Raw genomic sequence first — 57671 nt, forward strand, 5'->3', positions numbered from 1 at the left:
GTCGGTGGATGGTGTGTGACGGGTGGCTGGTCGTTGTTTGAGAACTGCACAGTGGACGCGAGCATCTGTGGCCAAGTTTTTAAGGGCGCACGGTGGATGCCTTGGCACCAGGAACCGATGAAGGACGTGGGAGGCCGCGATAGGCCCCGGGGAGTCGTCAACCAGGCTTTGATCCGGGGGTGTCCGAATGGGGAAACCCGGCAGTCGTCATGGGCTGTCACCCTTGCCTGAACTCATAGGGCGAGTGGAGGGAACGCGGGGAAGTGAAACATCTCAGTACCCGCAGGAAGAGAAAACAACCGTGATTCCGGGAGTAGTGGCGAGCGAAACTGGATGAGGCCAAACCGTATGCGTGTGATACCCGGCAGGGGTTGCGTGTGCGGGGTTGTGGGATGTCTTTTTTCATGGTCTGCCGGCTGTGAGGCGAGTGAGAAACCGTTGATGTAGGCGAAGGACATGCGAAAGGTCCGGCGTAGAGGGTAAGACCCCCGTAGTCGAAATGTCAGCGGCTCGTTGAGGATTTTCCCAAGTAGCACGGGGCCCGAGAAATCCCGTGTGAATCTGGCGGGACCACCCGTTAAGCCTAAATATTCCCTGGTGACCGATAGCGGATAGTACCGTGAGGGAATGGTGAAAAGTACCCCGGGAGGGGAGTGAAATAGTACCTGAAACCGTGTGCCTACAAGCCGTGGGAGCGTCGCATGCGAGCCTTTCGGGGTTTGTGTGTCGTGACTGCGTGCCTTTTGAAGAATGAGCCTGCGAGTTTGCGGTGTGTTGCGAGGTTAACCTGTTGTGGGGTAGCCGTAGCGAAAGCGAGTCCGAAGAGGGCGTTGGAGTAGCATGCTCAAGACCCGAAGCGGAGTGATCTAGCCATGGGCAGGTTGAAGCGGAGGTAAGACTTCGTGGAGGACCGAACCCACCAGGGTTGAAAACCTGGGGGATGACCTGTGGTTAGGGGTGAAAGGCCAATCAAACTCCGTGATAGCTGGTTCTCCCCGAAATGCATTTAGGTGCAGCGTCGTGTGTTTCTTGCCGGAGGTAGAGCACTGGATAGGCGATGGGCCTTACCGGGTTACTGACCTTAGCCAAACTCCGAATGCCGGTAAGTGAGAGCGCGGCAGTGAGACTGTGGGGGATAAGCTCCATGGTCGAGAGGGAAACAGCCCAGAGCATCGACTAAGGCCCCTAAGCGTACGCTAAGTGGGAAAGGATGTGGAGTCGCAGAGACAACCAGGAGGTTGGCTTAGAAGCAGCCATCCTTGAAAGAGTGCGTAATAGCTCACTGGTCAAGTGATTCCGCGCCGATAATGTAGCGGGGCTCAAGTGTACCGCCGAAGTCGTGTCATTCACATGGTTGCCTTAACGGGTGTGTGGATGGGTAGGGGAGCGTCGTTTGCCGGGTGAAGCAGCGCCGTAAGGCAGTTGTGGACGGTTGACGAGTGAGAATGCAGGCATGAGTAGCGATTCAAACGTGGGAAACGTTTGCGCCGATTGACCAAGGGTTCCTGGGTCAAGCTGATCTGCCCAGGGTAAGTCGGGACCTAAGGCGAGGCCGACAGGCGTAGTCGATGGATAACCGGTTGATATTCCGGTACCCGCTGTGGAGCGTCAAACGTCGAATCTGGTGATGCTAAGCCCGTGAAGCCGTTCCGGACCCTTCGGGGGATGGATTGTGGTGGAGCCGGTGGTCCGAGCTGGTAGTAGGCGAGTGATGGGGTGACGCAGGAAGGTAGTCCATCCCGGGCGGTGGTTGTCCCGGGGTAAGGGTGTAGGGCGTTGCGTAGGTAAATCCGCGTGACATGTGTCTGAGACCTGATGCCGAGCCGATTGTGGTGAAGTGGATGATCCTATGCTGTCGAGAAAAGCCTCTAGCGAGTTTCATGGCGGCCCGTACCCTAAACCGACTCAGGTGGTCTGGTAGAGAATACCGAGGCGTTCGGGTGAACTATGGTTAAGGAACTCGGCAAAATGCCCCCGTAACTTCGGGAGAAGGGGGGCCATTTCTGGTGATGGGCTGTGCGCCTTGAGCTGGGGGTGGCCGCAGAGACCAGCGAGAAGCGACTGTTTACTAAAAACACAGGTCCGTGCGAAGCCGTAAGGCGATGTATACGGACTGACGCCTGCCCGGTGCTGGAACGTTAAGGGGACCGGTTAGTTCCATTTCGGTGGGGCGAAGCTGAGAACTTAAGCGCCAGTAAACGGCGGTGGTAACTATAACCATCCTAAGGTAGCGAAATTCCTTGTCGGGTAAGTTCCGACCTGCACGAATGGCGTAACGACTTCTCGACTGTCTCAACCATAGGCCCGGTGAAATTGCACTACGAGTAAAGATGCTCGTTTCGCGCAGCAGGACGGAAAGACCCCGGGACCTTTACTATAGTTTGATATTGGTGTTCGGTTCGGCTTGTGTAGGATAGCTGGGAGACTGTGAAGCCTGTACGCCAGTGTGGGTGGAGTCGTCGTTGAAATACCAGTCTGGTCGTGCTGGATGTCTAACCTGGGTCCGTGATCCGGATCAGGGACAGTGTCTGATGGGTAGTTTAACTGGGGCGGTTGCCTCCTAAAGGGTAACGGAGGCGCCCAAAGGTTCCCTCAGCCTGGTTGGTAATCAGGTGTTGAGTGTAAGTGCACAAGGGAGCTTGACTGTGAGACCGACGGGTCGAGCAGGGACGAAAGTCGGGACTAGTGATCCGGCGGTGGCTTGTGGAAGCGCCGTCGCTCAACGGATAAAAGGTACCCCGGGGATAACAGGCTGATCTTCCCCAAGAGTCCATATCGACGGGATGGTTTGGCACCTCGATGTCGGCTCGTCGCATCCTGGGGCTGGAGTCGGTCCCAAGGGTTGGGCTGTTCGCCCATTAAAGCGGTACGCGAGCTGGGTTTAGAACGTCGTGAGACAGTTCGGTCCCTATCCGCTGTGCGCGTAGGAGTCTTGAGAAGGGCTGTCCCTAGTACGAGAGGACCGGGACGGACGAACCTCTGGTGTGCCAGTTGTTCTGCCAAGGGCATGGCTGGTTGGCTACGTTCGGGAGGGATAACCGCTGAAAGCATCTAAGCGGGAAGCCTGCTTCGAGATGAGGGCTCCCACCTACTTGATGGGGTAAGGCTCCCAGTAGACGACTGGGTTGATAGGCCGGGTATGGAAGCACTGTGAGGTGTGGAGTTGACCGGTACTAATAGGCCGAGGGCTTGTCCGTAGGTGCTCGCGTCCACTGTGTTGGTTCTGAGGCAACGACTGTTGCCGGTTTCGGTGAATTGAACTGAAGAGTGTGTTCGCTTGAAACCGTTAGGGTTTCGGTGGTTTTAGCGTAGGGGAAACGCCCGGTTACATTCCGAACCCGGAAGCTAAGCTCTACAGCGCCGATGGTACTGCAGGGGGGACCCTGTGGGAGAGTAGGACGCCGCCGAACAATCTTTGACAAGGGCCCTTGGTCCCAGCGTTCTGCTGGGACCAAGGGCCCTTGTTGTTTTGCGAGGGCGCGATGGTGTGGCCATTGCGCGAGAATGAAGTGCGGTACCGAAGACAGGAGTCACCCATGTCCACCAACTCTCCCGACGACCGGCCGGAGCGCGACGAGCGGCGACGGGACGGTGGTGTTCGCGGTGGGCGGGGTGGCCAAGGAGGCCGCAGCGGTGGCCGTCCGTTCTCCCGTGAAGATCGTTCGGGAGGTGGCGGTCGCGAGGGGTACCAGGGCCGCCGAACCCGTGATCGTGATGACCGGGGACCACGCGGAAGCCGCGAGGACGATCGTCGTGATGATCGTGGTGGGTTCCGTCGGGACGATCGGCGTGATGATCGTCGTGATGATCGTGGTGGGCGTTCGTTCGAGCGTCGGGACGATCGTCGTGATGATCGTGGTGGGTTCCGTCGGGACGATCGGCGTGATGACCGTCGTGGTGATCGTGGTGGGTTCCGTCGTGATGATCGTCGTGATGATCGTGGTGGGCGTTCGTTCGAGCGTCGGGACGATCGTCGTGATGATCGTGGTGGGTTCCGTCGGGACGGCGGCCAGGGTCAGTCGGGCGGCCGTTCCCAGGGGCGCGACGGCCGGTTCGGGCGAAGCCCCGCCCGTGGCGATCGCTCCGGGCGCCCGGGCGGGTTTCGGGGCCGGGAGGATCGACGGGACGGCGGGCGTCTCCGGGAGGACCGCGAGCGAGAGCCGATCAAGCGGCTGCCCATCCCGGAGGACGTCACGGGAGACGAGATCGACAAGAGCGTCCGGCAGGAACTGCAGAGTCTCCCGAAGACCCTCGCCGAAGACGTGGCGAAGAACCTGGTCATGGTGGCTCGACTTCTCGACGAGGACCCGGAGGGCGCCTACGGATACTCCAAGGTCGCCTTGCGGCTCGCCTCCCGGGTCGGCGCGGTGCGTGAGGCGGCCGGCTTCGCCGCGTACGCCACCCAGAACTACGCCGAGGCGTTGGCGGAATTCCGCGCGGCGCGTCGGATGACGGGCGGCGTCGAACTCTGGCCTCTGATGGCGGACTGTGAGCGCGGGCTGGGGCGCCCGGAGAAGGCGCTGGAGATGGCCGGGGCCTCGGAGGTGCGCAAGCTCGACAAGGCGGGCCAAGTCGAGATGCGTCTCGTCGCCGCGGGAGCGCGGCGGGACATGGGCCAGTTGGACGCCGCGATCGTGACACTGCAGAGCCCGGAACTGGCCTCCGGCTCTGTCCAGCCGTGGACCGCGCGACTGCGGTACGCCTACGCCGACGCGCTGCTCACGGCCGGCCGTGAGGCCGAGGCCAGGGAGTGGTTCGCCAAGGCGCTGGAATCCGACCGGGAAGGCCGCACGGACGCTTCCGACCGACTGGCCGAGTTGGACGGGGTGGAGTTCGTGGACGTCATGGATGACGAGTCCGCCACCGACGCCTCCGTCGCGCGGACGGGCGATTCCGACGAAGGGGCGCGGGACGATGAGTCACGGGACCCCGAAGACCGAGATGGGCGCTCCGACTGAGGGTTTGAGGTAGCGGTACGGAGGCCGGGCGGACGTGTTCCGGTCCGTCGCCGACCCGGTCCGTCGCCATCCAGGTGGTCGCCGACCCGGGTCGGCGACCACCTGGATACGGCTGCCGCCCCATCATGAAGGAGGGCCGGGCCCTCCAGGTGTCCCTGAAGCCGCGTCGGGGTGTTCAGGTGTCGAGCGCCCGCAGGACCAGACCGGTGGCCGGCTTGGGCCCGAACGACGTGGTCTTCCTTGGCATCATGACACCCTGACGGGCCAGGTCGCGGACGACGTCCTCACGCACCGGGTGGAGGAGAACGGCCGTGCCTCCGTCGCGTTCCGCCTTCGCGACGGTGGCCGCGGCGTCGTGGATGTAGGAGACCTGGGCGCTGGAATCCTCGGGTACGTGCCACACGTGGGGTAGGAGCGTGGAGTGCAGCACCGTCGCGTCGAGCCGGCGCCACGCCTCGGGTCGGTCGGCGGGGACGGTGCGGTCCAGTAGGTCCGATTCGGGCCGGTCGGCCAAGTGGAAGGAACCGTCACCGGCGAGGAGGAAGGCGTTCCCGCCCTCGGCCGCTTCCGCCAGGACGTCGAGCGCGGCGGGAAGCGCCACGTCGAGTCGGCGCACTCGGAAACGATCCTTCAGATCGGCGACGGCCTGCCCCACTGGCAGGTCGTGCAGCAGGCGATGGATGGCGCGAACGCGGAGCGGGTATCGGACCGTGTCGACCAGCAACACCAGTCCGTGGTCCCAGGGACCGGGCGAGGAGTGCTCGGCGCGCAGGGTGCGGTATGTCGCCCAACGGTGGTGACCGTCCGCGATCAGCGCCTGGTGCCCGGCCAGATCGGCACGGAGGCGGGCGATGTCGTCCGGGTCGGTCACCGACCACAGTCGGTGACCGAGGCCGTCCTCGGTGGTGGTCGACAGCAGGGGTGTGCGCTCGGCGGTGCTCTCCACGATGCCGCCGGTCGCCGCCCCGTCGCCTCGGTAGGTGAGCAGGAGCGGATCCAGGTTGGCCGACGTGGCGCGCATAAGGGCCGCGCGGTCGGCGACCACGTGGGGCATGACGTCCTCGTGGGGCAGGACGACCCGTTCCGCGGGGTCGGCGACCCTGAGGAGGCCGATCAGGCCGCGCTGGAGCACACCGGAGTCGTCCCGTTGCTCGTAGACGTACAGCGCGGGTGTCGCGTCGACGGCGAGGACGCCTTCGGCTCGCCAGCGGCGGAAGGCGCGGGCGGCCTGTTCGTTGCGGGCGGCCGGCGTGGGGGCCTGCGGCAGGATCAGCCGGACGATGTTGTGCGGGTCGTTCGACTGCAGGTGGCGCAGGCCGTCGGGGCTGACCACGACGTCGTACGGCGGGGAAGTGACGGCGGCCAGACTGCCGACCCGAGCGGGGTCGTAGCGGAGGCCTCGAAACGGGTTGAGTTCGAGGCCTCGGTGCGCGGCGGCCTCCGAGTGACCTGCTGAGTCCATCCAGGCATCCTATGCGTGTCGATGATATGGGGAACGTCGGTGATCGACGTCGAGTGAGGAGCACCACGGAATGAGCCGGAGCGCCAGGACCAGTACCGAGGGCACGGGCGGAGCGCTGAGCGAGGTGTACGACACGGCACTCCTCGATCTCGACGGAGTGGTGTACGCCGGGGGGCGGGCGATTGTTCACGCGGTGGATTCGCTGCTGACGGCCCGGAACGGCGGCATGCGTCTCGCCTATGTCACCAACAACGCCTCACGGACACCGGACACGGTGGCCTCGCACCTGTCGGACCTGGGGTTGCCGACCGAGGCGGACGACGTGATCACGTCGGCCCAGGCGGTGGCGAGGATCGTGGCCGAGCGGGTGCCCGAGGGTGCCCGGGTGCTGGTGGTCGGCGGTGAGGGGCTGCGGGTGGCCTTGCGGGAGCGCGGGCTGGTGCCGGTGGAGTCGGCGGAGGACGACCCGGCGGCGGTCGTGCAGGGCTACGGCGGTCCGGGTCTCGTGTGGGGGCGGTTCGCCGAGGCCTGTTACGCCATCGCCCGCGGTGTGCCGTGGTTCGCCTCCAACACCGACCTGACGATTCCCGGCGAGCGAGGGATCGCTCCGGGCAACGGAGCCGCTGTGGAGGTGGTGCGCATCGCCACCGGCGCCGAGCCGACCGTGGCGGGCAAGCCACTTCCGCCGATGCACCGGGAGACCGTGTTGCGGACGGGGGCCCGACGGCCGCTCGTCGTGGGGGACCGACTCGACACCGACATCGAGGGCGCCGTGAACGGTGGTGTCGACTCCCTGCTCGTCCTGACCGGCGTGACCGACCCCGCGGGTCTCCTGGCGGCGTCGCCACGGCACCGGCCCACGTATGTCGACGCGGACCTGCGGGGGTTGCTGCGGGCGCAGACCGGCGTCGCCGCCGAGGGCGGGCGGTTCCGGTGCGGCGGTTGGGAGGCGTCGGCGACGGTGGGAGAGCTGGAGCTGGCGGGGGGCGGGGAGCCGCTGGACGGCCTGCGCGCCCTGTGCGCCGCGGCCTGGACGGCCGCCGGTGCGGAGGTGTGCGCGCTGGACCCGCGGAGGGCCTTGGCACGGTTGGGCTGGTGAACGAGGTCGGGAGGCCGTCGTGCCCCGTGCGGGCACGCGGGGTGCGGCGGCCCACCGGCCGCCGTCGGGCGCCGCGGTGCGTGTCAGCGCAGGAGCTTGCGGAGTCGGAACAGGTCGAGGATGCTCGCCTCCAGCCGTACCCGACCGGCGGCCCACGCCTTCGCGAAATGCAGGTCGCCGTTCACCAGCGCGACCAGGTCGTCGCCGGAGAGGGCGAGGCGGATCTCGGCGCGTGACCGGGGCGGGCCGTTCAGTGTCTCCCGTACCTCGACGGCACCGGCGCGCACGCGGCCCACGAAGGTCGTGTCCAGGTCCGTGAGGTGGCAGGTCACCGAACGGTCCAGGGCCGCGGCTTCGCGTACGTCCCCGTCCGCGGACGCCAGGGCGTCCGAGAACCTGGCGAGCGCGGCGTGGCATTCCTCGATCGTGGCCATCGCGACCGACGGTATCGCAGCGGTTCGCGGTAGCGTCGAGGCATGACCGAAGCCCTTCCGGTCGAGCGACACGAGACCGGCCCGAAACCCCCGTACGACACCCCGGCCCGCGCCTTTCCGGACGTTACCTCCGACCCGACCGGCCATGCCGGGGTGGACCGCCTCCTGGGACGGCTGACCGCCGTGGACGGCCTCCCCACCGGCGATCACCTCCCCGTGTACGAGGATGTCCACGGGGGACTGCGCGAGGTGCTCGCCGAGCTGGACGCCCGCCGGGAGCCGTCGGGGCGCCCGACCCCGTACGCACAAGGGAGCTGAACCGAACGTGGCAGGAGCCGCACGCCGACGTCTGGACGCCGAACTGGTCCGCCGGAAGCTCGCCCGCTCGCGCGAGCACGCCGGCCGTCTGATCGCCGCCGGGCGGGTCACCGTCGGCAGGAGCGTCGCGGCGAAGCCCGCCACGCAGGTGGAGACATCGGCCGCGATCGTCGTCGCCGAGGAGGGTGACGAACCCGACTACGTGTCCCGGGGGGGACACAAGCTCGCCGGAGCCCTCGCGGCGTTCGTGCCGCGAGGGCTTGTCGTCGAGGGGCGGCGCGCCTTGGACGCCGGCGCGTCCACCGGCGGCTTCACCGACGTCCTGCTGCGTGCGGGGGCCGCGCACGTGGTCGCCGTCGACGTGGGATACGGGCAACTCGCCTGGTCCTTGCGGCAGGATGAACGCGTCACCGTCAAGGACCGTACGAATGTACGAGAGTTGACGGTCGAAGTGATCGACGGAAGGCCGGTGGATCTTGTCGTGGGGGACCTGTCCTTCATTCCGCTCGGTCTGGTGCTGCCCGCGTTGGTGCGGTGTGCCAGACCGGACGCGGATCTGGTGATGATGGTGAAACCGCAGTTCGAGGTGGGTCGTGAGCGCCTCGGCAGCGGGGGAGTGGTGCGCAGCGCCGAGCTGCGGGCGGAGGCCGTTCGCGCGGTGGCCGCCAGGGCGTGGGACTTGGGCTACGGGACGAGGGGCGTCGTCGCCAGCCCGCTGCCGGGCCCGTCCGGCAACGTCGAGTACTTCCTGTGGTTGCGAGCCGGGGCCGAGGCGTTGGACCCGAGCGACGCGGATCGCGCAGTGGCGGAGGGGCCGCGGTGAGAGAGAACCGAACACGTACCGTCTTCCTGTTGGCCCACACCGGTCGGCCCGCGGCGGTCCGCAGCGCCGAACTCGTGGTCAAGGGACTGCTCCACGCCGGCCTGGGGGTCCGGGTGTTGGAGGCCGAGGCCCGCGACCTGCCGCTGTCCGACGAGGTGGAGCTGGTCAGGGAGGCCACCCCGGAGTGTCTCGACGGCTGCGAGTTGCTCATCGTCCTCGGCGGAGACGGGACGCTGTTGCGCGGTGCGGAGTTCGCCCGTGCCTCCGGCGTTCCGATGCTCGGCGTCAACCTCGGTCGGGTGGGGTTCCTCGCCGAGGCCGAGCGCGACGACCTCGACAAGGTCGTCGACCGGGTGGTCGGCCGGGCCTACGAGGTGGAAGAGCGCATGACGATCGACGTGGTGGTGCACCGCGACGGAGACATCGTGCACACCGACTGGGCCCTGAACGAGGCCGCCGTCCAGAAGGTTTCGGCCGAAAGGATGCTGGAGGTGGTGCTGGCCGTGGACGGGCGCCCGGTCACCGGGTTCGGCTGCGACGGCATCGTGCTGTCGACCCCCACCGGCTCCACGGCCTACGCGTTCTCCTCCGGCGGGCCCGTGGTGTGGCCGGAGGTCGAGGCACTGCTCATGGTGCCCATCAGCGCCCACGCGCTGTTCGCGAAACCTCTGGTCACGTCCCCGGACTCGGTGCTGGCGGTGGAGATCCCGCCACATGTCCCACCCGGGGTCCTCTGGTGTGACGGGCGGCGGACCGCCGACCTGCCACCGGGGGCGAGGGTGGAGGTGCGCCGGGGGGCCGTGCCGGTGCGGTTGGCCCGGCTGCACCACTCCTCGTTCACCGAACGCCTCGTCGCGAAGTTCGCGCTGCCGGTGTCCGGCTGGCGCGGAGCGCTTCGCTAGGGGGTGTCCCGCGAGCGGTGGATCGCCCCGCGGTCTGCCTGCGGGGACGCCTCGCGGGCGCAGGGGTCTCGGCCCGGCCCCCTCGCGCGCGGGAGCCCGGCGTCGCGAGGGGCGCCGAGGAGGCGGGAGGCACGCGATGCGGCGTCGGGCGGCGGCAGGCCCAGCCCTCGAAGGGGTGGTTCCCGGAAGCGGGCCGTGCCGGGGTGATCGCCCTTCGTACGGGACCGATCCGCGGCCGGGGTGCCCCTGCCTCTTCTGTCGCCCGGGTGGGGCGGTCGCACTCCTCCGTTCGGACCTCGTATGGTCGTGACCGTGCTTGAGGAGATGCGGATACGGTCGCTCGGCGTGATCGACGACGCCGTGGTCGAGTTGTCCCCCGGCTTCACCGCGGTGACGGGGGAGACCGGCGCGGGCAAGACCATGGTGGTCACCAGCCTGGGGCTGCTGTTGGGAGGGCGTGCCGACCCGGCGTTGGTGCGGCTCGGTGCCAGGAGCGCCGTCGTGGAGGGGCGACTCGCGGTGCCGCGGGACGCCTCCGCCATTGCGCGGGCGGAGGAGGCCGGCGCCCAGCTGGACGACGGCGCGTTGTTGGTCAGCCGTACCGTCTCCGCCGAGGGCCGGTCGCGCGCCCACCTGGGCGGGCGGGCCGTCCCCGTAGGGGTGCTTGCCGAGATCGCCGACGAACTGGTCGCCGTGCACGGCCAGTCCGCCCAGCAGGGACTCCTCAAGCCGGCGCGGCAGCGGCAGGCGCTCGACCGGTACGCGGGGGACGCGTTGGTCGGGCCGCTCTCCGCGTACGACCGGGCCTACCGGCGGTTGCGCGTGGTCTCCGCCGAACTCGGGGAGATCACCACCCGCGCCCGTGAACGGGCACAGGAGGCGGACCTGCTCCGTCACGGACTGTCGGAGATCGAGGCCGTGGCACCGACGCCGGGTGAGGACGAGCGCCTCGCCGAGGAGGCCGAGCGCCTTCGGCACGCCGAGGTACTGGCCTCGGCCGCCTCGGCCGCGCACGGCGCGCTGGCGGGCGACCCCGAGGATCTTGAGGCGGTGGACGCCGCCACCCTGGTCGCCGGTGCCCAGCGTGCCCTGGACGGCGCGTGTGCGCACGATCCGGCGCTGGCGGGCCTGGCCGACCGCGTCCGGGAGATCGGCATCCTGCTCCACGACGCGGCGGGGGAGCTGGCCGGGTACGCGGGTGACCTGGAGGCCGACCCGCCGCGGCTGGCGGCGGTCGAGGCGCGGCGGGCCGACCTCACGGCACTGACCCGCAAGTACGGAGAGGACGTCACCGCCGTTCTGGCGTGGGCCGAGCGGTCCGCCGGGCGCCTGGCCACCCTCGACGGCGACGACGAGCGGATCGAGGAGCTGACGGCCGAGCGGGACGCTCTGCGGGCGGAACTGGCTCGATCGGCACGGCTTCTGACGGACGTGCGGACCCGGGCGGCCGAGCGCTTCGCCGCCGCGGTCACAGCGGAACTGGGTTCGCTGGCGATGCCGCACGCCAGGGTGACCTTCGCGGTCCGACAGACCGAGGATCCCGGGGGCGTGGTCGTCGACGGGCGGGCGCTCGCCTACGGACCCTTCGGTGTCGACGAGGTCGAGCTGTTGCTGACTCCGCATCCGGGGGCGCCGGCCAGACCCGTCTCCCGGGGCGCGTCGGGCGGCGAGCTGTCCCGTGTGATGCTGGCGGTCGAAGTGGCCTTCGCCGGCACGGACCCGGTGCCGACCTATCTGTTCGACGAGGTGGACGCGGGCGTGGGGGGGAGGGCGGCGGTGGAGATCGGCCGACGCCTGGCCCGGCTGGCCAGGACCGCGCAGGTGGTCGTCGTCACGCATCTGCCGCAGGTCGCCGCCTTCGCGGATCGACAGTTGTTGGTCGAGAAGACCGACGACGGGTCGGTGACCCGGTCGGGGGTGAAGGTGCTGGAGGGGGAGGAGCGGGTCCGGGAGTTGTCCAGGATGCTCGCCGGGCAGGAGAATTCCCGGACGGCGCGAGCCCATGCGGAGGAACTGCTGGAGACGGCTCGGGCGGACGCGCCGCGATAGCGGGGCCGGTGGGGCGCCGGGGGAAGGGCCGTCGCGTCGACGTGGGTCGCCGCCCGCCTGTCACTCGGCCCGGTGAACGCCGTCGCCCCGTTGCGGTGTGTCGCTCCGTCATGGGTGGGGAGGCCGGTCCCGGGAGTCGGTGGAGGCCGGCATTCTGGGGCCGTGTGGGGCCGACCGGCGCGGTTCGCCCCGCCGGCGATTCTGTACGTTCTCCGTGTCCCGAACGACGGCGTGGCCCGCCCACGTCCCCTTCGTCGAACCAGGAGCCCCCGGCCACGTGACCCCCCAGAGCAGCCCCCCGCCGCACGGCCCCTCGTTTCCGCTGCGCACCGTGCAGGTACTGGGCGGGGGGCACGCCGGCAGCAGCGCCCACGTGCGCTCCTTGGCCGCCGGGCTCGTCGCGAGGGGCGTGAAGGTCACCGTGTGCGCCCCCGTGGAGGCCGAGCGCACCCACGACTTCTCCGGGACCGGTGCCCACCACGTGCACGTCCCCCGGAGTGGCGACCCGGTCTCCGTGGCGGCTCTGCGGGCGCTCTGCGCCGATGCCGATCTGGTGCACGCGCACGGGCTCCACGCGTCGATCCGTTCCGTCCTGGCGCTGGGCGGGTGGCGGGAGCGGATCCCCTTGGTCGTCACCCGGCACGGCCGGTCACGGGCCGAGGGCCCCCGCGCGCGTCTGCTGCGGGGGCTGGAACACGGGGTGCTGAGGGCGGCCACCGTGGTCCTCGGCACCACCTCGGAATCGGTCGAGGAGGCACGTGCCGGCGGGGCCCGCGACGCCCGTCTCTCCGCCGTGGCGCAGCCCTGGCCGGAGAATCGGTCGTCGTCGGGCTCGCGGCCCCGCCCGAAGGTCCGCGCCGACGTCGGCGCGGTGGGGCGTCCCCTGCTGGTCACGGTCGGAGGGACGGACCGGCACGACGGCTGCCGTGACGTCCTCCTCGACGCCGCGCTCGCGTGGCGCGACCTGACCCCTCCTCCGCTGGTGGTTCTGGCGGGCCCGCTCCCGGAGCAGTCGCGCGGTCGTGTCGTGGACGACTCGTTGCCGGTGGCCTTCGTCGGCGACGAGGACCTGTCCGAGTTGCTCGCCGCCGCCGATCTCGCTCTGCTGCCCGGCCCGGGCGAGGACCGCGCGGGCTTCGCCCAACGGGCCCTGCGCGCACGGGTCCCGCTCGTGGCCGCGGATGTCGGCGCCGTCCGCGACCTGGTCGGCGACGCGGCCGAGGTCGTGCCGAGGGATGACGCGGTCGCCCTGGCCCGAGCCGTCGTGGAGCTGCTCGACGACCCCGCGCGCCGGGAGGCGCTCCGCGAGGCGGCGGCGCGACGGGTCGCCACGTGGCCCACCGAGGAGGAGACGGTGACCCGGGTGCTCAGCGTCTACGACGAGTTGACCAGACCAGGGCCCCTGCTCTGACGTCGCGCGCCGCGTCCACGCGCGCCGTGCGGACGCTTCGGACCCGCGGACCGACTCCGGACGGCACCGGGGAGTCCGAGGCCGGGTCCGCTTCCCGCGCGGTGGCCGGTCCCGACACGTCACGCCAGGGCCGGTGCCGTCCGGGGGCGGCGCCCGGGGTGGTCCCCGCCGTCGAGGCGCCCCTCACACCTTGTGCGAGAGCGTCGGCGCGGTCCCCGGGCACCTCGCCCCCGGCAGGGCGTCAACCCCCGTACGCACCCGACGCCGTCAGGCGGAGGGCGGTGTCGATCAGGGGTACGTGACTGAAGGCCTGGGGGAAGTTCCCGACCTGGCGCTTGCGCACGGGGTCCCACTCCTCGGCGAGCAGTCCGAGATCGTTGCGAAGCGCCAGCAGCCGCTCGAAGAGCCTCCTCGCCTCGTCCACTCGGCCGATCATGGCCAGGTCGTCGGCCATCCAGAAGGAACAGGCCAGGAAGGCGCCCTCGTCGCCCGGGAGGCCGTCGACGCCGGCGTGCTCGCCCTCCGTCGGGTAGCGCAGGATGAACCCGTCCGGGGTCGACAGCTCCCGTTGGATCGCCTCGATCGTGCCGATGACCCTCTTGTCGTCGGGGGGCAGGAAGCCCATCTGAGGGATGAGCAGCAGCGAGGCGTCCAGCTCACGGGACCCGTAGGACTGGGTGAAGGTGTTGCGCTCCTTGTCGTAGCCCTTCTCGCACACGTCGCGGTGGATGTCGTCGCGCAGCCGCCTCCACCGCTCCAGCGGCCCGTCGGCGTCGCCGGACTCGATGAGCTTGATGGTGCGGTCGACGGCGACCCAGGCCATGACCTTGGAGTGCACGAAGTGGCGCCGAGGCCCGCGCACCTCCCAGATGCCCTCGTCCGGCTCCTGCCAGTGGTCCTCCAGGTAGTGGATCAGCTTCAGCTGGAGGAGCGCCGCGTAGTCGTTGCGGGAGAGGCCGGTCATGTGGGCCAGGTGCAGCGCCTCGGTGACCTCCCCGTACACGTCGAGCTGGAGCTGGTGGGCGGCGCCGTTGCCCACCCGCACCGGCGCGGACCCCTCGTAGCCGGGAAGCCAGTCAAGCTCCGCCTCGCCCAGTTCGCGCTCGCCCGCGATGCCGTACATGATCTGGAGGTTCTCCGGGTCGCCGGCGACGGCCCGCAGCAGCCATTCCCGCCAGGCGCGGGCCTCTTCCCTGTAGCCGGTGCGCAGCAGGGAGGAGAGGGTGATCGCCGCGTCCCGCAGCCAGGTGTACCGGTAGTCCCAGTTTCGGACGCCGCCGATCTCCTCCGGCAGGGAGGTGGTCGGAGCGGCGACGATGCCGCCGGTCGGGGCGTACGTCAGGGCCTTGAGAGTGATCAGGGAACGGATCACCGCCTCCCGGTACGGGCCGTGGTAGGTGCAGTGGTCGACCCACTCCCGCCAGAACTCCTCCGTCGCCTCCAGGGACTGCTCCGGTTCGGGCAGCGCCGGCGGTTCCTTGTGCGAAGGCTGCCAGGACACGGTGAAGGCGATCCGGTCGCCGGGCGCGACCGTGAAGTCCGCGTAGGTGGTCAGGTCCTTGCCGTAGGTCTCCGTCGGCGTGTCGAACCACACGGAGTCGGGGCCGGCGACGGCCACGGTGCGGCCCTCGTGCTTGTGCACCCACGGCACCACCCGGCCGTAGCTGAACCGCATCCGCAGCTCCGAGCGCATCGGCACCCGTCCGGAGACACCCTCCACGACGCGGACCAGCTGGGGGGCGCCGTCGCGCGGCGGCATGAAGTCCGTCACCCGGACCGTGCCGCGCGAGGTCTCCCACTCCGACTCCAGGATGAGGGAGTCTCCTCGGTAGCCGCGACGGGTGGCCGCCGGTGGCTCGTCCCCGTTCCCGAACGAGGGGCCCAACCGCCAGAACCCGTGTTCCTCGGTGCCCAGCAGACCGGCGAAGATGGCGTGCGAGTCGAAGCGGGGCAGGCACAGCCAGTCGACTGTGCCGTCCCGGCAGACCAGCGCGGCCGTCTGCATGTCTCCGATGAGTGCGTAGTCTTCGATGCGCCCGGCCACGTGCAACTCCAGTCGAACGGCCACGTCACCCCGCTGGGGGGCGGTCGCTGGTGCGGTCAAGGGGTGTGGTGTGTGCTGTGCCGCGTCGTCGGTCGACCCGGCACAGCGGTCGCTCTGCCGTCCCGCCGAATCCGGCGACACGGAACGACAATTGTCGCTCAGCGAGCCGATGGACTCTCGTCGTTCCGGTGCGTTCGGGCAAGGGGTGGTGCCGTGCGGCCGGTGGGCTCGGCAGTGAGCGTCCGAGCAGGATACGACGCACGTAGATGATCTGTGTGCCGCTCTGGGCAACATCACGCGGCCGAACGAGTGAGCGCTTCCCGAGGAATGATCCGCCCGCCCCCCTCCGTGCCCGCGCGTGCGCGAAGCGTGGCCGGGTCCCACCCCGCTCGGGCGCTGATACGCTGGTAGCCCGTGGACCGGTGGCCCCCCTCCCCACAAGGGGAAGAGCGTACGGGGCGCCCCCGAACCGCAGCGGCGGCACCGCTCCGGACCCCTCCGGCAGGCTGCCCGACCGCACCTCACAACGCGACCACGGGAGCCCCCTCTTGGCCATGCCGCCCACTGCATCGACGACCAAGCACATCTTCGTCACCGGGGGTGTCGCCTCCTCTCTCGGCAAGGGGCTGACCGCCTCCAGCCTCGGCATGCTGCTCAAGGCGCGGGGTCTGCGCGTCGTGATGCAGAAGCTCGACCCCTACCTCAATGTCGACCCTGGCACGATGAACCCGTTCCAGCACGGTGAGGTATTCGTCACGAACGACGGCGCCGAGACCGACCTGGACATCGGCCACTACGAACGGTTCCTCGACCGCGACCTGGACGGCTCGGCCAACGTCACCACGGGCCAGGTGTACTCCACCGTGATCGCCAAGGAGCGGCGGGGAGAATACCTCGGCGACACGGTGCAGGTGATCCCGCACATCACCAACGAGATCAGGCACCGGATCCGCCGGATGGCGACGGACGAGGTGGACGTCGTCATCACCGAGGTCGGCGGCACGGTCGGCGACATCGAGTCGCTGCCGTTCCTGGAGACCGTCCGTCAGGTGCGACACGAGGTCGGACGCGACAACGTCTTCGTGGTGCACATCTCCCTGCTGCCCTACATCGGCCCCTCCGGCGAACTGAAGACCAAGCCCACCCAGCACTCGGTCGCCGCCCTGCGCAACATCGGCATCCAGCCGGACGCCATCGTGCTCCGCTGCGACCGTGAGGTGCCCGCCGCGATCAAGCGCAAGATCTCGCTGATGTGCGACGTCGACGAGGCCGCCGTCGTGGCCTGCCCGGACGCCCGGTCGATCTACGACATCCCCAAGACGGTCCACGGCGAGGGGCTGGACGCCTACGTCGTGCGCAAGCTCGACCTGCCCTTCCGGGACGTCGACTGGACCACCTGGGACGACCTCCTGGACCGGGTCCACCGGCCCGAGCACGAGATCGTCATGGCCCTCGTCGGCAAGTACGTCGACCTGCCCGACGCCTACCTCTCGGTCACCGAGGCGTTGCGCGCGGGCGGCTTCGCCAACCGGGCCCGAGTCAAGATCAAGTGGGTCGCCTCCGACGACTGCAAGACCCCGACGGGGGCCGAGGCACAGCTCGGCGACGTCGACGCGATCTGTGTCCCCGGCGGCTTCGGCGACAGAGGAGTGCAGGGCAAGGTCGGCGCCATCCGGTTCGCGCGGGAGAACCGGGTCCCGTTGCTCGGGCTCTGCCTCGGCCTTCAGTGCGTCGTCATCGAGGCCGCGCGGAACCTGGTCGGCATCCCGGACGCCAACTCCACCGAGTTCGACCCGGCGACCGGCCATCCGGTGATCTCCACGATGGCCGAGCAGTTGGACATCGTCGCCGGCGACGGCGACCTCGGCGGCACCATGCGACTCGGGATGTACCCGGCGAAGCTCGCCGAGGGGTCGATCGTGCGCGAGGTGTACGACGACAAGGAGTACGTCGAGGAGCGCCACCGCCACCGCTACGAGGTGAACAACTCCTACCGCGCGGAGCTGGAGAAGAAGGCCGGACTCGTCTTCTCCGGCACCTCCCCCGACGGCAAGCTGGTCGAGTACCTGGAGTACCCGCGAGAGGTGCACCCCTACCTCGTCGCCACGCAGGCCCACCCCGAGCTCCGCTCCCGCCCGACCCGACCGCACCCGCTGTTCGCCGGGCTGGTGCGCGCGGCGGTGGAGCGGAAGCGGAACCACTGACGCCGACGGGTGACTGTACGGTGGCCGGGGCGCGCGCCCGCGGACGGCGCGCGCCTCGGCCACGGGGGCGCGGCGACGCGAGGGGCGCCGCACCACGCACACACGTCCGCGTACTCGCGGGTGGGGAAGGACGGGCATGACCATCAGGGACACGGCGGAGGAGTGGGAGATCCGGGCGACGGACACCCCCTTCGTCGGAAACAAGACCGCGGTGCGCACCGACGACGTCGTCATGCCGGACGGCAGTGTCGTGACTCGCGACTACCAGGTGCACCCGGGCTCCGTGGCGGTCCTCGCCCTCGACGAGGCCGACCGGATCCTGGTCATCCGCCAGTACCGGCACCCGGTTCGCCGGAGGCTCTGGGAGATCCCGGCCGGCCTGCTCGACGTCCCGGGTGAGAACCCCCTGAACGCGGCGCGGCGGGAGCTCTACGAGGAAGCGCACGTCAGGGCCGCGGATTGGCGGGTGCTCACCGACGTCTACACCACGCCCGGTGGTTGCGACGAGTCGGTGCGGATCTTCCTGGCCCGGGGGCTTTCCGAGGCCGAGGGCGAGCGATTCGAGGTAGAGGACGAGGAGGCGGACATGGAACGCGAGCGGATTCCGTCGCGGGATCTGGTCCGGGGGGTCCTGGCCGGTGAACTCCACAACAACTGCCTGGTCGTGGGGGTGCTGTCGCTGGTCGCCGCCCGACAGGACGGGGGTCTCGACGCGCTGCGTCCCGCGGACGCCCCCTGGCCGGCCCGGCCGTTCGAGGCCTGACCGGCGCGCCCCCTCCGCCATGTGACGATCAGTTGATCCGATCGGGCGATGTACCCGACGCGCTCCCCACGGCCGTCGCCACCGCGTGAACTAGGCTCGGGAAACGCCCGAGCCGGGGTTCCGGCGGGCACCGGTGCGCGGTGGGATCGGGAGTGTGGCCCGTGACGGATCAGGCGGTGGACACGGAGGGCAGGCGGCTGTCGGAGCCGCGGAGCGCGACCCCCGGCTTTCTCGGGCGCACCAGGGAACTCAGGGAACTGCGCGCGGACGTCGAGCGGGCCGGACTCGACACCATCGCCGGCCGCAAGGCTCCCCGCGCCCGGGTCCTGCTCGTCGCCGGTGGTCCGGGATCGGGCCGCACCGCGCTCGCCGAGGAGTTCGCGGCCGGGATCGCGGACCGCTACCCCGACGGCCTGCTGCGGGCACGCCTCCGCGAACCCGACGGCACCCGCGTGCCCGCGGCCGACATCGCCCGCGAGTTCCTTGGCGCGCTCGGCGCCCCGCCCCCGCCGGGCGCCGACGAGGACGACCTCTGCGAGCGGCTCCGCGTCGCGCTGGCGGATCGGCGCGCCCTCCTCCTGCTCGACGACGCCGTGGACGCCGAGCAGGTGGACGCGCTGCTGCCGGACACCCCGGACTGCCTGGCCGTCGTCGTCTCCGGGGGACCGCTCACCGGAATCGTCGACGTCCGCCCCTGCACGTTGGGCGGGCTGGACACCAAGTCCGCCGTCGAACTGCTCTCCCGCCGCATCGGCTCGGTGCGTGTCACCGTCGATCCCCGAGCCGCCGAGCACCTGGCCGAGGAGTGCCGGGGCCGTCCCGCCACGCTGGCCCTGGCCGCCGGCTGGCTGATCGCCCGACCCCAGGCGGGCGTCGCGGACCTCGCCCGACAGCTGCACACGGAATCCGTGGTCGACGACTGCGGCACCCCGCTCTCCCGGGTCCTGCGCCTGCTCCACGACGCGTTGCCGGGCGACGCGGCCCGCATGCTGCGTCTGCTGTCGCTGGCCCCGGCGGGTCTGGTCGATCCGCACACCGCCGCCGCACTCGCCGGAACGTCCGTGGACCGTGCCCGGACCACGCTGGACGGCTTCGTCACCCTCGGCCTGATGCGCTCCCGGGACACCGACCCTCGCGAGTACGAGGTCCCCGGGTGCCTGCGACCGCTGCTGACGGACCTGACCGAGGGGCGCGACCGGCCCGCCGAGCTGAGGCTCGCCAGGGCCCGGATGCTGGAGCGGCAGGTCCGTCTCCTGCAATCCTGTCGCGCAGCCGTGGAACCCGACCGGCCGGCCGCGGACGCGCCGCCCGGCGTGCCGGAAGGGGTGCGCTTCCCCAGTGCCGAGGCCGCGGCGGACTGGCTGCGGGTCCGGCGTCCCGCCCTGCTGGCAGCGGCGCGGCTGGCGGTGGCCGACGGGGGGCTGGACACTCTCGCGCGCAGACTCCTCGCACAACTGGTCCGCGCCTTGGTCGCGCATCTCGGCACCCGGGGAGCGGCGGCCGACCTCTACGGTGTCCACCGACTCGTGCTCGACGTGGCCGAGCGGCGCGATCTGCCCCGCGAAGCGGCGGCGGCCCTGCTGAACCTCGCCGACCTGGATGCCCGGACCGGTCGTACCGAGCAGGCCCTGACCCGCTACCGGGCCGCCCTGGACGCCGGGCGCCGGGCCGGCGACCCCTACGCGACCGGCAGGGCGACCGAGTCCGTCGGCGGGGCGCACCTGGAGCTCGGCGACTGGGACCGCGCCGTCGACTGGTTCGGGCGGGCACTGGCCCAGCGGCTGGCGCGCGACGAGCGCGCCGAGGCCGCGCGCTTGTACGGCCGGATCGCCGCCGCCCACACCTACGCAGGGCGCTACGGCGAGGCCGCGCGCGCCTGGCGGGCCTCGGTCGCGGGCTACCGTCGGGCCGGGGACGCCGCAGGGCACGCCCGTGCCCTGAGCGAGCTCGCCCGGGTGCAGGAGTACGCGGGCCGCCTCGAGGAGTCGCTGCGCACCTGCCGGGAGGCGGTGGAGCGGGCGCGGTGCGCGCGGGACGGGCGACTCCAGGCCGCCCTGCATCTGCGGCTCGCCGACACCCTCGACCGGCTCGGTGATCCCGTCGGCGCCGCGCCGCACCGCGGTCTCGCGGCGCGGATGCTCGAGGAAGATCGACGTAACGCCTGTGAAACCCCTAGTGCATCTGGCCAAGATTAATGCTTTGAAAGGCTAGACACTGCGAACGCCTTCATTAGACTGGCTCTACCGCACCTTCTTCTGCGGTATGCGTCGGTATGCCGAAAACACCAGGGTATGCCGTGTATCCCCCCCGACGTCTGAGCCAAGGACCGTGATCGACGTGAAGGTCGGCATCCCCCGTGAGGTAAAGAACAACGAGTTCCGGGTCGCCATCACCCCGGCCGGAGTCCACGAGCTGGTGCGCCACGGCCACCAGGTCGTCATCGAGAGCGGAGCGGGTGTCGGTTCCTCGATCGCGGACTCCGACTACGTCGCCGCCGGCGCGGAGCCGCTGGGCACGGCCGACGAGGTGTGGGCCGCCGCGGATCTGCTGCTGAAGGTCAAGGAGCCGGTGGCGGAGGAGTACCACCGCCTCCGCAAGGGCCAGATCCTGTTCACCTACCTGCACCTCGCCGCGTCCAGGGCGTGCACGGACGCGCTGCTGGACTCCGGGACGACCGCCTTCGCCTACGAGACCGTCGAACTGCCCAGCCGGGCACTGCCGTTGCTGGCCCCCATGTCCGAGGTCGCCGGTCGGCTCGCACCTCAGGTGGGCGCTTGTCACCTGCTGCGCGCGGCGGGCGGTCGTGGCGTCCTCCCGGGCGGCGTGCCCGGCGTGACCCCGGCCAAGGCCGTGGTCATCGGTGGAGGCGTCTCGGGCTGGAACGCCACGCAGATCGCGGTCGGCATGGGCTTCGAGGTGACGCTGCTCGACCGGGACATCGACAAGCTGCGCGAGGCCGACCGGATCTTCGGAACCAAGGTCAAGGCGATCATGTCCAACGCCTTCGAGTTGGAGAAGGCCGTCACGGAGGCCGACCTGGTGGTCGGCGCGGTGCTCATCCCCGGCGCCAAGGCCCCGAAGCTGGTCACCAACGAGTTGGTCTCCCGGATGAAGTCCGGAAGTGTCCTTGTCGACATCGCGATCGACCAGGGCGGTTGCTTCGAGGACTCGCGGCCGACCACCCACGCCGACCCCACCTTCCGGGTGCACGACTCGGTCTTCTACTGCGTCGCCAACATGCCCGGAGCGGTTCCGAACACCTCGACGAACGCGCTCACCAACGCGACGCTGCCCTACGTGGTGGAGTTGGCGGACCGGGGCTGGGTCGAGGCGGCCCATCGCGACCCGGCACTGGCCAAGGGCCTGCAGACGCACGAGGGCAAGGTCGTCTACCGAGAGGTCGCCGAGGCGCACGGCCTCGACTACGTGGACCCCGCCGTCCTCCTGGGTTGACCACCGCGGCCGTCGGTCCCGTCCCCGCACGTCGGTGGGGGTGCGGCGGGCCGCCCCGACGAACGGTCACCATGTGACGACACGCTTCCCCCGGGAGCGTGCCCGGCCGGACCTCGCACGAGAGGTCCGGCCGTCGCGTGTGCGAGGCTCCACCGTCCCGGGCGTCGGGACCCCGTCGCGCCACGCACCCGACGGCGCGCGGTGCGACGCTCGTACGCCCTTGACAGGCGGGTGCTTCCGTACCGACACATCGGGTCGCGTCCGGTGGATCGTGTTGCTGCGGACGGCCGACACGCCATAGAGTCGCAGACCGTCGGCATGGTGCCAGACCGACCTGTCTCGAAGTTTCCTGGTCCCCAAGGAGGTAGGACGACTTGTGAACGAGTCGACATTTGCTCCCGGGGGTTATCGACCAGGACCAGAAGGGCCCGCCCGGGACCTGACTCCCGGTCGTCGCGGGGCTGTCGGCTCTGTCGCGGTACGGACCTTCGCAGCCCACCAGAGTCCGCAGGACTCCCCGTCAGCACACCAGAGCATGGATGGCCAACACGTGAACGCCATGGCCGGCGACGGAAGTGGCGCGCCCCGCAACCACTTCGCCGATGACGACGAACTGCCCGAGGGGCACTTCTACGACCCCGACGCGGAGTACGAGCCCGACCCCGAGTACGCCGCCACTCTGGCTCCCGACGCGGCCCGGCAGCGCCGCGAGCGGATCGGCCCGACAGGACGTCCGCTCCCGTACTTCCCGATCCCCGGACCGTTGGCCGATCACGGCCCCGCGAAGATCATCGCCATGTGCAACCAGAAGGGCGGCGTCGGCAAGACCACGTCGGCCATCAACCTGGGCGCCGCGCTGGCGGAGTACGGACGCCGGGTGCTGCTCGTGGACTTCGACCCTCAGGGCGCCCTCTCGGTGGGGCTCGGCGTCAACCCGATGGAGCTGGACCTCACCGTCTACAACCTGCTCATGGAGCGGGGAATGGCGGCCGACGAGGTGCTGCTGAAGACCGCCGTCCCCAACATGGACCTGCTGCCCAGCAACATCGACCTGTCCGCCGCCGAGGTCCAACTGGTCAGCGAGGTCGCCCGGGAGTCCTCGCTTCAGCGTGCGCTGAAACCGTTGCTCCCCGACTACGACTACGTCGTGATCGACTGTCAGCCCTCGCTCGGTCTGCTCACGGTGAACGCGCTCACGGCGGCGCACAAGGTGATCGTCCCCCTGGAGTGCGAGTTCTTCGCCCTGCGCGGAGTGGCCCTGCTCACCGAGACGATCGAGAAGGTCCAGGAGCGGCTCAACCCGGAGCTGCGACTCGACGGAATCCTCGCCACGATGTACGACTCCCGGACCGTACACAGTCGCGAGGTGCTGGCCAGGGTCGTCGAGGCGTTCGACGACCACGTCTACCACACCGTCATCGGGCGTACGGTGCGCTTCCCGGAGACCACCGTCGCGGGCGAGCCGATCACCACGTACGCCTCCAACTCCGTCGGCGCCGCCGCCTATCGTCAGCTCGCCAGGGAGGTGCTCGCCCGGTGTCACGCCGAGTGAGTCTGCCGGGAGCCGACGAACTCTTCCGCACGACCGGTGGGTCGGCCCTCCAGCCGTCCACCCCACGACGCGGGCCCGGCGAGGCTCGGGTGCCCGCTCCGGCGGGGGAGAGCGGTGGCGTCGCCGAGGGCGACACCCTCCCCTCCGTGCCCGCGCAGAGCGGCGACCTCGAGCGCGCCGAGCACGCCGCGACGGCGGACGTCGAACCGGCCGAGAGCCGGGAGACGCGAGGCCGCGACACCGAGCGCGCCGGAAGGCGGCGATCCCCCGACGCGGGCGCGCCGGAGGACACCGCCCCCGGCACCGGTGGCGCCCGCAGGCGGGGGCGCGCCGCCGGAAGGCGGCCCAGCGGTCGCGAGCGCCACGACGAGAAGATCACCGTATACGTCTCCGCCGAGGAGCTCATGGACTTGGAGCATGCCCGGCTGGTCCTTCGGGGTGAGCACGGCCTCGCCGTCGATCGCGGCCGGATCGTCCGCGAGGCGGTCGCGGTGGTCCTCGCGGATCTGGAGACCCGAGGCGACGCCAGCATCCTCGTACGCCGTCTCCGAGGCCGTCAGCGATAGCCTTCGGGGGTCATGACCTCGCACGACGCTGTCCATCCCGGCTCGCCTCGGCGCCCCTCGCGCGGTGGAGAGGGGGCCGAGCCCTTGTCGCCCGCCCCGACGACGCCCACGTCCGAGCCCTTGGGCGTCCGTCCGACGCCAGAGGCGAGCGGCGCCCCGCACCGGACGCCCGTCCCGCCGTCGGGAGCGGACCGGCCCGAGCCCGGTACCTCGGACCTCGCCGACACCGGAGAGTCGCCGCCGCGGTCCGGCGAGGGGCGCTTCACGGTCCGGCTGGCCAACTTCGAGGGGCCCTTCGACCTGTTGCTGCACCTCATCGCCCGGCACCGGCTCGACGTCACCGAGGTGGCGCTGTCCCGCGTCACCGACGAGTTCATCGCGTACATCCGCGCTCACGGACCGGACTGGGACCTGGACGAGACGACCGAGTTCCTGGTGGTGGCCGCGACCCTGCTCGATCTGAAGGCCGCCCGGTTGCTGCCGGCCGCGGAGGTCGAGGACGAGGAGGACCTCGCCCTGCTGGAGGCCCGCGACCTGCTGTTCGCGCGGCTGCTGCAGTATCGCGCCTACAAGCGGATCGCGGAGATCCTCGGCGGGCGCCTCGACGCGGAGACCCTGCGCCACCCCCGCACCGTGGGACTCGAACCCCACCACGCGGCACTCCTGCCGGAGGTCGTCATCGGCCTCGGTCCGGAGGGCCTCGCCCGGCTCGCCGCGCGGGCCTCGCGACCGAGGCCGGAGCCGCGGGTGCTCGTGGAGCACGTCCACGCTCCCCTCGTCGGGGTACGCGAGCAGGCCGCCGTACTGGTCGCCCGGCTCAGGGACGCGGGAGAGGCGCTCTTCGGCGACCTGGTCGCGGACGCGGGGGACGCGCCGACCGTCGTCGCCCGCTTTCTCGCGCTGCTGGAGCTGTACAGGGAAAGGGCCGTGGCCTTGGAGCAGGAGTCCCCGCTCGGCGACCTGCGGGTGCGCTGGACCGGCGGCACCACCGACCCGATTCCCCTGGTCGTCGACCAGGCCGACGACCGGCCCGAGCCGCCGGAGAGGGAGACCGGAGCATGAGTGGCGAGTCGGTGGCCGACACCGCGACGATCCCCTCGGGCATCGCGGACCTCGCGCTGAGGCCCGCCTTGGAGGCGGTGCTCATGGTGGTGGACGAACCGGTGACCGAGCGGACGCTCGCCGCGGTCCTGGGGCGTTCCGTCGAACGGATCGGGGACGCCCTGCGGGCGCTTGCCGACGACTACACGTCCCAGGGGCGGGGCTTCGAGCTGAGGCACGTCGCCGGCGGATGGCGCTTCTCCACGCGTGCGGAGTACTCCGCCGCCGTCGAGCGGTTCGTCCTCGACGGTCGGCGGGCCCGCCTCACCCAGGCCGCTTTGGAGACGCTGGCCGTGGTGGCCTATCGTCAGCCGGTCAGCCGCGGCGCGGTCGCCGCGGTGCGAGGGGTGAACTGCGACGGTGTGATGCGGACCCTCCTGCAACGGGGTCTCGTCCGGGAGGCGGGCACGGAAGCCGGCACAGGTGCGATCCTGTACGGGACGACGAATCACTTCCTGGAGCGGATGGGCCTGCGCGACCTGGACGAGCTTCCGGAGCTCGCGCCCTTCCTCCCCGAGGCCGAGGCGGTCGAGGCGGAGGCCGGGGAGGCCGGGTCGCCCTTCGACCCGGACGCCCTCGACCAGGACGACGGAGCCGGGGTCACCACCCCGACAACAACGACGACGACGGAAATCTGATGCGAAGCAGCGGTAGCGGCAGCGGCAGGAGCGGTCGGCGCGGTGACCACCGCGGTACCGGCGACAGCAGGGACCAGAAGCGGGGCGACCAGGGTCGGCCGAGCAAGCCCAGGCCGGAGGAGCGCCGCTACGATGTCGGCCCCGGGGCCTCCAAAGACGGCCCCAAGTCCGGTCGTGGCGCGGCGGCCCGGGGCGCCTCCGCCCGCGGCGGCGCCAAGGGCGGCCCCAAGCAGCCCGGACAGCGTGGCGCCCGTACGTCCCCGGCCCGGTCCCGCGAGTACGACGCGCGCGCCGAGGAACGCAACCGCGAGCGCTACGCGGGTCGGAAGGAGGTCCGGACCCCTCGGACCTTCCCCGGCGCCGAGCAGGAAGGCGAGCGTCTCCAGAAGGTGTTGGCCAGGGCGGGCTACGGGTCCCGGAGGGCCTGTGAGGACCTGATCGAGCAGGCTCGTGTCGAGGTGAACGGCGCCATCGTCACCGAGCAGGGCAAGCGGGTCGATCCGGAGCGCGACGAGGTCAAGGTCGACGGCCTGACCGTGGCCACGCAGTCGTACCAGTTCTTCTCGCTGAACAAGCCCGCCGGCGTCGTCTCCACCATGGAGGACCCCGAGGGGCGGCAGTGTCTGGGCGACTACGTCACCAACCGGGAGACGCGCCTCTTCCACGTCGGCCGACTCGACACCGAGACCGAGGGCGTCATCCTGCTCACCAATCACGGGGAGCTGGCCCACCGACTCACCCACCCGAAGTACGGGGTCGAGAAGACCTACCTCGCCCACATCGTGGGCCCGATCCCCCGGGACCTCGGCAAGCGGCTGAAGGACGGCGTCCGGCTGGACGACGGATACGCGCGCGCCGACCACTTCCGGGTCGTGGAGCAGACCGGCAAGAACTACCTCGTCGAGGTCACGCTGCACGAGGGGCGCAAGCACATCGTGCGCCGGATGCTCGCCGAAGCCGGTTTCCCCGTGGACAGGCTGGTGCGGACGGCCTTCGGCCCGATCACGCTCGGCGACCAGAAGTCCGGGTGGCTGCGCCGCCTCTCCAACACCGAGGTCGGCACGTTGATGCGGGAGGTCGACCTGTAGAACCCGGCCCGCCCGGCCCTCCCGCCCGTCGCCGGGGCCGGCACGGAGGGTCGAGGAGCGGTCAGGCCAGATGCACGGAGTCGCCCTCCACCGTGACGGGGGCCGAGGGCAGGGGGCGCGTGGCCGGGCCGCGCTCCACCGAGCCATCGTCCACGCGGAACCGGCTGTCGTGGCACGCGCAGTTGATCGTGCCGCCGGAGACATCCGTGACCAGGCAGTTCTGGTGGGTGCAGAGTGCGGAGAAGGCTCGGAAGTCCCCTTCCTCCGGCTGGGTCACGACCACCCTGTCATCGGGGAACACGACGCCACCGCCGACCGGGATGTCCTCGGTGCGCGCGAGCGGCCGGGAGAGGTCGGGGGCCGAGGCGGACGTCTCCGTCTCCGCCGCGCCGCAGCCCGCGGTGACCGCCGCCGCGCCGGTCGCGAGCAGAATGGTGCGGCGCGTCGCGTGGTGGGGCATGTGCCACTCCTGAGGGAAGAGGGAACCGGGGAGCCGATGTCCGGCATCCTGGCACTTCGCCGACGCCCGAGGAAGCGAAACGGGCGAAGAATCACGAAAGGGACCAAGTCGCCCCGGGTCGGGACCCGCGCGGTGGGGTCGTCGTCCGGCGGCGGGTGGCTCTGGCTACCCTGGACCCGGCGAGACCGGGGCGCAGAGCAGCGAGGAGCGACACCGTGACGGTGCGAGCGGCGCGGGGGACCCATCCCTCGGGTGACCGCGTGGCCCGGACGACGTCTCGGAGGCGAAGCGCGGGCCCTCGGCGTGCCGTGTCCCCTCGTCCCCGGAGACGGCCGGCGGGCTTGAGGCTCTCCCGAGCGCCGTCGGCCCGCCTCTGCCCACCGTCGACGACGGGACATCCGCCACGTCTTCCTCGGCGTCGCCGAGGCCCTGAGCAAGGACATCGCCCAATGAGAACCGCACTGGTCGTCGGCACCGGCCTCATCGGCACCTCCGCCGCCCTGGCCCTGGCGGGGCGGGGCGTCACGGTCCACCTCAGCGACCCGGACCCGGGACAGGCCCGCACCGCCGCCGCCCTGGGCGCCGGCACGGAGGACCCCCCCGAGGGACCGGTCGACCTCGCGATCGTGGCCGCCCCTCCCGCGCACGTCGCCGACGTGCTCGCCGACGCCCTGCGGCGGGGACTCGCCCGCGGCTACGTGGACGTCGCCAGCGTCAAGGGCGGCCCGCGTCGCGACCTGCTCGCCCGCGGGATCGACCTCGGCGCCTACCTCGGCACCCATCCCATGTCCGGCCGGGAGAAGTCCGGCCCGCTCGCCGCCACGGCCGATCTCTTCGAAGGTCGCCCGTGGGTGCTGACGCCGACCCGGGACACCGACACCGAGGTCCTGAACCTGGCGCTGGAACTCGTCTCCCACTGTCGTGCCGTGCCCGTCGTCATGGACGCGGAAGCCCACGACCGGGCCGTCGCCCTCGTCTCCCACATGCCGCACCTCGTCTCCAGCACGGTCGCCGCGCGACTGGAGCACGCCGACGAGGCCGCCGTCAGGTTGTGCGGGCAGGGGATGCGCGACGTGACCCGGATCGCCGCCTCCGACCCTCGGATGTGGATCGACATCCTGTCCGCGAACCCGGGTCCGGTGGCCGACCTGCTGACCGATGTCGCCGCCGATCTGGAGGAGACCGTACGCGCCCTGCGCGCGCTGGAGTCCGCGGACGACGAAGCCCGGAGCAGGGGCGTGGCCGGAGTGGAGGGCCTGCTGCGGCGCGGCAACGCCGGGCAGGTCAGGGTGCCCGGCAAACACGGCAGCGCCCCTCGGGTCTACGAGACCGTCGCCGTGCTCATCGACGACCAGCCGGGGCAGCTCGCGCGGATCTTCGCGGACGCCGATCGGGCCGCCGTCAACGTCGAGGACGTGCGGATCGAGCACGCGACGGGCCGACAGGCCGGTCTGGTGCAGCTGATGGTCGAGCCGAAGGCCGCGCCCGTGCTCAGGGAGGCCCTTCGGGAGCGGGGTTGGGCGCTTCGCGGCTGACCGCCGGTCCGCCCGCGGCCGACGAGCCAGTAACCTGGTGCGGGGCGCCTCGGTGCCCGCACCTCACTCACCCCAGCGCACATGGAAGGTGGCCCCGTGGAGATTGGCGCCGCCCGGACCGGCCCGGCAGTGATCGTCGCCATCGACGGACCCTCCGGCACCGGAAAGTCGAGCACGTCGAAGGCCGTGGCCGCCCGGCTGGGACTGAGCTATCTCGACACCGGTGCCCAGTACCGGGCGATAACGTGGTGGATGGTCTCCAACGGCGTCGACACCGACGACCCCGCCGCCGTCGCCGGGGCGGCCGACAAGCCCGAGATCGTCTCCGGTACCGAACCGTCCAGCCCCACGATCAGCGTGGACGGGGTCGACGTGTCGGGGCCGATCCGCACCGAGGAGGTCACCTCCCGGGTCAGCGCCGTCAGCGCGGTGCCCGAGATCCGTGCCCGGGTCACCGGGCTCCAGCGGTCCATCGCCGCCTCGGCCCGGGGCGGCATCGTGGTCGAGGGCCGTGACATCGGTACCACCGTGCTGCCCGACGCCGATCTCAAGGTCTTCCTCACGGCCTCGCCGGAGGCGCGTGCGGCGCGCCGCAGCGGAGAGCTGCCGGGAGCCGACGTCCGCGCCACGCGTGAGGCGCTGATCAGGCGGGACACGGCCGACTCCAGCCGACCCACCTCGCCGCTCGCCAGGGCGGACGACGCGATCGAGGTGGACACCACCGAGCTGGCCCTGGACCAGGTCGTCGCCCGCGTCGTCGACCTGGTCGAGGAGAGGCGAGCCCGGAAGTGAGCCCCGAGCTGAGCCTTCCCTCCGCGCGCGGCGCCGAAGTCGGGCGACGGATCGGCGTCGGCCTCATGTACGGCCTCTGGAACCCGCGTGTGCTCGGTGCGTGGAAGGTCCCGGCGAGCGGTCCCGTGATCTTCGCGGTCAACCATTCCCACAACATCGACGGCCCGATGGTGATGGGGGTGGCGCCTCGGCCGACTCACTTCCTGATCAAGAAGGAGGCGTTCGTCGGCCCGCTCGGTGGCTTCCTGACCGGTATCGGGCAGCTTCAGGTCGACCGGGAGACCGTCGATCGCGGCGCGGTCACCCGGGCGCTCGGGGTGCTCGCCGCCGGGGGCGCGCTCGGCATCTTCCCCGAGGGAACCCGAGGGGAAGGCGACTTCGCCGCGCTCCGCGGCGGGTTGGCGTACTTCGCCGTCCGGAGCGGCGCGCCGATCGTCCCCGTGGCCGTCCTGGGCAGCACCGAACGCCGCGGCCGGCTGATCGGGTCCCTGCCGCCGCTGCGTTCCCGTGTCGACGTCGTCTTCGGCGCTCCCTTCTGGGCGGGTGACGGAAGCGGTCGCCGCACCCGCCGGGTCCTGGACGAGGCGACCGAGCGCGTGCGCGGGCGGCTCGCCGCCCACCTGGAGGACGCCGGGCGGCTCACCGGCCGCCGGGCCACACACGAGTAGTGGATCACCCAGCGAAGCGGTGAACCACCGATCACCACGATGAACGAGGTACGGACTTCATGAACGACGACATCCACTCCGGCGGTTCGGGCGACGAGCACGAGCACGGGGCGCTTGGCGACGCCGAGTACGCGGAGTTCATGGAGCTCGCCGCGGAGGAGGGCTTCGACCCTGAGGAGATCGAAGGGGCGATCGACGCGGCGGGACACGGTCCACTGCCGGTGCTCGCGGTCGTCGGTCGGCCGAACGTCGGCAAGTCGACCCTGGTGAACCGGATCATCGGGCGCCGGGAGGCCGTCGTCGAGGACCGTCCGGGCGTCACTCGGGACCGGGTGACCTACGAGGCGGAGTGGGCCGGTCGGCGCTTCAAACTGGTCGACACCGGCGGGTGGGAGCAGGATGTCCTGGGCATCGACGCGTCCGTGGCCGCGCAGGCCGAGTACGCGATCGAGGCGGCCGACGCGGTCGTCTTCGTGGTCGACGCCAAGGTCGGCGCCACCGACACCGACGAGGCGGTGGTGCGGCTGCTCCGCAAGGCCGGCAAGCCGGTCGTGCTGTGTGCCAACAAGGTCGACGGCCCCAGCGGCGAGGCCGACGCGACGTACCTGTGGTCGCTCGGCCTGGGCGAGCCGTATCCGGTCTCGGCGCTGCACGGTCGCGGCACGGGCGACATGCTCGACCAGGTCCTGGCCGTGCTGCCCGAGGCCCCCCGCGCGACCTTCGGGGCCGGCGTCGGCGGAGGGCCTCGGCGGATCGCGCTGATCGGGCGCCCCAACGTCGGCAAGTCCTCCCTGCTGAACAAGGTCGCCGGGGAGGAACGGGTCGTCGTCGACGAACTCGCCGGCACCACCCGGGACCCTGTCGACGAACTGATCGAGCTGGCCGGGATCACCTGGAAGTTCGTGGACACCGCGGGCATCCGCAAGCGCGTCCACCTCCAGCAGGGCGCCGACTACTACGCCTCGCTGCGCACCGCCGCCGCCGTGGAGAAGGCCGAGGTCGCCGTCGTACTCATCGACGCGGCCGAGTCGATCTCGGTACAGGATCAACGGATCATCACGCTGGCCGTGGAGGCGGGACGCGCCCTGGTGATCGCCTACAACAAGTGGGACACCCTGGACGAGGAGCGCCGCTATTACCTGGAGCGGGAGATCGAGACCGAACTCGGTCAGGTCGCCTGGGCTCCCCGGGTGAACGTCTCCGCGCTCACCGGCCGCCACATGGAGAAACTGGTACCGGCGATCGAGACCGCCTTGGCGGGATGGGAGACGCGCGTGCCGACCGGACGGCTCAACGCGTTCCTCGGCGAACTGGTCTCCGCCCACCCGCACCCGGTGCGGGGAGGCAAGCAGCCCCGCATTCTCTTCGGCACCCAGGCGGGCACTCGCCCCCCGCGGTTCGTGCTCTTCGCGTCGGGATTCATCGAGGCGGGCTACCGGCGTTTCGTCGAGCGCAGGCTCCGGGAGGAGTTCGGCTTCGCGGGCACGCCGATCCACATCTCCGTGCGGGTCAGGGAGAAGCGCGGCACGAAGCGGAAGTAGTGGTCGGGCCCCGTGGCGCCGCCGGGGCCCGACGGAGTACCGGAGGGAGGAGGCCGCGACGGCTCCGACGCCCGCGGTCCTGAGCGTCCGCCCGCCTCCTCAGGCTCCCCTGCGAGGTCCGGGCGGCAACCCCGCGGGGACGTGCAGCATGTCCCGGCGCGCGCCGTACGGGTCCATCGTCGTGGGGGAGATGCTCCGGAACGCGGTGAACCCCAACTGCTCCTCGCCGCTCCGATCGCCGGGCAGCGAGCGGAACGACTTGACGTACTCGGCGTAGAGCGCGTCGTAGATCGGCGTGGCCGACGGACCGTTCTGGCGGTGGAAGGCGTCGTATGCGTGCACGTATGTCAAACGACACCGCCCGGGAAGGGATGCGGCCGGGCCTTGCCACGCCCGGCCGCGAGGTCGCCGCGGGTCGCGGCGACGGGCCGGCTCACGTCCCGGCGAGCGGAAGCGTCGCCTCGACCAGCCGCCCACCGGCCGCCGCCTTGTCCAGGGCCTCCCTCAGCAGGTCCTCCCGGGGCTGACGGCCGATCGTCCCGACCGACGCGGCGTACAGCAGAACCTGCTGGTGCTTGTTGGCCGCGGTGCGCCACCCTTCGGTGACCTGGAGCGGCTCGTGCGCCTGCCACCAGGCCACCGGCCGTCCGTCGCTCTGGCCGGGTTGCAGCACCGCGTGCAGCTTCCCCATGGCGAGCAGCACGGACCAGCCGTGCAGCACCCGCGGCGGGGCGGAGAGGTCGCCGGCCGGCGCGAAACCGTGTTCCATCAGCAGCGACAGGAACTCGTCCCCCGCCCCCGCGGGGGCGCCGGGGCGGGCGATGGGGGCCGTCGGCTCCACGACCAGGGCCGGGTGCAACTCCCCGGAGATCTGGACGAGCCCGCTCGTGACGCCCAGGACGGCCTGCTCGGTCCGGTCGGCCTCGGGGGCGGGCGCGGCGGTCTCGGAGCCGATGGAGCGCACGGCGCCCCGCAGTTGCTCCTCCGTCACCCTGACCACCTGCGAGGGCAGGCAGCCGGCGTGGGCGAAGGCGAGGACGGCCGTCTCGTCCCCGATGAACAGGACGGTGCTGGTGCGCTCCTGGCCGGAGTCGCCGGGGGTGCGGCACGAGGTGCAGTCGTAGCTCCCCGGGGCGGACTCTCCGGCGAGCAGGCGGCGGGCTTCTTCGTCGCCGATCTCGGCGCGTACCTCGTCGCTGACGTCGAGCATGCGCGGCACGGGTGGCTCCCTGGTCTGCGGTGCGTGGCGAGGCCGGGTGGAGCCCGGCCTGCGCTCCGGGGCGGTCCCCCGGTCTTCGAAGGGACAACGGACGACCCGGGGCGGGAGTCACGCCCCGCGGGCGACGAAGTCGTAGGACCGAACCATCCCGGACCGCGGCGACGCGGGTGCCGACGCCTTGGTCAAGTAAGCCCGGAAGAATGGTGGTTGGGCTGCCGGTGATCCTTCCCCGGAGCCCGGGGCGGGCCGGAATTCCCGTTCCCGACGAAGGCGCGCCGCAGGGTTCCGCATGTCGACGGACGCACCGTTCTCCCCTCGGCCGGGGGGCGCGTCCTTCTTCCCGGGCGAATGTTTCGAGGCGGTTCGAGGACGGCGGGAAACGAGGGCCGGCGAGCCGGACGAACCCTTGGAATTTCCTGGGGCGGGGCGAGCGGAAGTGCTCGTCCGAGTGGGTGTGCGCGACCGAAATCGCGCGCCGCTTTCTGTGACAGAAGTGTGACGAGCACCGGTTTCGCGACGCTCCCCGGGCAGGCCTTCCGCGCCGCCGGGACAGGGCATAGCGTGACCCCATGGCAACTGAGGCGACGGAACCCGAGGACAGTCCGGACGCGTACGTGGGCCTCCCCTCGGACGAGGCGGAGGGGCGTGCCCGGGAGCGCGGTTGGTCGACGGTGCGGTCGCTGCCACCGGGAGCGATCATCACCTTGGAGTACCGCGTCGGGCGCTTGAATTTCGAGGTGGAGGCGGGGCGGGTGACGCGCGCCTGGAAGGGCTGAGCGGCGCCGTCCGGGCGCCGGATCGCTCCGGTGGACCCACGTCGACGCCCGGACGACCGGGGGTGCGGGTCGACGGCTCCCTCCCGACCGACGAGCGGCTCCGCGCGGCGGGTCAGCCCCGGGTGCCCGGCCGGCCGGCCCCGGCTGGATCCCGTGGATGGCGCTCGGGGTGCGTCGGGCGGTGGACGCCGCCGCTCGCGCGCTCCGGGCGGCCCGCGTGGGCCGTGTGAGGTGCCTGGCCGCGATGGACGGCACCGGTCGCGACGCGGGTCCGCCCCGTCGGAGGGGCGGGTTCGCGGGTCGGGCGCTCCCGCGTGGCGGCCCCCCCAGGGGCCGCCAGGATGCCCGGGGCCCCGACGACGCGGGGCGGCGCCGGGCGGTCCAACGGGGCGAGGAGGCGGTCGCGCAGGGCCAGGATCCGGGTCTCGGAGCGGGCGATCAGCGGCTCGAACCACGGCAGGGCCAGCAGGATGAGCAGCCCCGCCGCCCACCCCAGGAGGACGTCGCTCAACCAGTGCGTGCCGATGTAGACGGTGGAGAGGCCGACGCCGAGCGACACCACGGCGGACAGCGCCGACAACCAACGCCGCGCCCGGGGCGTGGAAGCCAGATAGGCCAGGATCCCCCAGGTCACGACGGCGTTCGCGGTGTGACCGCTCGGAAATATATCGCCGCCCCGCCACATCTCGTTCGAGCCGATCTCGGTGGCGTAATGGGGTCCCAGCCGTCCCATGCCGAGTTTCGCCGCGCCCACCGTGACGTTGAGCAGGAGCAGCGCCACCGCCAGTGCGAGCAGTGGTCGGATCGTGTGCTGACGCCAGGAGCGCCACCCCAGCCAGGCGGTCACCATCACCGCGGTCGGGCCGCGCTGCCCGAGGACCACGTAGTAGTCGACGAAGGCGTGGACCTCGGGCCACTGCTGGTAGGGGCGGAAGAACATGACCTGCCAGTCGAGCCGGACCAGCCGAGACGTGACCAGCACGGCCCACACGATGGCGGCGTAGAAGGTCAGGGCGCCGGCGAACAACGCGATCCGGTGCCGGCTCATCGTCGGCACGTCGAGGAGGACCGGCCGTTCCGGCTCGCGGTCCAGTCTCGCGAACACCCGATCCAGCCGGGTGGGCTTTCGTTCGGTACGCACCCGATCGACGTTACAGCGAGTGAGGACCCGTCTCCGCCGAATCAGCCGCTTTGTGATGGCGATGTGATGTGGTGTTCCTCTCGGGTTTCGGAAATTCCCCGGGACTCGAAAAGCGGCAGTTCGGATTCTCTGAATTCTTCAGATCATTCCGGATGGCTGTTTTATCAAAGATTCTTCATTTGTTCGGCGCGCGTCGCGGAACGGTCGCGAACGACCCCGAGTCCGCCTCGACCCCGAGTCCGCCTCGACCCGGATTGCTCCGACGCCCCGGAATCCCGGTGCCGTCAGGGAGGGCCCGAACCGTTCAGCCAGAACGCTCCGTACAGCGCGGAGACGACCGCGGACAACGCCACGACGGTCGTCGCCGCGCGCCGGCCTCGTCTCGCCAGCGCCAACGCCGGCGGCAGCAGGAGAGGGAAGGCCGGCAACAGCAGGCGGGGCTTGGAGCCGAAGTAGCCGGAGGCGCACAGGGCAAGCCCCACCACCGCCCCCGTGTAGACCACCAGGGCGATCGGCTGCCGTTGCCGCAGACACGCGGCGTAGAGCCACAGGACCAGCAGAACGCCGACGACGAGCGCCAGGCCCGCGGCGGCGGTCGGGGCCGAGGCGAGCTTCCCCGCGACGAAACGCGCGAACGCGTACCCGCCGTCGAACCCGTTCCCCCAGCCGTGCTGGACGTCCAGGTAGCCGAGCGGGCCGGTGCCGGTGTGCCGCCCCACCCACAGGACGTAGCCCAGGGAACCCAGCGGTGCGAGCGCCAGGCCCGTCAGGCGGTGGGCCCACGCGGCGCGTTCGGTGGCGTCCCGACCTCGCGGGAAGGCCACCAGGGCCCCCGCCCACACGGCCGCCACCACCGCGACCCCCACCGGGCGGGTCAGCCCCGCGAGGGAGGCGAGCGCCCCGGCCACGATCCAGCGCCCGGTCGACACGGCGTGGAGCGACCACGCGGCCAGCGCGGTGAACAGCGACTCGCTGTAGGCCATGGACTGCACCACACCCACCGGCAGAACCGCCCACAGCAGCACGGCGTACAGACCGACGCGATCTCCGTACAGCCGCTCCGCGACGGCGTAGATCCCCCAGGCGGCGGCGAACGACGCGGCGACCGAGACCACGAAGCCCACCTCGCCGTGCGACAGCGGGGAGACGGCGGCACCCAGCCGCTCCAGCCAGGGAAGCAGCGGGAAGAAGGCGAGATCGGAGTGGACACCCCCGTCGGGTGTCCGCACCTCGTGTCCGTAGCCGGACTCGGCGATCCGCGCGTACCAGATCGCGTCCCAGCGGGCCGTGAGCAGCGTCCGGGCACTCGTGTCGCGCGCGGCGCTCCACAGGGCGAGGACCGCCAGGCCGAGGGTCCGGACCGCCGCGAAGCCGAGCAACGCGGGCGCGGCTCGGCGGACGGCGGAGGGGCGGTGGGTGGACGGGCGTGCGGGGGTCACGCGGGGGGAGTCGATATCGGGCACGGGGCAGACTATCCGCCGGCCGGGGGCCCGTGAGGCCGGGTCATCTCCACTGGTGCCGGGGGGCCTCGTGGCGTACGCCACATCCTTCCGCCGGGGTGGGTGAGAGGTCCGACACGCGGGTGCCGAGGGGACTCGCGTACGCTGACGAGCCACTCGCGTTGCGCCGCGCGCCCCGGAAACCTCCGCTCGGTTCCGGGTGAGCCGCGGGGAGTCCCCGCCCCCGCACGGCCCCGGCGGACGCGGAGGACTTCTGGGAGGTTGCGAGAGATGTCCGGGACGACCACGGCCGCCGCCGGGCCGCGCGGCCGGCGGACCGGGGCCGGCGCGCACCGCTGGGCGGTGCTCGTCGTCCTCTGCGCGAGCCTGCTGGTGGTCGCCGTCGACGCCACCGTGCTGCACGTCGCCGTCCCCGCCGTGACCGAGGACCTCAGGCCCAGTGCGATCGAGCTGCTCTGGATCGTCGACGTCTACCCGCTCGTCTGTGCCTCGCTGTTGATCCTGTTCGGGTCGCTGGGAGACCGGGTGGGCCGCAGACGGGTCCTGCTCCTCGGCTACGCCCTGTTCGGGGTCGCCTCCGCGGCGGCGGCCGTCGCCGACCATCCGGCGGTTCTGATCGCCGCCCGGGCGACGCTGGGCGTGGGCGGAGCGATGATCATGCCGGCGACGTTGTCCATCCTCCGGCAGGTCTTTCCCGATCGGCGGGAGCGGGCCTTCGCCATCGGCGTATGGAGCGCCGTGGCCGCCGTGGGCGCCGCCGTGGGGCCGCTGCTCGGGGGTTTCCTGCTGGAGCACTTCTGGTGGGGCTCGGTGTTCCTGGTCAACGTCCCGCTCATGGTGGTCAGCCTGCCCGTGGCGCGGTTGGTGCTGCCGGAGTCCCGGGGGGCGGCCCGCGGCCCCTGGGACGTGGGGGGCGCCCTCGCCGCGGCGGCCGGACTGTTCGGTGTGGTCCTGGGAGTCAAGCGGTTGGGCGGCGGCGAGGCGTTCGACCCGCTCACCGCGGCCTCCTTGCTCGCCGGGGTGGGGCTGCTCGTCGTCTTCGTCCGGAGACAGCGCGGACGGACCGACCCCCTGGTGGACCTGGAGATGTTCCGTCGCCCGGCCTTCAGCACGTCCGTGGGCTGCATCGTGGTGGCGATGCTCGCCCTGGTGGGGCTCGAACTCATCGCGGCCCAGTACCTGCAACTGGTGCTCGGGCTGTCGCCGCTGCAGACCGGGCTGCGGCTGCTCCCCCTGACCGTCGCGGCGATGGCCGCGGGTCTGGCGGGCGCGCGGATGCTCCGGAGGTTCGGGCCGCGAGCCATGGTGTGCGCGGGGTTCTGCCTGACCGCCGCGGCGGTGCTGCTCCTGACGACGATGGGAACGCAGGACCGCGGCGCGGTGCTGTTGACCGGCTTCGTCCTGCTCGGCTTCGGTCTGGAGACGACGCTGTTCGGGGCGTACGAGTCGATGCTGAGCGAGGCGCCGGCGGAACGCGCCGGAGGCGCGGCGGCGATCGGGGAGACCTCGTACCAACTGGGCGCGGGGATCGGGATCGCCCTGCTGGGAAGTGTCATGAACGCGGTCTACCTGTCGGGTCTCGACCGGCTGGCCGGCGTCCCCCATCCCGCCGCGCGGGCGGCCTCGCACTCGCTGGGGGAGGCTTATCAGGTCGCCGATCGGCTCGGCGGGCCCACGGGGGCACTGCTGCGTCACACCGCGCGCGACTCCTTCGTCCACGGGCTGCACGCGACGCTGCTGGTGAGCGCGGGGTTGCTGCTGGCGGGCGCGGCGATGGCGCTGCGGTTGCCGAGGGTCGCCCAAGAGGACGGCCCCGACGCGGCCGAGATGCCGGCCCCACGCGACGCGGCGGAGTCCCCCGCCTCGGTGTGAGGCGCGGGGAGCGGCCTCGCCGCGGCATGACCGCCTCGGCGTGCCGCCGCCCCGGGAGGTGATTCCACGTGCGGGCGCGCTTCGCGCGTCCGGGCGGGATGGGCCGGCGCTGCCGCGCGGGGCGGTTGTCGGCGCGGCGCGGAAGGCTGGACGCCGCCGCCGGGGTCCCGTTAACGTCGGCCGGGTCGTCGTGGCCGGTGGGACCGGTCGAGTTCTCCCGGAGGTATCACATGGCCGCGCCCGTCGAGCTTCCCGCCTTCGACCCCGCCGATCCGTTGGGCCTGGACGATCTTCTCGCACCGGAGGACCGCGCCATGCGGGACACCGTTCGCTCTTGGGCAGCCGACCGGGTGTCGCCGCACATCGCCGACTGGTACGAGCGGGGCGAGTTGCCCGACGTCCGCGAGCTGGCCCGTGAGCTCGGCCGGATCGGTGCGCTCGGCATGCAGCTCACCGGCCACGGATGCGCCGGCGCCGGAGCCGTCCCGTACGGCCTGACCTGCCTGGAGCTGGAGGCCGTCGACTCCGGGATCCGCTCGATGGTCTCCGTCCAGGGCTCCCTCGCCATGTACGCCGTCCACCGTTTCGGCACCGAGGAGCAGAAGCGGCACTGGTTGCCCCGGATGGCGTCGGGAGAGGTGATCGGCTGTTTCGGCCTGACCGAGCCCGACCACGGCTCCGACCCGGCCTCCATGCGCACCCGCGCCCGGCGGGACGGCTCGGACTGGGTGCTCGACGGGCGGAAGATGTGGATCACCAACGGTTCGGTCGCCGGGGTGGCCGTCGTCTGGGCGCGGACCGACGAGGGCGTTCGCGGCTTCCTCGTGCCGACCGACGTCCCCGGCTTCTCCGCTCCCGAGATCCGACACAAGTGGTCCCTGCGCGCCAGTGTCACGAGCGAACTCGTCCTCGACGGCGTGCGGCTGCCCGCCGACGCGATCCTGCCTGGGGCGACCGGCCTGCGCGGACCGCTCGGCTGCCTGTCCCACGCCCGCTACGGCATCGTGTGGGGGGCCATGGGCGCGGCGCGCAGTTGCTTCGAGACGGCCCTGGAGTACGCGACGTCGCGGGAGCAGTTCGGCAGGCCCATCGGGGGGTTCCAACTGACCCAGGCCAAGCTCGCCGACATGGCCGTCGAACTGCACAAGGGGGTCCTGCTCGCCTACCACCTGGGGCGCCGCATGGACGCCGGACGGCTGCTCCCCGAGCAGGTCAGCTTCGGCAAGCTCAACAACGTCCGGGAGGCGATCGGGATCTGCCGGACCGCCCGGACGATCCTCGGGGCCAACGGCATCTCCCTGGAATACCCGGTGATGCGGCACGCGACGAACCTGGAGTCGGTCCTCACCTACGAGGGCACCTCGGAGATGCACCAACTGGTGCTGGGCAAGGCGCTGACCGGCCTGGACGCCTTCCGCTAGCCCACCCCGTCCGGGCGGCGCCCGGCGGTGCGAGGCCCGGCCTCAGCTCTGGTTGAAGAAGCCGTCGGAGCGGTGGGCGGCTGGCTCCCCGGTGACGATCTCGGTGTTCGAGGGGCTCAGCAGGAAGACGCGTGTGGAGACCCGCTCGATCGAGCCGCGCAGACCGAAGATCAGGCCGGCGGCGAAATCGACCACGCGCTTGGCGTCGGCGGGCTCCATGGCGGTGAGATTGACGATGACCGGGACGCCCTCCCGGAACAGCTCGCCGATCGCCCGTGCGTCCCGGAAGCTGTCCGGGGTGACGGTGCCGATCCGGCGCCCGCGCTCCGCCGCCGAGTCCTCGGCCACCCGCACCCGGGGGTCGGTGACCCAGGCGTCCCCGGGGTCGGCGGCCTCCTCCGGGCCGTCGTCGTAGTAGCGCTCGTCATCGTTGTCGTCGACGAGGCCGAGCCACGCACTCGCCTTGCGTACCGATCCCATGGACGCCTCCTCTCACCGTGGTCTTCCCTGTTCTCGCTTCCCTATGGTCCTCCATGACGCGGACGTGGCGCCAAGCGGAAAGACGCCGCGCGGGGGCTTTGTGACGCTACTGGTGCACGGCGAACCCGTCGAGAAGCCAGGTACCCCAAGGGTCTCGTCACGAACGGACGCTGACTGTGAGTGAAATATGATCCCCACGGCGTACGGGTGACGGCCGGGGCGTACGAGTGATCTCGGGACCGGCGAGTTCCGGACGGAACGGCCGTGGGACCGCCGCTTCCCGCATCGCCGTGCGGCATCGAGGTCGAAGCCCCGCGTAGTCGGAGGCGTCGCTGTCGAGGCGTCAGAATCGCGCCATACGCGCGTCGATGCGCCGCCGCGAGGCAACACGCCTCCGAGCGCCCCCGCCGACGGCGCGCGCCGGGATGCTCGCGCCGCTCGCGTGCGCGTCTGTCCGGGCCGGTGCTTGACGGCACGTCGGGGGCCACCGAGGCCCGATCGTGCGTGTCGAATGGCACCCGGGGCGCCCAATTCACTTGAGGGTGGAGAAGTTGACGGCTTGAAGGCACCCTTGCGCCGCCCACCCGTTCGGCCGAATACTCGCCCCAGTGCTTGTCAGGTGCACGGCGATCCCGTCCGTGCCGCCTGGCTGCGCCTCACGGGCCCACAACCCCACGACAGGGCCCCCTACTTCCCCAGTGGAGGACGAGAAGTGAGGATCAAGCGCACAACTCCCCGTAGCCGTATCACGAGGCGGACCCGGCTGACCGCGGTGGCCACCGGCATCGTGGCCGCCGCCGCGGTCGCGGTCCCCAGCGCGAACGCCGCCGAGACGGCCGCCTTCAGCGCCGCCGAACTCGAGAGCGCCGGCGCCGCGGTGCTCAAGGCCGATGTTCCGGGCACGGCCTGGGCCGTCGACGAAGAGACCGGGCGACTCCTCGTCACGGTCGACAGCACCGTCTCCCGCGCCGAGATCGCGCAGATCAAGAAGTTGGCGGGCGACAACGCCGACGCGCTCACCATCGAGCGGACCCCGGGGCAGTTCTCCAAGCTGCTCCAGGGCGGCGACGCCGTGTACACGAGCGCCTGGCGTTGCTCTCTCGGCTTCAACGTCCGCAGCAGCACCGGCGCGGAGTACTTCCTGACCGCCGGTCACTGCACCGATGGGGCGAGTACCTGGTACGCCGACTCCTCGGGGAGCACGGTCGTCGGTCCGACGGTCGGGTCCAGCTTCCCGGTCAACGACTACGGCATCGTCCAGTACACGAACTCGTCCGTCAGCAGGCCGGGCACCGCCGGTGGCGTGGACATCACCAGCGCGGCCACGCCCGCCGTCGGCACCAGCGTCATCCGTGACGGGTCCACCACGGGCACTCACACCGGGCGGGTGACCGCTCTCAACGCCACGGTCAACTACGGTGGCGGCGACATCGTCTACGGCATGATCCAGACCAATGTCTGTGCCGAGCGGGGCGACTCCGGCGGGGCGCTCTACGGCAGCAACGGTGTCGCCTACGGCCTGACCTCCGGCGGCAGCGGCAACTGCACCTGGGGCGGCACGACCTTCTTCCAGCCGGTCGTGGAGGCGCTGAACGCCTACGGCGTGAGCGTCTACTAGGCCCACCCCTTCCGCCGGGGCCCGTCGGCCCCATCGGCGGGCCCCTCGGTGACTCAGGGCCCCCGCGTGATCGTCGCGCGGGGGCCCTTCCGTCGGTCGACACCCCGGTGGCGTTGTCATGTCCCGCGCGGCCTGTGGAGCGGTGTCGTCGCAGGTGGGGAGGGGTGGGACAGCTATCGCACACGCATTCGAAAATTGGTCTATGGTGGGGGTGAGGCAGCAGGGAACAGGTGTTCGATGTGGTGATTCGCCCTCGGAGAGCCCACGAGTGCGGGAGGCGCGTGTGTCGGACTTCACGCATCTGCGCGCCGCCTCCGGGTTCTCCCTCCGCTACGGGGCCTCCCATCCGGAGCGGCTGGCCGAGCGGGCCTCCGAGCGCGGCATGGACGCCGTCGCCCTCACCGACCGTGACACCCTCGCCGGTGCGGTGCGCTTCGCCAAGGCCTGTTCCCGGGTGGGTGTCCGTCCCCTGTTCGGCGTGGAGCTGGCGGTGGCGCCCGCCGTCCTCGACGCCGGCGTGTCGGAGACGGTCGCGCGCCGCGCCGGCCGCCGTGCCCCGGTGCGCGGCGGCGCCTTCGTGGACGAGTCCGCCCAGCGCGTCACCTTCCTCGCCCGTGACGGCGCTCGCGGCTGGGCCGAGCTGTGTCGCCTGGTGTCCACCGCGCACGCGGACGCCGGAGGAGGGACGGAGAGGCCCCTGCTGCCCTGGAACGCCCAGCGCGCCGATGGGCTGACGGTCCTGCTCGGGCCCGCGTCCGATGTCGGACGAGCCTTGGCCGAGGGTCGCCCCGATCGCGCCGCCAAGGCGCTCGCCCCCTGGCGGGAGGTACACGGGGACGCCCTGCGCCTGGAAGTCCTGTGGCACGGCCGCCAGGGAACCGGTCCCGGCTCGCTGCGGCTGGCGGCCCGCACCGTCGGCTTCGCGGCGGAACAGGGCGTACGGCCTGTGCTCAGCAACGCCGTCCGGTACGCCGACCGAGGGCAGGGGCCGGTCGCCGACGTCCTGGACGCCGCCCGCCGACTGGTGCCCGTCGACGCCATCGGGCAACGCGACTCCGGCGAGGCATGGCTGAAGGGGGCCGACGCGATGCGGGAGGTCGCCGAACGGATCGCCGAGGCCGCGGGCCTCCGGCGGGACGCCGCCCGCCGGCTGGTGGAGCTGACGCGGGCCACCGCCGCCGAATGTCTGGTCGACCCCGAGGACGACCTCGGCATCGGGACCGTTCACTTCCCCGAGCCGCACCTGGTGGGCGCCGGGCGCCGCACCGCGCAGCGGGCGCTCGCCTCCCGGGTGGCGGCGGGCATGGTGCGGCACGGTCACCACCGGCGTCGCGCGTACTGGGAGCGGGTCCACCACGAGTTGGACATCATCGCCCACCACGGTTTCGCCTCGTACTTCCTCACGGTCGCCCAGGTGGTGGACGACGTCCGGGGGATGGGCGTCAGAGTCGCCGCCCGCGGCTCCGGCGCGGGGTCCCTCGTCAACCACCTCCTCGGCATCGCGCACGCCGACCCGGTCGAACACGGACTGCTGATGGAACGCTTCCTGTCCCGGGAGCGCGTGGTGCTGCCCGACATCGACATCGACGTGGAGTCCGCCCGGCGACTGGAGGTCTACCACGCGATCATCGATCGGTTCGGCACCGAGCGGGTGGCGACGGTGGCGATGCCGGAGACGTATCGGGTGCGCCACGCGATCCGGGACGTAGGCGCCGCCTTGTCGATGGATCCGGCCGAGATCGACCGGATCGCCAAGTCGTTCCCGCACATCCTCGCCCGCGACGCCCGCGCGGCCCTCGACGAACTCCCCGAGCTGCGGGGACTGGCGGAGGAGCGGGAGCGCCACGGAAGGCTGTGGGAGCTGGTGGAGGCCCTCGACGCCCTGCCGCGCGGCACCGCCATGCACCCCTGCGGCGTGCTTCTCTCCGACGCCTCCCTGACGCGTCGGACACCGGTCGTGCCGACCAGCGGCGAGGGCTTTCCCATGGCCCAGTTCGACAAGGACGACGTCGAGGATCTCGGGCTGCTCAAGCTGGACGTGCTGGGGGTGCGGATGCAGTCGGCGATGGCCCACGCGGTCGCCGAGGTGCGTCGGGTCACGGGGCGGAGGATCGACCTGGACGCGGTGCCCGAGGGGGATCCGGCGACCTACGGGCTGATCCGGAGCGCCGAGACGCTGGGCTGCTTCCAGATCGAGTCGCCGGGCCAGCGGGACCTGGTGGGGCGGCTCCAACCGAGTACCTTCCACGACCTCGTGGTCGACATCTCGCTGTTCCGGCCGGGGCCGGTCGCCGCCGACATGGTGCGTCCCTTCATCGAGGCCCGACACGGGCGGGCGCCGATCCGGTACCCGCATCCGGACCTGGAGGAGCCGCTGCGGGACACCTACGGGGTCGTCGTCTTCCACGAGCAGGTCATCGACATCGTCGACATCATGACCGGCTGCGGGCGAGGGGAGGCCGATCGGGTGCGACGCGGGCTGTCGGACCCCGAGTCGCAGGGGCGGATCAAGGCGTGGTTCGCCCGGCGCGCCGCGGCGAACGGCTACGACGCGGAAACGATTCGGCGCACCTGGGAGACGGTCGAGGCCTTCGGCTCCTACGGCTTCTGCAAGGCCCACGCGGTCGCCTTCGCCGTGCCCACCTACCAGTCGGCCTGGTTGAAGGCCCACCACCCGGCCGCCTTCTACGCCGGGTTGCTCACCCACGACCCCGGTATGTACCCCAAGCGGTTGCTGCTCGCGGACGCGCGGCGACGCGGCGTGCCGATCCTGCCGTTGGACGTGAACAGGTCGGGGATCGACCACCGGATCGAATCGGTGACGGACTCCGCCGAAGGGCGGCCCCCGACCTGGGGCCTTCGCTTGGCCCTCCGCGACGTGCACGGAATCTCCGAGGTCGAGGCCGCGCGGATCGCCGAGGGGCAGCCGTACGCCTCGCTGCTCGATTTCTGGGAGCGGGCCCGGCCCAGCCGCCCGTCGGCGGGTCGACTGGCCCAGGTCGGCGCCCTGGACGCGTTCGGCGCCAACCGGCGCGACCTGCGACTGCACCTGGCCGAACTGCACCGTGGCGCCCGGGGCGGACGAGGGGATCAACTCCCTCTCGCGGACGGGCGGAAGACGGCCTCGGCCGGGCTGCCCGACCTCACCGAGGCCGAGCGGCTCAGTGCCGAACTGGGCGTGCTGTCCATGGACGTCTCCCGCCACCTGATCGACGACCACCAGGAGTTCCTCGACGAGCTGGGCGTGGTCCCGGCACGGCGGCTGCGCTCGGTGGCACACGGAGAGACGGTACTGGTCGTGGGCGCCAAGGCGGCCACCCAGACGCCACCGGTGCTTCACCGCACCAAGTCGAGCCCGTACGGGGAAGCGAACGCGCGGGAGCCTCAGCGGATCATCTTCGTCACCCTCGACGACTCGACCGGCCTGATAGACCTGGCTTTCTTCAGCGACAGTCAGGACGATTGCGCGCACACGATCTTTCACAGCTGGCTGCTGCTGGTACGCGGGAAAGTCCAACGCCGTGGGCCGCGTTCGCTCAGTGTTGTCGGCTCTGCCGCATGGGATCTGGCGGAACTCGCGGAGTTGCGCCGGTCCGGAGGCCTCGATGCTGTGGCGGACCGTTTGGCGGAGCCTCGCGAGCGCCCTGACCTTGACTCTGTCCCTGAGCCGAGAGGGCGTGGCCGAACGATTCAAGTGGCCAACGGCGTCGAAATGGACCCGTGGGCGGATCTCAGGCCCGCAGGCGGTGACTCTGTGGAAGGCCGCAAGCTCTGGCATTCCAGTCCCGGAAGTGCGGGGTGATCGAGATGGCCATTATCTACATCGAGGCGCCAGGACCGCCTCGGGAGACGTGGGAGACACTCCTTCAGGTCCTGGGTGACATCACCCCGGTTGCCGAGGCCATTCCTCCCGACGCCGCATTGGCGGATGTGAGCGGGAGTGTTCGCTATTTCGACTGCGACGCTGTTGAGATTGCGAGACTCGTGCGTGTGCGCATGTTGGCGTTGCACGGCCTTGACTGTGCTGTCGGCGTGGCCCCCAATCCCATGCTCGCCAGGATGGCCGGGCAGCACGGACAGCCTGGTACCGTTCGCTGTGTCACGGATACCTCACAGGGAGTGTCGAGCTTCCTGAATCCAAAGCCGGTAGCGGCCCTGCACGGAGTGGGGCCGAAGACGGCCCGCACGCTCTGTGCGTACGGATTGGACAGCATCGGCAGGGTTGCGAAAATGCCTGAGGCCACACTGCAGCGAATGCTGGGCGCGAAGATGGGGCATCTTGTGCACGAACGGGCCCATGGCATCGACCGGACACGCGTGGTACCGCAGGCCCCGCCCAAGTCGACCAGTGCTGAATTTCGATTCGGCAGGCATGAGGTCGATGGATCCGTACGTCGCGGCGTACTGCTTGGACTTTCCGTCGACATCGGCAGGCAATTGAGAACGGACGGCCAGGTGGCCCGCGCGCTCGCGCTCACGGTTCATTACGCGGACCGGTCCACGACCACCCGGACGCGAGTACTTCCAGAACCCACGGCCCACACACCGGTATTGGTGGGCACCGCACAAGCGCTGCACGATGCCTTGGGACTACAGCGGGCCCGGGTGACAGCCCTTTCCCTGAGAGCCGAGGATCTGACCCCCGTTCGGCTCTCCGGCCGGCAGCTCACCTTCGACCGGCAGACGGAAAGCGCCCGTCGGCTTGAACCGGTCCTCGACCGTATTGCCGCGAGATGGCCCGGCTCGGTGGGGCCGGCGGCCCTCGGTGCCGGCTTTCGGCACGGGCTTCGGCCCTGAGCCGTGTTCACAGTGCCGCGCCCGCCTCGTACACCACGAGGGCCATCTGCACGCGGTTGCCGAGGGCCAGTTTGGCCAGGATGCGCGAGACATGGGTCTTGACGGTTGGCACCGACATGTACAACTCCGTCGCGATTTCCGCGTTGGTCTTGCCCTGCCCCACTGCGACCGCCACTTCCCGCTCCCGGTCGCCGAGAAGCGCCAGTTGCGCCCGAGCCCGCTCGGCTCGGGTCTCGCGCCCCCCGCCCGTTCCCTCCGATACCTGTGCGATCAGCTGCTGTGTCACCGCGGGCGAGAGCACCGGCTCGCCCGCCGCCACCTTCCGCACCGCCGCCACGATCTCCTGGGGCGGGGTGTCCTTCAACACGAAGCCGGAGGCGCCCGCGCGCAAGGCTCGCAACACGTGCTCGTCGGTGTTGAACGTGGTCAGCACCAGCACCTCAGGGGGGGCAGGGCGAGCGCGCAACGCCTCGGTGGCGGCGAGGCCGCTCATGCCACGCATCCGGATGTCCATGAGCACGATGTCAGGGGAGTGGTCTGTCACCAGCGCCGCCACTTCAGCCCCGTCTGCGGCTTCGGCGACCACCTTCACATCCGGAGCGCCCTTGAGTATCAGCCGCAACCCGGAGCGTACCAGCGGATCGTCGTCGACGAGGAGCACTCGGATCATGTCGGTCACGTCAGCGGCCCATCGCCTTGGTGCAGCCCCAGGGCAGCCGGGCACGCAGCACGAACGAGCCGTCCCGAGGGCCGTGTTCCAGTCGCCCACCGGCCAGCTGGGCGCGTTCGCCGAGCCCGATCAGGCCCTGCCCGGCACTCGGGATGATCGTTCCTCGGCTGCCTGTCCGGCTGCCCGGGAGCGGGTTCATCACGGTCACCGTCACTCCTTCTCCGGGGCGGCCCGACACGGTGACCGTGATCTCGCTCTCGGGCGCGTGCTTGTGGGCGTTCGTCAGGCCCTCCTGTGCGATGCGGTACGCGGTTCGACCGGTGACGGCGGGGAGCGTGTCCGCGTCCACGGCCTCCTGTTGGTATGTGACGCGCATCCCGGCTTCGCGGGACTCCGCCACCAGCCGCCCCACGTCCGCCAGCGTCGGCTGCGGCCCCCCTTCGCCCCCATCCGGGCCCGCCGTCGGCGCCCGCAGGACACCGATCACATCGCGCAGGTCCTGTAGCGCCTGGTGCGCGCTGTCGCGGATCACCTCGGCCGCGTGCTGGATGTCTCGCGCGGGGGCATTCGGGTTGAACTCCAACGCCCCCGCATGCAGGCTCAGCAGCGACAGTCGGTGGGCGAGGACGTCGTGCATCTCCCGGGCGATCTCCTCCCGTGCCTGTCGTCGGGCCATGTCGGCGGCCCGGGCCGCGCGTTCCTTCAGCGACGCGACCAGTGCCCGCCGGGAACGCACGTACAGCCCCCAGCCGATAGCGCCCGCCACCAGTGCGAAGTAGGTGAGGGCCGAACTGGTCGCCTTGGAGCCCGTGTCCGGCCCCCGCGCCAGAAACACGAGGAACTGCACCAGGGCCACAGCCGCCAGCCAGGCGGTGACCCGCCGTTGCCGATGCACCGCCACGGTGAACAGAGTCACAAGCGTGGCCCCGGTCAGATAGTGGAAATAGGTGCCGGCCAGCATCAGCACCACGGCCAGCTGCGCCGGCCACCGCCGCCGCAGGAAGACCAATGCGCAGGCCAGCCCGCATGCCACCTGGTCGGCGATCTGCTCGCCGCCGGACATGTTCTCGTCCGGGCGAACCGAGTCTGCCGTGACCACGGAGAAGACCACGGCGAAGAGGAATAAGGCGATGTCGACGAACCAGTCGCGGCGGTTGCGCATACCGCCGAATCTACGTCTGCAGCGCTGCCGCCGGATCGTGTGCGCCGCGGGTCGATACCTTCGGACGACAAGGCCGCCTCCCCTGTGTACCAATGACCGATACCGGCCCTGAGAAGGGGTTTCTACTGTTTGGGCCATGAAGGGCATACTCGGTTTGATCGGCTTCACGTTCATCGTCGGCGGCCTGCAGGGCATCGTCCACGAAGCCTTCGGCAAGTGGATTCCGATCATGGGCTTCATGAAGCACCTGTACATCGACGGCTACGAGATCTACATCAGCATCGCGCTCATCGTTCTGGGCATCGCGGTGTGCACCGCCGCGCAGCAGGCCCCGAAGGAGTAGAGGCCGATCAGACGGTCGGTGTCGAGCGGACGTGCGGCAGAGACCCGATCAGTCGAGGGGGCCGCGGCCCGCGAGCGGTGATGCCCGGCGCCCTGGCGTGGTGACGGCTCCGGCCGGGTGGATCTTCGGGAACACCTGCGCAGGAGGTCCCCGAGGCTCCCTCGCCGAGTGCTCGTCAGGAACCGGCTCCGTCAGAGGTGTTACCGGCGGTATTTTTTACCGACGCGTAACTTCACATTTGGACTACCCGCCCGTAACTTTACGGGTGAACAGCATCCTCGTGATCCGGATCACAGGCGCAGCGCTGTCCCCACTCCCCTGAGCCGCAAGGAGATCACGCGATGCTGCCCTGGAGACGAGCGATCAGAGCCCTGACCGCGGTCCTGCTGACCGCCGCGGTCACCCTGATCCCCACCGCCGCCGCCCAGGCCGCCACGGCCGCTCCCAGCAGCGGTTGGAACAACTACGGCTGCAAGCCCTCCGCCGCCCACCCCCGCCCCGTCGTCCTCGTCCACGGGACGTTCGGCAACTCCGTCGACAACTGGCTGGGTCTGGCGCCCTACCTGAAGAACCGCGGGTACTGCGTCTTCTCGCTCGACTACGGCCAACTCCCCGGCGTGCCCTTCTTCTACGGTCTCGGTCCCGTCGACGAGTCGGCGGAGCAGCTCTCCGACTTCGTCGACAAGGTGCTCGCCGCCACCGGAGCCGAAGAGGCCGACATCGTGGGCCACTCGCAGGGCGGCATGATGCCCCGCTACTACCTGAAGTTCCTCGGTGGGGCGGAGAAGGTGAACGCGCTGGTCGGCATAGCCCCCAGCAACCACGGCACCACTCTGGTCGGACTCGCCCGGCTGCTGCCCTACTTCCCCGGCATCGAGAACCTCCTGACCGAACACACCCCGGCCCTCGCCGACCAGATCGCCGGCTCGGACTTCCTCACCAAGCTCAACGAGGGCGGCGACACCGTGCCGGGCGTCCGCTACACCGTCCTCGCCACCAAGTACGACCAGGTGGTCACCCCCTACCGGAGCCAGTACCTCAGCGGACCCGACGTCCGCAACATCCTGCTCCAGGACCTCTGCCCGCTCGACCTGTCCGAGCACGCCTCGATCGGACTGTTCGACCGGATCGCCTTCCACGCGGTGGAGGGGGCGCTCGACCCCGCCAATGCCAAGCGCACCACCTGCGCGTCCGTCTTCTGGTGAGTCGCACCCCGGTGGGGTCGACCGACACCGGGTGACACCGCGGGGTCCGTCCGGCGCGAGCCGCGGCGGACCCCGCGGTGTCGCGGGGCCGTCGGCGCGAGGCGGGTCAGGCGTCCGGCCACCAGACGCGGGCGACGTCACGCCGAATCTCCGGCCGTGCCGCGGGGGGTTCCTCGACCTCCTCGCGAAGGCGGCGCGCGTCGGTCTTCTTCAGTGGCTTCCGCACGGTCACACGGCGCATGGCTGCCTCCTCGGGGTCCACCGATTCCGCGTACTCCACGGAGCCAGACCCCTTTCCCGAGAGTCCCCCTTCGACACATTCCTGTCTGTGACGGTCGTCACCTCGCCCTGCGGTGTGGGACGGGCCTCGAACCGACGGAAGGCGCCTGCCCGTGCCGGACGTGAAGGGCGGCTCGGTCAGGCGAGCAGAGCCTCGAAGTCACCGCCGTGTGCCCGCCTCTCCAACTCGTGCAGCGCGGCGGCGGCCTCGGCGGCGGCCTCCGGGTCGCGGTCTGCCAGGCCGCTCGCGGCGAACTCGTCCTCGTCCAGCCGTCGTACGTCCGTCCCGTCGGCGGAACGCCACAGGTCGAGGTCCAGGTCCTCCACGACCAACTCGGTGCCGAGCAGCACGGCCGGCCGGGTGACATCGCAGTACCAGCCCTTCAACCTGCCCGTGTCGGAGCGGACCTCCTTCACCGAGTACCAGCGCTCGCGCCAGTAGTACTCCGTGAAGACGTCACCCGGCTCGAACCGGACGAACCCGAAGTCCCGGACCGTCCCGCCGGCCCATCCCGCGCGGACGGTGATCCGCGAGCCGTCGTCGGCCACCGGCACCGCCGGATAACGGATCTTCGTGCGGCCGGCCTTGACCAGGCGGATCCACACTCGGTCCACCGACCCCGCGCGGCTCACCACCGCGCCGCCCACGGGCCGCGCGGGTGGGTATCGGCCTCCATGGGCGGCCGATATCGGGTGGCGGCGGTCAAGGGGCCTCCCTGAGGTCGGCCTCGTCCCTGCCGGGGGCGAGGCGGATGGTCCGCACCGTACGGGGGCCACGGTCGCGGCGCCACGCGTTTTCCACGCCGCGGGGGAGAATCGCCCGGTGAACTTGACGATCAGCATCGACGACGGAGAGCCCCCCTACGAGCAGGTGCGTGCCCAGATCTCCGAGCAGGTCCGTTCCGGTGCCCTGCCGATCGGCCACCGGTTGCCGACCGTGCGCGGCCTCGCCGGCTCCCTCGGGTTGGCGGCCAACACGGTCGCCAAGGCGTACCGCGCCCTGGAAGCCGACGGGGTCGTGGAGACCCGGGGGCGCAACGGCACGTTCGTCGCCGCCGCGGGCGACGCGGCGGCACGAGAGGCAGCGACGGCGGCGCGGGGCTACGCGGAGCGCGTTCATCGGCTCGGGCTCAGCGAGTCCGAGGCGATGGCGGCGGTACGGGAAGCGCTGCGCGGCCGGTACCACGCGTAGTCGGGGCACGTCGCGGGAGAGAAGCGGGGCCGATTGAACCGAGACGGCTTTTCGACGCCCCGCCCCCCGTACGGCCGAGCCGTCGTCGGATCGGGCGGTGGGCCTCGGCCTGGCCGCGCGGGGTGGCGGCGCGACCGAGGAACACGGAGCTCGACGACGGTTCGGCGCGCGTCCCGGACAGGTCGCGGGAGGCGGGGCCTTCCAACCGCTCGACGCGCCGCGGCGCGTAGTGGCGCGACCACGGAGTCACCGACAGGATCGCCCACCGATCAGGCGCCCGCGAACCAGGCCGCCAACGACGACATGTCGGCCACTCGGCCGGTCGGGTACCGGACCGGTGCGGCCCACTCGGCCGTCACTCGCCATCCGCGTGACACCAGGGCCAGGATCGATGTCGCGCAGCCGCAGTACCGGGTGCTCGACCGTGTGAGCGGTGGCCCCGCGGCGCCCAGCCGCGAGGAGGTGGTCGCCCAGTCGGCGCACCTCGCCGACGCTCCGCACGAGATCGCCAGGGACGTCGACCAGTTGCTCCACCGCGCATGGCTCCGACACGACGACGGCGGACACCTTCACCTCACGGACACCGGGGAGGCCGCGAGAGTGCGGCTTCCAGAGCTCGCGACCGAGGTACGGGCCGTGGTCCATCAGGGCATCGGCGACGAGGAGTACGTGGCCGCGCTCAAGGTGCTGCGCCGGATGGTGGCCGATGTCGAGGCCAACGGGGCATCCGGGGAACCGTCCTGAGTCCGTGACGCCGTGGCGGCGACGACGGGCGAGCACTCGCGCCCGCCGCTTCGGGCCGTCGTCGTGGGCGGAACGGTGGAACCGGACAGGCCGACCGAGTTCGGTCAGGGTCGACGCGGCGTCTGCCGCGCCACGTCCACCGGGGGCGCCGACGTCGCCCGAGGCGGTGTCCGCGCCCGGTTCACCCGCCCGGCTCGTGCCGAGGCTCGGGCGGGCGGCGCTTGTCGAAGTTGTTGACATGGACACTTCCTTGCAACACGTATGCCTGGTACCACGGTTGTGGCCCCATTTCCTGCTAAGGGAGGTTCCATGAGACGTTCCCGAATCGTCGGCTTCCTGTCGTCCCTGCTCCTCGCCGCCGGTGCCACCCTCACCGGTGCGGCTGCCGCGCAGGCGGCCCAACCAGCGGTGGCGGACGGCTATGTGGCCCTCGGCGACTCCTACTCCTCCGGCCTGGGGGCCGGTTCCTACCTCTCCTCCAGCGGTGACTGCAAGCGCAGCACCCGCGCCTACCCCGCCCTGTGGGAGGCCGCCCACGCGCCGTCCACCTTCCACTTCACCGCCTGTGCGGGCGCCCGAACGGGTGATGTCGTCTCGGGTCAGCTCGGCCCGCTCGACAGCTCCACGGGGCTGGTGTCGGTCACCGTCGGGGGCAACGACGCAGGGTTCGCCGATGTCATGACAACGTGTGTGTTCCAGTCCGACAGTGCCTGCCTCTCGCGGATCGACACCGCCCGCGCCTACGTCGACACCTCGCTCCCCGGCAGACTCGACACCGTCTACACGGCGATTCGGGACAAGGCCCCCCACGCTCGGGTCGTCGTGCTCGGCTACCCGCGCTTCTACCGTCTCGGCACGTTCTGCGTGGGGCTCTCCGAGACCAAGAGGCAGGCGATCAACGACGCCTCGGACCACCTCAACGCGGCCTTGGCCAAGCGCGCCGCCGACCACGGCTTCACCTTCGGCGACGTGCGGTCCACCTTCGCCGGGCACGAGATCTGTTCCGGCGACTCGTGGCTGCACAGCGTGAAGTGGTCGAACATCGGCGAGTCCTACCACCCCAACGCGGCCGGACAGTCCGGTGGCTATCTGCCCGCGCTGACCTCCGCGGCGTGAACCACCCGTGCGGCCGGCCCGGCGCCGACGGGGGGCCGTGAGGGTGGTGTAGCGGACGCGTGGGCGTCCGGGTGCGGTCGGTCGTGTCGCTCGACGTGACACGCCGTGAGCGTCGGTCGTCCCGTCGGGTCACCGCGCCAGTGGCCCGACTGGCGCCGGCGTCACGGGACTTCCGTGGGACGGGGAAGGGAGACCCACGCTCGCGCGGGCGTGGGAATCGTCACGCCGTGATGCGCGGGTTTCGTCGGAGGGCGATAGGGTTAGCCTGCCCGGGCCGGGTGGACTCGTACGGGTGGGGAGAGACATGGATCGGATAACGGTGCGCAACAGGGCGAGGGTCCCAGCCATCACCTGCGGTAGTGGCGCGACGAGTTCGCGCCTGGACCGCCACCTGTCCGTGCTGGGCGGGCCGGCCGTGCCCCAACGGGAGACGCTTGAAGCGACCACGCTGATGCGTGAGCTGACCACGCGGGACGCGGGCCGCCGGCACCCATCCGGCGACGACCGGATCCGTCGCGTCGCGCTCTTCGCGCCGCTGCGTCGGCTCCGTCGCTCCCTCTTCGGTGGCTGAGTGCCCGCCTCGCGGCGGCGGGTGGTGCCGGCTGTCGGCGACTTCAACACGAGCCTCCGCCAGGGGCCCTGCCGGTCGGCCCCGTAGGTCCACGCCGTGCCCCGTCGCGCTGTCCACCTTCGGGGTCCGCGTCCGGCGGAGCACCACACGCCTCGTCCTCTGCGGTGACGGCGCCGTCAGGGCGCGTCGAGGGAGACCGTGAAGGAGAAGCGATCCCCCCGGTAGTGGATCACGGCCACGTCCAGGACGCGGCCGGTCGGGTCGTGGGTGACGCCGGTGTAGTGCAGGATCGGGCTCAGCAAGGGCACGTTCAGGAGCGCCGCGCTCTCCGGGTCGGCCAGTCGCGCCTCCACCGTGTCCGTGATACGGCCGATGTCCACACCCGCGGTGTCGCGTAGCACCCTGGTCATGGGTCGCAGGGACAGCTCCCGGGGGTCGATGAGGTCCGCCACCTCGGGCCGGACGTAGTTGCGTGCATGGTTGGTCGGCTCGCCCGTCTCGCCGTCCCCGCGCAGCCGATGGTAGATCGCCACCTCGGCCAGGTCGGGGAAGTGCTCGGCCAGCCCGGAAGGCACAGGACCGGTGCCCCGCTCCAGCAACCGGGTCCGCATTCCGGACTGTTGGGCGACGATCGCGTCGACGGAACCCAGCAGCCGTACCGGCGAGCCTCGGCGGGCGCCCGGATCGATGAACGTGCCCCGCCGCCGGTGACGGGTGACCAGGCCTTCCTCCTCCAACTCCTTGAGCGCCTGCCGCATGGTCAGGACGCTCACACCGTAGTGTGCGGCCAGCCGCGCCTCGGTCGGCAGCCGCAGGGGGTCCCGGGGCGAACGGCCGAGTATCGAGGCGCGCAGGGACTGCGACACCTGGTACCAGAGCGGCAGCTTGCGGTTCAGGGCGACGGAGTCCGGGGCGAAGAAGTTCACCGGGTCATCCGTACCGTGCCGCACGCCCTCAGGGCAACGGGCGGAAGCGGCGCTCCAGACCGTGCCACACGTCGTCGTACCCCTGTTGCAGGTGTGCCGCGCCGGCCGCCTGCCGGGTGACGACGAGGGGCCAGCGCGTCTCGAACATGAAGGCCAGACCGTCGTCGACCCTGTGCGGCTTCAGCTCGGCGGCCACGGCCCGGTCGAAAGTCTCCCGGTCGGGCCCGTGCGCGGACATCATGTTGTGCAGGGAGCCGCCGCCCGGGACGAACCCCTCCGCCTTGGCGTCGTAGGCGCCCTCGATCAGCCCCATGTACTCGCTCATCACGTTCCGGTGGAAGTAGGGCGGACGGAAGGTGTCCTCGCCCACCAGCCACCGCGGCGCGAACACCACGAAGTCGACCGAGGCCTGGCCGAGGATCTCGGAGGGCGAGGTGAGTACGGTGAACACCGAGGGATCGGGATGGTCGTACGAGATCGACCCGATGACGTTGAAGCGCCTCAGGTCGTAGACGTACGGCACATGGTTGCCGTGCCAGGCGACCACGTCGAGCGGCGAGTGGTCGTAGGTCGCACGCCACAGGCCTCCGCAGTACTTGTTCACCACCTCGACGGGGCCCTCGACGTCCTCGTACGCGGCCACGGGTGCCAGGAAGTCCCTCGCGTTGGCCAGACCGTTGGCACCGATGGGGCCCAGCTCGGGCAGGCGGAAGGGAGCCCCGTAGTTCTCGCAGACGTAGCCGCGCGCGGAGGCTCCGAGCAGATCCACGCGGAAGCGCACCCCGCGCGGGATCAGCGCGATGTGACCGGGCTCGGCCGCCAGGAGCCCGAACTCCGTGCGCAGCAGGAGTCCACCCCGCTCGGGAACGATCAGGAGCTCCCCGTCGGAGTCGCCGAAGACGCGGTCCATGTCGGCGTTGGCGTGGTAGAGGTGCACGGCCATGCCGGATCGCCGACCGGCGTCGCCGTTCCCCCCGAGGGTCCACAGCCCGGCGAGGAAGTCGGTGCCCGGGGGCGGGGCGGGGAGAGGGTTCCACCGCAGCCGGTTGGGATCCGGCTCGGCGGCGTCGAAGGGAGCGGTGCGCAGGGCCGTGTCCTCCGCGCGGACGAAGGCCGGATGCGCCGCGGAGGGGCGGATGCGGTACAGCCAGGAACGCCGGTTGTCGGCCCGGGGTTCGGTGAAGGCCGAGCCGCTCAACTGCTCCGCGTAGAGCCCGAAGGGAACCCGCTGCGGGGAGTTGCGGCCCTGGGGGAGGGCGCCTGGGACGGCCTCCGAACAGTGCTCGTTGCCGAAGCCGGACAGATGGGCCGGCTTCTCCGAGGTGTCTCGCGCTTCCGCGCCCATCGTCGCTCCCTCACCCGCCACTTCGGCCGGTGCCCGACCGATTCCTATGGGATACCGTAGGATTGCCTATCGCGCCGCGCAAGGGTTTCGCCGAGCGGGCCGGAAACCACCCCCTCGGAGCGGACCTCGGACGCTCGGTGTGGGGGTCGGCGAGGTCGCCGACGCGGGCGATCCGTCGCGTCCCGAGGATCTCCCGCACCGCGCGGGTGTTCTACTCTTCCCGGCATGTCGTGGACGCGCAGACTTCGCAGGTTGCCGGCGGTGCGCCCGGCCGACCGCCCGGCGGGTGCCCCATCGGGCCGGCGCTCCGTCACCCGAGGGGCCGTGGCACTCTCGCACGGAAGGGCGGGCCCCGGGCCCCGCCGCCCCGGGAGGCGGTCGGACCGGGTGGACGCGCGTCCGGCAGCTCCCTCGGTCGGCCGCCTCCGGGCGGTCGGGCACCGGCGGGCCGCCCGGTGAGGGCCGTGCCGCGCGCGGCCTCGCTCCGTCGAGCCCCGGTGCAGCGCCGCAGCGCCGAGCGGTTGGAGAAGATCCTCGACGCCTGTGCCGACCTGCTGGACGAGGTCGGCTACGACGCCCTGACCACCCGGAGCGTCGCCCAACGAGCCGGAGTCCCCATCGGCTCGGTGTACCGGTTCTTCGTCGACAAGCGCCAACTCGCCGACGCCCTGGCCCAGCGGAACCTGGAGCGCTACGCCGAACGGGTCGCCGGGCGGCTGGCCCCCATCCGGGGCGAGGACTGGCGCGCGGGTCTGGACGTCATGCTGGACGAGTACCTCGCGATGAGGAGATCCGCGCCCGGCTTCTCCCTGGTCGACTTCGGCAACCGGATCCCGGTCGGCGACCGCGTCGGAGGCCCGAACCTGCGTGTCGCCGACCTCCTGACCGAACTCCTCTCCGGTCACCTCGGCCGCTCCGCCGACGCCGGACTGCGCCGCGCCGTCCTCGTCTCCGTCGAGACCGCCGACGCCTTGGTGCAACTCGCCTTCCGGGTCGAGCCCGAAGGGGACGCCAGGATCATCGAGGAGGCGAGGCGGATGCTGCGGGGCTACCTGGCCCGGGTGCTCGACTGAGGGGCCGCGGCGGCCTCGGCGCCCGCGCCCTCCGGGCGCCGTGAGGCCCCCTCCCGGGGCACGGGGGCTCCCGCCCGTGCCTACCGGTCGGTATCGTCCGTCGCGACCGCGCGCCACCGCCCCTCGGGAGGACCCGTGACCCGCACCGCCCCCCGCATCTGTCCCCTGTGCGAGGCCACCTGCGGCCTCACGCTGACGATCGACGGCACCCGGGTCACCGGCGCTCGCGGAGACCGTGAGGACGTCTTCAGCAAGGGTTTCCTCTGTCCCAAGGGCGCCGCCTTCGGACAACTCGACGGTGATCCGAACCGGTTGCGCGCCCCCTTGGTCCGCCGCGACGGCGTGCTCCGGGAGGCGTCCTGGGAGGAGGCGTTCGACGCCGTCGCCGCCGGGCTCTCGC

General features: G+C 71.2%; 49 protein-coding genes and 2 rRNA genes (1 of these 51 cut by a window edge). 36 read left to right on the plus strand and 15 right to left on the minus strand.

What is annotated here, in order from left to right; all coding sequences use genetic code 11:
• Positions 1-69 precede the first annotated feature (69 nt).
• The 3 genes from JEK78_RS18975 to JEK78_RS18985 all read left to right on the plus strand — a co-directional run bounded on the left by JEK78_RS18975 (position 70) and on the right by JEK78_RS18985 (position 4958).
• Positions 70-3197: ribosomal RNA gene (locus tag JEK78_RS18975) — 23S ribosomal RNA — on the plus strand.
• A gap of 96 nt (positions 3198-3293) precedes the next feature.
• Positions 3294-3410, plus strand: a 5S ribosomal RNA gene (rrf, locus tag JEK78_RS18980).
• A gap of 762 nt (positions 3411-4172) precedes the next feature.
• Positions 4173-4958 (plus strand): tetratricopeptide repeat protein, encoded by a 786-nt coding sequence (locus tag JEK78_RS18985; RefSeq protein ID WP_242483429.1) that lies wholly within the window; start codon positions 4173-4175, stop codon positions 4956-4958.
• A 175-nt stretch (positions 4959-5133) separates the two neighbouring features.
• Here the strand turns inward: JEK78_RS18985 and JEK78_RS18990 are convergent, their stop codons facing one another.
• Complete coding sequence (locus JEK78_RS18990; protein WP_200261299.1) at positions 5134-6420, minus strand: DUF1015 domain-containing protein; 1287 nt, start codon at positions 6418-6420, stop codon at positions 5134-5136.
• A 70-nt stretch (positions 6421-6490) separates the two neighbouring features.
• Here JEK78_RS18990 and JEK78_RS18995 point away from each other — a divergent pair, with 70 nt between their 5' ends.
• Positions 6491-7519: an HAD hydrolase-like protein gene (locus tag JEK78_RS18995; protein WP_200261301.1), complete on the plus strand. Its 1029-nt coding sequence runs from the start codon at positions 6491-6493 to the stop codon at positions 7517-7519.
• 83 nt (positions 7520-7602) lie between these two features.
• Here the strand turns inward: JEK78_RS18995 and JEK78_RS19000 are convergent, their stop codons facing one another.
• Positions 7603-7953, minus strand: a complete 351-nt coding sequence (locus JEK78_RS19000; RefSeq protein WP_200261303.1) for a sterol-binding protein — start codon at positions 7951-7953, stop codon at positions 7603-7605.
• Between the two features lie 42 nt (positions 7954-7995).
• On the opposite strand from JEK78_RS19000, the gene JEK78_RS19005 reads away from it, so the two are divergent.
• The 5 genes from JEK78_RS19005 (at position 7996) to JEK78_RS19025 (ending at position 13456) form a co-directional block, all read left to right on the plus strand.
• Positions 7996-8271, plus strand: a complete 276-nt coding sequence (locus JEK78_RS19005) for a hypothetical protein (RefSeq protein WP_200261305.1) — start codon at positions 7996-7998, stop codon at positions 8269-8271.
• 7 nt (positions 8272-8278) lie between these two features.
• Positions 8279-9094, plus strand: coding sequence for a TlyA family RNA methyltransferase (locus tag JEK78_RS19010; RefSeq protein ID WP_200261307.1), 816 nt, complete (start codon positions 8279-8281; stop codon positions 9092-9094).
• Positions 9091-9996, plus strand: a complete 906-nt coding sequence (locus JEK78_RS19015) for an NAD kinase (RefSeq protein ID WP_200261309.1) — start codon at positions 9091-9093, stop codon at positions 9994-9996. Before JEK78_RS19010 ends, JEK78_RS19015 begins: the two co-directional genes overlap by 4 nt.
• A gap of 300 nt (positions 9997-10296) precedes the next feature.
• A complete protein-coding gene (recN, locus tag JEK78_RS19020; protein ID WP_200261310.1) occupies positions 10297-12045 on the plus strand; it encodes a DNA repair protein RecN in 1749 nt (582 codons plus the stop codon).
• 277 nt (positions 12046-12322) lie between these two features.
• Positions 12323-13456, plus strand: a complete 1134-nt coding sequence (locus JEK78_RS19025; protein WP_200261312.1) for a glycosyltransferase family 4 protein — start codon at positions 12323-12325, stop codon at positions 13454-13456.
• 241 nt (positions 13457-13697) lie between these two features.
• Here the strand turns inward: JEK78_RS19025 and JEK78_RS19030 are convergent, their stop codons facing one another.
• Positions 13698-15500, minus strand: coding sequence for a glycoside hydrolase family 15 protein (locus JEK78_RS19030; RefSeq protein WP_200264248.1), 1803 nt, complete (start codon positions 15498-15500; stop codon positions 13698-13700).
• 554 nt (positions 15501-16054) lie between these two features.
• On the opposite strand from JEK78_RS19030, the gene JEK78_RS19035 reads away from it, so the two are divergent.
• The 9 genes from JEK78_RS19035 (at position 16055) to JEK78_RS19075 (ending at position 26865) form a co-directional block, all read left to right on the plus strand.
• Entirely contained in the window at positions 16055-17704 is a 1650-nt protein-coding gene (locus JEK78_RS19035; protein WP_200261314.1) for a CTP synthase, read from the plus strand.
• A gap of 136 nt (positions 17705-17840) precedes the next feature.
• Positions 17841-18467, plus strand: a complete 627-nt coding sequence (locus JEK78_RS19040; protein ID WP_200261316.1) for an NUDIX hydrolase — start codon at positions 17841-17843, stop codon at positions 18465-18467.
• A gap of 161 nt (positions 18468-18628) precedes the next feature.
• A complete protein-coding gene (locus tag JEK78_RS19045) occupies positions 18629-20662 on the plus strand; it encodes a tetratricopeptide repeat protein (RefSeq protein WP_200261318.1) in 2034 nt (677 codons plus the stop codon).
• Positions 20663-20804: 142 nt separating this feature from the next.
• On the plus strand, positions 20805-21920 hold the full coding sequence (ald, locus tag JEK78_RS19050; RefSeq protein ID WP_200264249.1) for an alanine dehydrogenase: 1116 nt from the start codon (positions 20805-20807) through the stop codon (positions 21918-21920).
• Positions 21921-22455: 535 nt separating this feature from the next.
• Positions 22456-23472: a ParA family protein gene (locus tag JEK78_RS19055; RefSeq protein WP_242483139.1), complete on the plus strand. Its 1017-nt coding sequence runs from the start codon at positions 22456-22458 to the stop codon at positions 23470-23472.
• Positions 23457-24038 (plus strand): hypothetical protein, encoded by a 582-nt coding sequence (locus JEK78_RS19060; protein ID WP_200261320.1) that lies wholly within the window; start codon positions 23457-23459, stop codon positions 24036-24038. Before JEK78_RS19055 ends, JEK78_RS19060 begins: the two co-directional genes overlap by 16 nt.
• A 12-nt stretch (positions 24039-24050) precedes the next feature.
• Positions 24051-25100: a segregation/condensation protein A gene (locus JEK78_RS19065; RefSeq protein WP_200261322.1), complete on the plus strand. Its 1050-nt coding sequence runs from the start codon at positions 24051-24053 to the stop codon at positions 25098-25100.
• Positions 25097-25777, plus strand: coding sequence for an SMC-Scp complex subunit ScpB (scpB, locus tag JEK78_RS19070; RefSeq protein ID WP_200261324.1), 681 nt, complete (start codon positions 25097-25099; stop codon positions 25775-25777). The genes JEK78_RS19065 and scpB overlap by 4 nt, the downstream gene beginning before the upstream one ends.
• Positions 25777-26865: a pseudouridine synthase gene (locus JEK78_RS19075; RefSeq protein WP_200261326.1), complete on the plus strand. Its 1089-nt coding sequence runs from the start codon at positions 25777-25779 to the stop codon at positions 26863-26865. Before scpB ends, JEK78_RS19075 begins: the two co-directional genes overlap by 1 nt.
• Positions 26866-26926: 61 nt before the next feature.
• On the opposite strand, the gene JEK78_RS19080 is transcribed toward JEK78_RS19075, so the two are convergent.
• Positions 26927-27325, minus strand: coding sequence for a Rieske (2Fe-2S) protein (locus JEK78_RS19080; RefSeq protein ID WP_200261327.1), 399 nt, complete (start codon positions 27323-27325; stop codon positions 26927-26929).
• A 449-nt stretch (positions 27326-27774) separates the two neighbouring features.
• Between JEK78_RS19080 and JEK78_RS19085 the strand changes: the two genes are divergently transcribed.
• The 4 genes from JEK78_RS19085 to der all read left to right on the plus strand — a co-directional run bounded on the left by JEK78_RS19085 (position 27775) and on the right by der (position 31861).
• On the plus strand, positions 27775-28860 hold the full coding sequence (locus JEK78_RS19085) for a prephenate dehydrogenase (RefSeq protein ID WP_200261329.1): 1086 nt from the start codon (positions 27775-27777) through the stop codon (positions 28858-28860).
• A 96-nt stretch (positions 28861-28956) separates the two neighbouring features.
• Positions 28957-29652, plus strand: a complete 696-nt coding sequence (gene cmk, locus JEK78_RS19090; RefSeq protein WP_200261331.1) for a (d)CMP kinase — start codon at positions 28957-28959, stop codon at positions 29650-29652.
• A 65-nt stretch (positions 29653-29717) separates the two neighbouring features.
• Entirely contained in the window at positions 29718-30320 is a 603-nt protein-coding gene (locus JEK78_RS19095; protein WP_200264251.1) for a lysophospholipid acyltransferase family protein, read from the plus strand.
• A 59-nt stretch (positions 30321-30379) separates the two neighbouring features.
• Positions 30380-31861, plus strand: a complete 1482-nt coding sequence (der, locus tag JEK78_RS19100) for a ribosome biogenesis GTPase Der (protein ID WP_200261333.1) — start codon at positions 30380-30382, stop codon at positions 31859-31861.
• A 99-nt stretch (positions 31862-31960) separates the two neighbouring features.
• On the opposite strand, the gene JEK78_RS19105 is transcribed toward der, so the two are convergent.
• Positions 31961-32203 (minus strand): hypothetical protein, encoded by a 243-nt coding sequence (locus tag JEK78_RS19105; RefSeq protein WP_200261335.1) that lies wholly within the window; start codon positions 32201-32203, stop codon positions 31961-31963.
• A 91-nt stretch (positions 32204-32294) separates the two neighbouring features.
• Complete coding sequence (locus tag JEK78_RS19110; RefSeq protein ID WP_200261337.1) at positions 32295-33080, minus strand: hypothetical protein; 786 nt, start codon at positions 33078-33080, stop codon at positions 32295-32297.
• Between the two features lie 569 nt (positions 33081-33649).
• Here JEK78_RS19110 and JEK78_RS19115 point away from each other — a divergent pair.
• The gene (locus tag JEK78_RS19115; RefSeq protein WP_200261339.1) at positions 33650-33856 is read left to right on the plus strand and encodes an I78 family peptidase inhibitor; all 207 of its coding nucleotides are present in this window, start codon (positions 33650-33652) and stop codon (positions 33854-33856) included.
• 112 nt (positions 33857-33968) lie between these two features.
• On the opposite strand, the gene JEK78_RS19120 is transcribed toward JEK78_RS19115, so the two are convergent.
• Positions 33969-34997 carry a phosphatase PAP2 family protein gene (locus JEK78_RS19120; RefSeq protein ID WP_200261341.1) on the minus strand — a complete coding sequence of 343 codons (1029 nt, stop codon included), beginning with the start codon at positions 34995-34997 and terminating at the stop codon, positions 33969-33971.
• A gap of 284 nt (positions 34998-35281) precedes the next feature.
• A complete protein-coding gene (locus JEK78_RS19125) occupies positions 35282-36460 on the minus strand; it encodes a glycosyltransferase family 39 protein (RefSeq protein WP_200261343.1) in 1179 nt (392 codons plus the stop codon).
• A gap of 267 nt (positions 36461-36727) precedes the next feature.
• On the opposite strand from JEK78_RS19125, the gene JEK78_RS19130 reads away from it, so the two are divergent.
• Positions 36728-38329: an MFS transporter gene (locus tag JEK78_RS19130; RefSeq protein WP_200261345.1), complete on the plus strand. Its 1602-nt coding sequence runs from the start codon at positions 36728-36730 to the stop codon at positions 38327-38329.
• A 230-nt stretch (positions 38330-38559) separates the two neighbouring features.
• Positions 38560-39750, plus strand: coding sequence for an acyl-CoA dehydrogenase family protein (locus tag JEK78_RS19135; RefSeq protein ID WP_200261346.1), 1191 nt, complete (start codon positions 38560-38562; stop codon positions 39748-39750).
• Between the two features lie 42 nt (positions 39751-39792).
• Here JEK78_RS19135 and sepF read toward each other — a convergent pair whose 3' ends face one another.
• The gene (gene sepF / locus JEK78_RS19140; RefSeq protein ID WP_200261349.1) at positions 39793-40230 is read right to left on the minus strand and encodes a cell division protein SepF; all 438 of its coding nucleotides are present in this window, start codon (positions 40228-40230) and stop codon (positions 39793-39795) included.
• Positions 40231-40942: 712 nt separating this feature from the next.
• Here sepF and JEK78_RS19145 point away from each other — a divergent pair.
• The 3 genes from JEK78_RS19145 to JEK78_RS19155 all read left to right on the plus strand — a co-directional run bounded on the left by JEK78_RS19145 (position 40943) and on the right by JEK78_RS19155 (position 46645).
• Positions 40943-41848, plus strand: coding sequence for a S1 family peptidase (locus JEK78_RS19145; RefSeq protein ID WP_200261351.1), 906 nt, complete (start codon positions 40943-40945; stop codon positions 41846-41848).
• Positions 41849-42131: 283 nt separating this feature from the next.
• A complete protein-coding gene (locus JEK78_RS19150; protein ID WP_200261353.1) occupies positions 42132-45650 on the plus strand; it encodes a DNA polymerase III subunit alpha in 3519 nt (1172 codons plus the stop codon).
• A gap of 5 nt (positions 45651-45655) precedes the next feature.
• Positions 45656-46645, plus strand: a complete 990-nt coding sequence (locus JEK78_RS19155; RefSeq protein ID WP_200264252.1) for a hypothetical protein — start codon at positions 45656-45658, stop codon at positions 46643-46645.
• A gap of 7 nt (positions 46646-46652) precedes the next feature.
• Here the strand turns inward: JEK78_RS19155 and JEK78_RS19160 are convergent, their stop codons facing one another.
• The gene (locus JEK78_RS19160) at positions 46653-47315 is read right to left on the minus strand and encodes a response regulator transcription factor (protein WP_200264253.1); all 663 of its coding nucleotides are present in this window, start codon (positions 47313-47315) and stop codon (positions 46653-46655) included.
• A gap of 10 nt (positions 47316-47325) precedes the next feature.
• On the minus strand, positions 47326-48477 hold the full coding sequence (locus JEK78_RS19165; protein ID WP_200261355.1) for a histidine kinase: 1152 nt from the start codon (positions 48475-48477) through the stop codon (positions 47326-47328).
• 136 nt (positions 48478-48613) lie between these two features.
• Here JEK78_RS19165 and JEK78_RS19170 point away from each other — a divergent pair, with 136 nt between their 5' ends.
• Together JEK78_RS19170 and JEK78_RS19175 are read left to right on the plus strand one after the other, a co-directional pair.
• Positions 48614-48820, plus strand: coding sequence for a hypothetical protein (locus JEK78_RS19170; protein WP_200261357.1), 207 nt, complete (start codon positions 48614-48616; stop codon positions 48818-48820).
• Between the two features lie 341 nt (positions 48821-49161).
• Positions 49162-50025, plus strand: coding sequence for a triacylglycerol lipase (locus tag JEK78_RS19175; RefSeq protein WP_200261359.1), 864 nt, complete (start codon positions 49162-49164; stop codon positions 50023-50025).
• Positions 50026-50131: 106 nt separating this feature from the next.
• On the opposite strand, the gene JEK78_RS23705 is transcribed toward JEK78_RS19175, so the two are convergent.
• Both JEK78_RS23705 and JEK78_RS19180 read right to left on the minus strand, forming a co-directional pair.
• Positions 50132-50266: a hypothetical protein gene (locus JEK78_RS23705; RefSeq protein WP_277953048.1), complete on the minus strand. Its 135-nt coding sequence runs from the start codon at positions 50264-50266 to the stop codon at positions 50132-50134.
• A 176-nt stretch (positions 50267-50442) separates the two neighbouring features.
• Entirely contained in the window at positions 50443-50919 is a 477-nt protein-coding gene (locus JEK78_RS19180; protein ID WP_242483140.1) for a DUF402 domain-containing protein, read from the minus strand.
• A gap of 208 nt (positions 50920-51127) precedes the next feature.
• Here JEK78_RS19180 and JEK78_RS19185 point away from each other — a divergent pair, with 208 nt between their 5' ends.
• The 4 genes from JEK78_RS19185 (at position 51128) to JEK78_RS19200 (ending at position 53927) form a co-directional block, all read left to right on the plus strand.
• Positions 51128-51496 carry a GntR family transcriptional regulator gene (locus tag JEK78_RS19185; protein ID WP_200261363.1) on the plus strand — a complete coding sequence of 123 codons (369 nt, stop codon included), beginning with the start codon at positions 51128-51130 and terminating at the stop codon, positions 51494-51496.
• A gap of 303 nt (positions 51497-51799) precedes the next feature.
• Positions 51800-52240 carry a MarR family transcriptional regulator gene (locus JEK78_RS19190; RefSeq protein WP_242483141.1) on the plus strand — a complete coding sequence of 147 codons (441 nt, stop codon included), beginning with the start codon at positions 51800-51802 and terminating at the stop codon, positions 52238-52240.
• A gap of 309 nt (positions 52241-52549) precedes the next feature.
• Positions 52550-53356: an SGNH/GDSL hydrolase family protein gene (locus JEK78_RS19195; protein ID WP_200261365.1), complete on the plus strand. Its 807-nt coding sequence runs from the start codon at positions 52550-52552 to the stop codon at positions 53354-53356.
• A 304-nt stretch (positions 53357-53660) separates the two neighbouring features.
• On the plus strand, positions 53661-53927 hold the full coding sequence (locus JEK78_RS19200) for a hypothetical protein (protein WP_200261367.1): 267 nt from the start codon (positions 53661-53663) through the stop codon (positions 53925-53927).
• A gap of 176 nt (positions 53928-54103) precedes the next feature.
• Here JEK78_RS19200 and JEK78_RS19205 read toward each other — a convergent pair whose 3' ends face one another.
• On the minus strand, positions 54104-54853 hold the full coding sequence (locus tag JEK78_RS19205; protein WP_200261369.1) for a GntR family transcriptional regulator: 750 nt from the start codon (positions 54851-54853) through the stop codon (positions 54104-54106).
• A 28-nt stretch (positions 54854-54881) separates the two neighbouring features.
• Positions 54882-56198 carry a homogentisate 1,2-dioxygenase gene (hmgA, locus tag JEK78_RS19210; protein ID WP_200261371.1) on the minus strand — a complete coding sequence of 439 codons (1317 nt, stop codon included), beginning with the start codon at positions 56196-56198 and terminating at the stop codon, positions 54882-54884.
• 455 nt (positions 56199-56653) lie between these two features.
• On the opposite strand from hmgA, the gene JEK78_RS19215 reads away from it, so the two are divergent.
• Positions 56654-57271, plus strand: a complete 618-nt coding sequence (locus JEK78_RS19215; RefSeq protein ID WP_200261373.1) for a TetR family transcriptional regulator — start codon at positions 56654-56656, stop codon at positions 57269-57271.
• 135 nt (positions 57272-57406) lie between these two features.
• A protein-coding gene (locus tag JEK78_RS19220) for a molybdopterin oxidoreductase family protein (RefSeq protein WP_200261375.1) crosses the window boundary here: on the plus strand, positions 57407-57671 show its beginning. The gene runs 2030 nt beyond the window's last position; the window shows 265 of its 2295 coding nt (coding positions 1-265); the start codon lies at positions 57407-57409; the stop codon falls past the right edge of the window.

The organism is Streptomyces sp. HSG2 (genome assembly GCF_016598575.1).
Taxonomy (GTDB): Bacteria; Actinomycetota; Actinomycetes; order Streptomycetales; family Streptomycetaceae; genus Streptomyces.

What these genes read in the sequence shown, in the direction of transcription:
- JEK78_RS19130 (WP_200261345.1), top strand. Translation starts at nt 36,728, where the DNA reads ATGTCCGGGACGACCACGGCCGCCGCCGGGCCGCGCGGCCGGCGGACC.
- JEK78_RS19190 (WP_242483141.1), top strand. Translation starts at nt 51,800, where the DNA reads ATGTCGGCCACTCGGCCGGTCGGGTACCGGACCGGTGCGGCCCACTCG.
- JEK78_RS18990 (WP_200261299.1), bottom strand. Translation starts at nt 6,420, where the DNA reads ATGGACTCAGCAGGTCACTCGGAGGCCGCCGCGCACCGAGGCCTCGAA.
- sepF (WP_200261349.1), bottom strand. Translation starts at nt 40,230, where the DNA reads ATGGGATCGGTACGCAAGGCGAGTGCGTGGCTCGGCCTCGTCGACGAC.
- recN (WP_200261310.1), top strand. Translation starts at nt 10,297, where the DNA reads ATGGTCGTGACCGTGCTTGAGGAGATGCGGATACGGTCGCTCGGCGTG.
- hmgA (WP_200261371.1), bottom strand. Translation starts at nt 56,198, where the DNA reads ATGGGCGCGGAAGCGCGAGACACCTCGGAGAAGCCGGCCCATCTGTCC.
- der (WP_200261333.1), top strand. Translation starts at nt 30,380, where the DNA reads ATGAACGACGACATCCACTCCGGCGGTTCGGGCGACGAGCACGAGCAC.
- JEK78_RS19160 (WP_200264253.1), bottom strand. Translation starts at nt 47,315, where the DNA reads ATGATCCGAGTGCTCCTCGTCGACGACGATCCGCTGGTACGCTCCGGG.
- JEK78_RS19175 (WP_200261359.1), top strand. Translation starts at nt 49,162, where the DNA reads ATGCTGCCCTGGAGACGAGCGATCAGAGCCCTGACCGCGGTCCTGCTG.
- JEK78_RS19080 (WP_200261327.1), bottom strand. Translation starts at nt 27,325, where the DNA reads ATGCCCCACCACGCGACGCGCCGCACCATTCTGCTCGCGACCGGCGCG.
- JEK78_RS19065 (WP_200261322.1), top strand. Translation starts at nt 24,051, where the DNA reads ATGACCTCGCACGACGCTGTCCATCCCGGCTCGCCTCGGCGCCCCTCG.
- JEK78_RS18995 (WP_200261301.1), top strand. Translation starts at nt 6,491, where the DNA reads ATGAGCCGGAGCGCCAGGACCAGTACCGAGGGCACGGGCGGAGCGCTG.
- JEK78_RS19170 (WP_200261357.1), top strand. Translation starts at nt 48,614, where the DNA reads ATGAAGGGCATACTCGGTTTGATCGGCTTCACGTTCATCGTCGGCGGC.
- JEK78_RS19005 (WP_200261305.1), top strand. Translation starts at nt 7,996, where the DNA reads ATGACCGAAGCCCTTCCGGTCGAGCGACACGAGACCGGCCCGAAACCC.
- JEK78_RS19115 (WP_200261339.1), top strand. Translation starts at nt 33,650, where the DNA reads ATGGCAACTGAGGCGACGGAACCCGAGGACAGTCCGGACGCGTACGTG.
- JEK78_RS19085 (WP_200261329.1), top strand. Translation starts at nt 27,775, where the DNA reads ATGAGAACCGCACTGGTCGTCGGCACCGGCCTCATCGGCACCTCCGCC.
- scpB (WP_200261324.1), top strand. Translation starts at nt 25,097, where the DNA reads ATGAGTGGCGAGTCGGTGGCCGACACCGCGACGATCCCCTCGGGCATC.
- JEK78_RS19035 (WP_200261314.1), top strand. Translation starts at nt 16,055, where the DNA reads ATGCCGCCCACTGCATCGACGACCAAGCACATCTTCGTCACCGGGGGT.
- JEK78_RS19000 (WP_200261303.1), bottom strand. Translation starts at nt 7,953, where the DNA reads ATGGCCACGATCGAGGAATGCCACGCCGCGCTCGCCAGGTTCTCGGAC.
- JEK78_RS23705 (WP_277953048.1), bottom strand. Translation starts at nt 50,266, where the DNA reads ATGCGCCGTGTGACCGTGCGGAAGCCACTGAAGAAGACCGACGCGCGC.
- JEK78_RS19095 (WP_200264251.1), top strand. Translation starts at nt 29,718, where the DNA reads ATGTACGGCCTCTGGAACCCGCGTGTGCTCGGTGCGTGGAAGGTCCCG.
- JEK78_RS19195 (WP_200261365.1), top strand. Translation starts at nt 52,550, where the DNA reads ATGAGACGTTCCCGAATCGTCGGCTTCCTGTCGTCCCTGCTCCTCGCC.
- JEK78_RS19200 (WP_200261367.1), top strand. Translation starts at nt 53,661, where the DNA reads ATGGATCGGATAACGGTGCGCAACAGGGCGAGGGTCCCAGCCATCACC.
- JEK78_RS19155 (WP_200264252.1), top strand. Translation starts at nt 45,656, where the DNA reads ATGGCCATTATCTACATCGAGGCGCCAGGACCGCCTCGGGAGACGTGG.
- JEK78_RS19055 (WP_242483139.1), top strand. Translation starts at nt 22,456, where the DNA reads ATGGATGGCCAACACGTGAACGCCATGGCCGGCGACGGAAGTGGCGCG.
- JEK78_RS19040 (WP_200261316.1), top strand. Translation starts at nt 17,841, where the DNA reads ATGACCATCAGGGACACGGCGGAGGAGTGGGAGATCCGGGCGACGGAC.
- JEK78_RS19165 (WP_200261355.1), bottom strand. Translation starts at nt 48,477, where the DNA reads ATGCGCAACCGCCGCGACTGGTTCGTCGACATCGCCTTATTCCTCTTC.
- JEK78_RS19075 (WP_200261326.1), top strand. Translation starts at nt 25,777, where the DNA reads ATGCGAAGCAGCGGTAGCGGCAGCGGCAGGAGCGGTCGGCGCGGTGAC.
- JEK78_RS19135 (WP_200261346.1), top strand. Translation starts at nt 38,560, where the DNA reads ATGGCCGCGCCCGTCGAGCTTCCCGCCTTCGACCCCGCCGATCCGTTG.